Origin of the sequence: Micromonospora humidisoli (genome assembly GCF_016900955.1) — a bacterium.
Taxonomy (GTDB): domain Bacteria; phylum Actinomycetota; class Actinomycetes; order Mycobacteriales; family Micromonosporaceae; genus Micromonospora; species Micromonospora wenchangensis.
On record NZ_JAFEUO010000006.1, the window covers coordinates 173,014 to 230,684 of the forward strand.

Genomic DNA, 57,671 nt, shown 5'->3' on the forward strand with positions numbered 1-57,671 from the left:
GCGATGGGCACCGTGGTCGACGAGCAGTTGCGGGTCAACGGGCTGGAGGGGCTGCGGGTGGTCGACGCCAGCGTCATGCCCACCCTGGTCCGGGGCAACCCGAACGCCGCCGTGATCGCCATCGCGGAGAAGGCGGCGGACCTGATCGCCGGGGTCGCGCCGCTGCCCCGGCAGGCCGAGGCGGTCGCCCGGTGACCGCCTGCCCCGTTGTTCGTCCCGGTGGACGGCGTCCCGTCCGTCGACCGTACCCGTGCACAGGAGGAGTGAGATGACCAGCGCGACCGAGGCCCCCCCGAGGGACGAACTGGTACGCCGCGCCAGCGGGCTGGTGCCGCTGCTGCGCCAGCACGCGAGCTGGCAGGAGGAGAACCGGCGGCTGCACGACGAGACGGTCGAGGCATTGGCCGACGCCGGCCTGTTCCGGATGCGGGTGCCGCGCCGCTACGGCGGGTACGAGTCGGACACCCGCACCCTGCACGAGGTGATGGTGGAGTTGGGCCGGGGCGACGGGTCGGTGGCCTGGACGGCGTCGGTGTGGGCGATCCCCGGCTGGATGGTCGGGATGTTCCCCGACGCGGTGCAGGACGAGGTCTACGCCACCCCCGACGTGCGGATCTGCGGGACGTTGAGCCCGTCGGCCAGCGGCACCCCGAAGCCCGGCGGCGGGATGGTGCTCAACGGCAGCTGGAGTTTCATCAGCGGCGCCCTGCACAGCCACTGGCAGGAGGTCATCGCGATGGCCCCCGCCCCGGACGGGGTGAACCAGTGGCCGGTGATGGCCCTGGTGCCGCTGTCCGACCTGGAGATCGTCGACGACTGGTACACCGCCGGCCTGCAGGGCTCGGGCAGCATCACCACGGTGGCCCGGGACGTGTTCGTGCCGCAGGAGCGGATCGTGCCGATGCCCGCGGTGCTCCAGGGGCAGAGCGCCTCGGCGCTCAACCGGGACCTGCCGATGTACCGTAACCCGCTGCTCGGGGTGGCGAACGCCTCCTCGGCCGGCACGGTGATCGGGCTGGCCCGGGCGGCCCGGGAGTTCTTCCTGGAGCGGCTGGACCGCAAGATCACCTACACCGACTACGCGACGCAGCGGGAGGCTCCGGTCACCCACCTCCAGCTCGCCGAGGCGACCATGAAGATCGACGAGGCCGAGTTCCACGCCCAGCGGATCACCGACCTGGTCGACACCAAGGGCGTCAGCGGTGAGCCGTGGACGCTGGAGGAGCGGGCCCGCACCCGGGCCGACATCGGGGCGATCTGCCAGCTCGGCCGGGCCGCGGTGGACCTGCTCGGGATGGCCAGTGGTGGCTCGTCGATCCTGCGCCAGGCCCCGATGCAGCGGGTGGTCCGGGACATGTACGCGGTCAACCTGCACGCGCTGATGGTCCCGTCGACGAACCTCGAACTCTACGGGCGGGTGCTCTGCGGGCTGGAGCCCAACTCGCCGTACATCTGAGTGTTGTCCGCCGGACGCGGCGGACGGTGGGAAGAAACGGACCCGCGGCACCGACCGGTGCCGCGGGTCCGCCCGCATGTGCGGTTCGTCACATGTCGGGGCCACCGGCGCCGAGCACCGGACGGACCTCGACCAGGCCGAAGTTGGCCTCCGGGATCCGGGCGGCGTGCCCGACCGCCTGCTCGATGGTGTCGCACTCGATCAGGTAGATCCCGGCGACGTACTCCTTGACCTCGGGGAACGGGCCGTCGGTGGTGCTGATCTTGCCGTCGCGGACCAGGACCTTCTTGGCCTGACCCTGGTCGGCCAGGGCCTCGGAGACGATCAGCTCGCCCGACTCGGCCAGATCCTCCACCAGCGACATGTGCGCCTTGAAGCCCATCTCCCGCTCGGTGTCGGACATGTTCTGCCAGGCGTCCCGGGTCTGCTGGTTGTGGCTGATCATGATCAGGTACTTCATGGGTGCCTCCTGAAGGCTCGAACTATTTGCTTACCCGTATGTCGAAACCAACGAGCCAGCTTCGACATCCAGGCAGAAGCGCACGTGACGTGCGCCGATGTCGAGGAGGGCACCATGAGCACCGGTACCACACCGAGTTCGGACGAGGCGCTGGACGCGTCCGCGGACCGGCCGGACCCCCGTCGGTGGAAGGCGCTGGCGCTGCTCGGCTTCGTCCAGTTCATGTTCGTCATCGACATGACCGTGGTCAGCGTCGCGCTGCCGCGCATCCAGGGCGAGCTCGACATGTCCCGGACCGGGTTGGCCTGGGTCGTCAACGGCTACGTGCTGATGGCCGGCGGGCTGCTGCTGTTCGGCGGCCGGCTCGCCGACCTGTTCGGCCGGCGGCGGATCTTCGTCACCGGCGTGGTCATCTTCGCCATCGCCTCGGTCATCTCCGGGGCCGCGATGACCCCCGAGATGCTCATCTACAGCCGTTTCCTCCAAGGCATCGGTGAGGCGCTGGCCGCCCCGGCCGCGCTCGGCATCGTCTTCCTGCTCTTCTCGGCACCGGCCGACCGGGTCAAGGCGGTCGGCATCTGGGGTGGCCTGTCCGGCCTGGCCGGCACCCTCGGCCCGGTCGTCGGCGGGCTCATCGTCGCCGACGCCAGCTGGCGCTGGATCTTCTACGTCAACGTCCCGGTCGCGGTGATCGCGCTGGCCCTGGTGGGTCGGCTGGTCGGCGAGAGCCGGATGGAGCGCACCGGGCAGAAGTTCAACTTCGCCGGCGTGCTGACCGCCACGGCGGGTCTGGTGGCCATCGTCTACGGCCTGCTCCAGGCCGCCGAGCGGTCCTGGCTCTCGCCGCAGGTGCTGCTGCCGCTCCTCGGCGGGCTGGTGCTGATCGGGCTGATGCTGCTGATCGAGTCGCGGGCCGCCGCGCCGCTGATCCCGCTGCGCTTCTTCACCAACCGCACCCGCGCGGTGGGCTACCTGGTCGGCCTGACCCTCTCCTGCGCCTTCTTCGGCTTCACCTTCCTGACCACCCTCTTCGAGCAGCAGGTGCTCGGCTACTCGCCGCTCAAGGGCGGCCTCTCCTTCATCCCGGTGGGCCTGGGCATCGCCTTCGGCGTCGGGCTGTCCACCGGCATGATCCCGAAGTTCGGTGTCAAGCCGGTGATCATCGTGGGTCTGCTCGGCGTGACCGCCGGTCTGCTGCTGCTCAGCGGGATCTCCGTGGACACCCACTACGCCAGCGGCATCCTGCCCGGCATGGTGGTGCTGGGCCTGTTCTTCGGCCTGGCGATGCCCGGCACCGCCAACACCGCCCTCTACAAGGTGGGCACCCAGGACACCGGGCTCGCCTCCGCCATGCAGAACGTGATGCAGCAGGTCGGTGGCGCGCTCGGCCTGTCGGTCCTGGTGGCGTTGGCCCTGCGGCTCGGTGGGGACCGGCTCGCCGAGGGGGTGGAGGCGAGGGCCGCCGCCACCGAGGGCTACGTGCTGTCGTACCGGGTGTCGGCGGTGCTGCTCGTGGTCGTCGCCGTCACCGTGCTCCTGCTGCTGGACAAGATCGGCCTGCAGGGCGACTGGGCGGAGCCGGCCGCCCAGACCGACGCCGGGTCGGCCACCGCTGACACCCCGTCGGATGACCCCGGTACCGCCGGCACCTCCGTCGACGACCGGTCCAGCGCCCCGCACAAACGCTGACCGGTCGGCGTCCGGGCCGTTGCCGCAGCCCGGACGTCGTATCCGTCCCGACCTGACCCACCCCCCAGGGTCCGTGCGGGACGTGCCGGCCGGCCCTCCCTCGGGCCGGCCGGCACCCGGGGCGGTCGGCCCGCCCCGGCGCGCCACCCGGACCGTCCCCCCGGTCCGGGCCGGAGAAGCCTGCCGTCCCCCCGGCAGGCGTCAGCCCCGCCGGATCCCCCTTCCGGCGGGGCTGACTCGGCCCGCGCGACCAGCACGTCGCGCGGCCCGGCGAGCGTGGGGCGCAGGTCAGCGGGCGGCAGCCTGCGGCACGGCCGCCTCGGTGGCCGGCTTCTCGTCCCGGCGGCGTCGTCGGCCGTTGAGCAGGGCACCGATGAACGTGTACCGGACCAGGTAGCGGTAACTGAGCAGGGTGACCGGGTAGGTGACCAACAGGATGGCCGGGAACTTGACGAACCACGGCACCGCCACCTGCGACACCGCCGCCTGCAGCGCCATCACCAGCGGGAGGTGGACGACATAGACCCAGTACGACGCGTCGGCCACGTACCGGATCGACGGGTTCGGCCGGGACAGGTGCCGCATCGCCGCCCCGATCAGGCCCATCGTCCAGGCCCAGACGGCGAGCGTGTAGACCACCGCGTAGCCGACCTTGTGCCAGCCCAGCGCCTCGGGCTCGGTGTCCGGGGTGAGCCCGACCATCGCCAGCGCCACGCCGGTCAGCACGACCGCCGCCGCCAGGTTGCGGGGGTACCGCCGTTCCCACACCCGGATCACGTCCACCTGGCGGTTGAGCAGCCAGCCGAAACCGAACGCGCATCCGTAGGCGACCAGACCCACCGGGTTGGGGATCAGCCCGTTCTCGGCCGGCGGCACGCCGTACCAGAGCAGCCAGTCCTGCTTGAGCAGGAAGGCGACGCAGAGCGGGGCACCGACGACCAGCGGGGTGAGGTCACGGGCGACGACGCCCCGGACGATCGGGTCGACCAGCCCGCTGCGCCGGCTGCCGTCCGGGTCGACCAGGTTGACCACCGCGCGGACGGCCAGCGCCAGTACGTAGAGGACCAGCAGCCAGTAGAGGAACCACAGATGGGTCAGCGGGAACGTGCTCGGGGTCATCGGGGTGGCCCCCGGGACCTCCTCACCGGCCAGGTTCGCCGCGATGATGATCGCCACCACGGTGGAGAACATCACCACCGGCCAGAAGATCGCCAGCGGGGCGAGGATGCGCACGGCCCGGTTGCGGACGAACCCGCCGGTGCCACGCCGGTGCAGCAGCAACCGGGCGAAGAAGCCGGCGATCAGGAAGAACAGCGTCATCCGGAACACGTGGATGACGAAGTAGGTGCCGTTCATCACCGGGCTCGTCGACACGTCCCCCACCACCCAGGTGCGGGGCTCCAGGAAGGACAGTGTCGTGTGCAGGACGACGCCGAGGAGCAGGGCTCCGGCGCGTACCGCGTCGAGGGCGTGCAGTCGTTCGGAGGCGCTCGTGGCGGCGCCGGGGACAGGGGTCGAGGGGATGGCCATCTTCTGCTCTCCACTACCCGCGGTCTCGGGTCCGTCCCGATTCCGCGCGTTCGTCGGGCGTCGGGAATGGGCGGCGCCGGCCGGTCCGGACATGGTGGTGCGCGTACCGGCCCGACCGGCCGGACGGCACTGAGGGAGTTGCCGTCGACCGCTACCTGGAGGCTATAAAAAATAGACGAGCATGGTCATCCGCACTTGCGGCGAAATTGTTTCATCCTTTGGTTGCCGGCATCGGCCTTTCGGCCTTCCCGGCTGATTTGTCGTTGTCGCAAGTCGATTCCGACGGGCTGTGCGGGCATTGCGCCCCACCATTTGTCGGCGGATCAGGAGCGCTGGGTGGCGCGCAGCCGCAGGAACCGTTGCTCGGGGACGCTGAGGGTGGACCGGGCGGCCAGCAGGTAGTACCGCCGGGCCTCGTCCCGGTCGCCGAGCAGGTCGAGCAGGTGCGCCCGGACCACGTGCACCCGGTGGTTGCCGGCCAGCACCGGGTCGGCCTCGGCGGCGGCCAGCTCGGCGAGCGCGGCCCGCGGTCCGTCCACCATGGCGACCGCCACGATCCGGTTGAGCGCGACCATCGGACCGGGCGCGATGCGGCGCAGGAGGTTGTAGAGGCCGAGGATCTGCGGCCAGTCGGTCTCCTCGGCCCGGGCCGCCTCGTCGTGCACCGCGGCGATCGCCGCCTGCACCTGGTACGGGCCGACCGGTGCGCTGGCCAGGGTCCGGGTGATCAGCGCGACCCCCTCGGCGATCGCCCGCCCGTCCCATCGGGACCTGTCCTGCTCGGCCAGCGGGATCAGCGCTCCGTCCGACGCCGTCCGGGCCGGCCGGCGGGCGTCGGTGAGCAGCATCAACGCCAGTAGCCCGGTGACCTCCGGGTCGTCGGGCAGGTGTTCGTGCAACTGGCGGGTCAGCCGGATCGCCTCGGCGGTCAGCTCGATCCGGTTGAGTGCCGGCCCCGAGCTGGCCGTGTAGCCCTCGTTGAAGATCAGGTAGAGGACCTCCATCACGGCGGCCACCCGCGCCGGGCGTTCCTGCGGGGCGGGCATCCGGAACTCGATGCCGCTGGCCCGGATGCGCTGCTTGGCCCGACTGATCCGCTGCGCGACGGTGGACTCCGGCACCAGGAAGGCGCGGGCGATCTCGGCGGTGCTCAGCCCGCCGACCGCCCGCAGGGTGAGCGCCACCTGGGAGGCCCGGGTCAGCGCCGGATGGCAGCAGAGCATCAGCAGGGTCAGCGTGTCGTCGACAGCGGAGACCGGGCCGGGCTCCGGGCCGGTCAGCGCCGCCACCGCCCGTTCCCGGCGACGGCGGGCGGCGTCGTTGCGCCACAGTTCCGTCCAGCGGCGGGACGCCACAGTGGTCAGCCAGCCCCGGGGGTTGGCCGGCAGCCCCTCCTCGGGCCACTGCACGGCCGCCGCGAGCAGCGCCTCCTGCACGGCGTCCTCGCAGGTGTCGAAGCCGCCGTGCAGACGTACCAGGGTGGAGAGCACCTGCGGCGCGTGTTCGCGCAGCAGGTCCTCGACCTCCGTGGTAACTGTCACGCGTCCGCCCGGGGGGCGTCGAGGACCGGGCGCACCTCGACCAGGCCGAGCTGCGCCTCGGGAATCCGGGCCGCGTGCGCCACCGCCTGCTCGATGCTTGCGCACTCCACCAGGTAGAAGCCGGCCAGGTACTCCTTCACCTCGGGGAAGGGGCCGTCGGTGGCCGTCGTGCGGCCGCGCTCGACCCGGACCCGCCGGGCGGTGGACGGGTCGGCCAACGCCTCGGAGACGATGAGCTCACCGGTCGCGGCCAGCTCGTCGACGAGGGCGGTGTGCGCCTTGACGCCCAACTCCCGTTCGGCGTCGGACATGCCCTGCCACGCGTCACGAGCCTGTTCGTTGTGGCTGATCAGGATCAGATACTTCACCGCACCTCCAAGGTCGGAGATGATTGTCCCACCAGTGGGTCGAAACGGCACCGCCGCTTCGAGACAATACAGAACCGCAGCTCAGGGTGGGTAGTTCGGCGCGGCGGCCGGTTGCCGCGTCGCTTTTGTCGGTGGGCTCGTGGCATCGGGTCGGGCGGGTCGGTGGCCGACGAAATGGAATTCGTCTTTGCGACATCGGTGTTTCCCGACGCTCACCCCCGGTCGGCGACGAACTCCACGATCGACGTTCCGACATAGTCGATCATCTCATCGGTGAGCGCCGGGTAGACGCCGACCCACAGCGTCTGCTCGGTGACGATGTCGCTGTTGGTCAGGTCGCCCACCACCCGGTAGTGCTGGTTCAGGTAGGCCGGGTGCCGGGTCAGGTTGCCGGCGAACAGCTGCCGGGTGCCGATCCGCCGGTCCTCCAGGAACGCCACCAGCTCGGACCGGCTGAACGGCGCGCCCGGCTCGACGGTGATGACGAACCCGAACCAGCTCGGCTCGCTGTTCTCGGTGGCCTCGGGCAGCAGCAGGTGCGGCACCCCGTCGAGCCGCTCGCGCAGCCGACGCCAGTTGCGCCGGCGCAGCGCGGTGAACTCGTCCAGCTTGGCCAGCTGGGTCAGCCCCAGCGCGGCCTGCAGGTCGGTGGCCTTCAGGTTGTACCCGACGTGCGAGTAGATGTACTTGTGGTCGTAGCCTTGGGGGAGCGTGCCGAGCTGGTACTTGAACCGCTTCAGGCAGGTGTTCGACTCGCCGGGCGGGCACCAGCAGTCCCGACCCCAGTCGCGCAGCGACTCGACGATCCGGGCCAGCGCCAGGTTCGAGGTGAGCACGCAGCCGCCCTCGCCCATGGTCAGGTGGTGGGCGGGATAGAAGCTGACCGTCGACAGGTCGCCGAACGTGCCGGTCAGCGCACCGTCGTAGGTGGAGCCCACCGCGTCACAGTTGTCCTCCACGAAGAACAGGTCGTGCGCGTCGGCCAGCTCGGCCATCTCCCGCGCCGGATACGGGTTGCCCAGCGTGTGGGCCAGGATGATCGCGCGGGTCTTCGGGCCGATCGCCGCGGCGACCCGCTCCACCGTGGTGTTGTAGGTGCCCAGGTCGATGTCGACGAAGACCGGCACCAGCCCGTTCTGCAGGATCGGGTTGACCGTGGTGGGGAACCCGGCGGCCACCGTGACCACCTCGTCGCCGGGGCGCAGCTGCCGGTCCTCCAACAGGTCCGAGGTGAGCGCGCTGACCGCCAGCAGGTTCGCCGACGAGCCGGAGTTGGTCAGGTGGGCCTTGCGGCGGTGCAGCTTGCGGGCGAACTCCGACTCGAACCTGCGGGCCAGCGGGCCGGCCGCGATCCGCATGTCCAGCGCGGCCTCCACCAGCGCCACCCGGTCCTCGGCGTCGAGCAGCGCCCCGGAGGGCCAGATCTCGGTCACCCCCGGGATGAACGGCTGATTGGGCTGCCCGTCCTGGTGGAACTTGCGGACCTCGTCGAGCAGCAGCGCTCTACGGTCACTCATGCCCCGATTCCTCCTCATGATCGCGACAGGTGTGCGTACCGGTGGCGGGGCCGGACCGTCCGTGGCCCGCGCCGGTGACCACCGGGGACGCGTGCTGGCGGGCGGTGCTCACGGCCGCCACCGGACGGACGACCCGCCGACCGCCGCCGGCGTCGGCGGTGTTCCGCCGACCAGCCGCTCCAACGCTTCGACGGTCTCGGCCGGCGACGGCTGTGCCGCGACCTCCCGGGCCACCGCCGCGGCCGCGGCCGCGAACCGGGCCTGGCCCAGTACCAGGTCCGCCGCGTCGGCCACCGCTCGCGGGGTCGCCACGTCCAGCCGGACGGCCACCCCCACGCCCGCGGCGGCGATCGCCTCCGCGTTCTCCAGCGCGTCGTCGAACTTGGGCAGCACGATCTGTGGGCAGCCCGCGGCCAGCGCGGTCAGGGCCGAACCCTGCCCGCCGTGGTGGATCAGCAGTCGGCACGTCGCCACCAGCTCCGACAACGGAATCCGGCCGGCGTGGCGGACCGCCGCCGGCAGCGGCGGCAGCTCCCGGGCGGCCTCGTCGTCGATGGCGAGGACCAGCTCGGCGTCGAGGGTGGCCAACTCCTCGACCAGGCCGGTGAGCAGGCCACCCATCCCGCCGCCGGTCAGCTGCGGCAGGACGGTGCCCATGGTCAGCCCGATCCGGGGCCGCGACGACGGGTCGAGCAGCCACGTCGGCACCCGGGCGGCGCCGTTGTAGGGCACCGGCCGCAGCCCGAGGTGCGCCCGCGCGTGCGGCAGTCGCAGGCTGGGCGGCCACGGATCGAGCACCAGGTCGGCCCGGGGCAGCCGGGTCAACCCGAGCCGGTGCAGGTCACCCCGGAGCACCGTCTCGGCGGCGGCCCGGTACTCGACGAGTTCCGCGACCCCCCAGTGCAGCTCGACGTACGGGACGCCCTCGGCACGGGCGGCCACCGGACCGGCGTACTCGGAGCGCTCGGCGAGCACCAGGTCCGGTCGCCAGGACCGGACGGTGGCCAGGGTGCCGGCGAGGTTCCGCGACGCCATTGTCGCGAAGACCTCGCCGTGTCCGTAGGGGTCGTCCTCGATGCCGTGCGGCGAATCCGGCCGCATCAGGTCACGGACGTCCATCCCCGGCCCGCTGGAGACCGCCGGCAGGCCCGCCTGGGTCACCGTCGGCACGAAGTGCTCGGTGCACGCGACCAGCACCTCGTGCCCCGCCGCCCGCAACGCCCAGGCGAGCGGCACGAGCGGGAAGAGATGACCGTGCATCGGTGCGCTGGTGATCAGCACGCGCATCTGCGGCTCCGACGGCTATGGCGCCGCCGGAATGCGCGGCGACGGATACCGGCACTGACTGTTACCAATAGCGGTACTGCCTATGACCAATTGATCGTTGCAGAGGCGGGGGAGGCGGACACCTCCGAGCGTGCCGTCTGGCCGCTCAGCCGGCCGGCCGGACCGTCACCACGCTCGGCAGGCCGTTGTCCGCCGCCGCCTCCAACGGGGCGACCCGGGAGCCGGTCACCGCGATGCCGTCCATCCGGACCACCGGGGCGAACCAGGCCAGTTCGGTCAGCCGGGCCACCGCCTGCTGGAACAGCCCCGCCTGGGTGGCCGGGTCCGGCTCGGCGATCGCCCGGTCCAACGCCTGCCGCAGCTGGGCGTCGTCGGTGGCGTACGGGTTGAACGGGTTGGCGACCGGGCGCATGAAGTCCAGCGAGGACAGATAGGTCGGCAGGTTGCCGTAGCCGAACGCGGTGACCGGGAACTTGCGCGACATCACGTGCTCCAGCCACTGCGGCACCTGGGTGTCGGTGGTCAGCTCCACGGTCACCCCGATCTTCTTCCACTGCCCGGCCACCACCTGCGCCACGGCGGCGATGCCCGGGGTGTGCGCCTCCGCCTTGACGGTGAAGCCGTTCGGGTAACCCGCCTCGGCGAGCAGCGCCTTGGCCCGGTCCGGGTCGTACGGGTAGCGGTCGTCCAGGGCCGCCTGGTAACCGTCGAAGCCGGGGGCGGCGATCTGGCTGGTCGGGTGGGCGAACTCGCCGAAGATCGTCGTGGCGATCGTGGCCCGGTCGATGGCGTGGTTCAACGCCTGACGCACCCGCACGTCGCGCAGCGGCGCGGCGACCGTGCCGTCGCGGTCGGCGAGCACCATGCCGAGCACCGCCACGCTGGCCGTGATGTGCTTGAGCCCGGCGGCGGCGACCGCCGGTCCGGCGTCGGCGTTCAGCGCGGCGTAGTCGATCTGGCCCGCCTGGATGGCCTGCACGGTGGCGTTCGCGTCCGGCAGCACCCGGACCACGACCTTCTTCCAGTGCTGCCCCTCCTTGTTCCAGTACCGGGGGTTGGGCAGGTAGGTGTAGTGGTCGCCGGCCACGGTGCCGGCCGGGTCGAGCTGGTAGGGGCCGGCGCCGAAGGTGCGCTGGGCGAGCTGCCCCGGGTCGGTCAGCCCGGCGGGGGAGACCACCGAACCGGAGAGGATCGCCTGGCTGAACAGCTGCCGCATCACCGGGTTCGGACTGCTGTTGGTGACCACCACGGTGGCCGCGTCGGGCGCGGTGATGCTGGCGATGGTGGCCGCCCAGGTCTTCGCCTTCGGGCTGACCGTCCGCATGTACTCCAACGACCTGACCACCGCCGGGGCGTCCAGCGGGGTGCCGTCGGCGAAGGTCAGCCCCGGGCGCAGCTTGAGCTGGAAGACCTTGTTCTGCCGGTCGACGTAGCCGAACGACTCGGCCAGCTCGCCGGTGAACGTCCGGTCGGCGTTCATCCGGATCAGCGGGGCGTACGCCAGCGCCACTGTCGGAATGTTGTTCAGGTCGATGTTGGCCTTGTACGGGTCGAGCGTCGGCGGGGCCGCCACCGCCATGGTCAGGACGGCGTCGTCACCGTCGCCCCCCTCCTCGGCGGTGCCGGAACAGGCGGTCAGCGAGCCGACCGTGAGCAGCGCGGCGGCGACCAGGAGACGTACCTGGTGGACGCTCCGGCGCGGACGATGCGCGAACATGGCCATCCTTTCCCGGCGGTGCCGGTGTCGAGGGGGTGCGGGTGTGGACGGTGCGAGATGCGGTCAGGGTGGCGGTGAGACGCCCGCCGGGGCCGCCGGCGCGGGGTGTGCCGCCGACGCCAGGTCGGCGTGCCGCAGGCAGGCGCTCAGCGCGCCGGTGGCCGTCGGTGCCAGCGGCGGGCGCTGCCGGGTGCAGGCGTCGATCCGGTACGGGCAGCGGGCCGCGAACCGGCACCCGCCGTCCCCGCCCACCCCGGCGTCGGACGTCAGGCCGGCCGGCTGTTGCCGGCCGGCGGCGGCGAGCGCGGCGCGGGCCGGACCCGGGTCCGGCACCGGCGCGGCGGCCAGCAGGGCCCGGGTGTACGGGTGCGCGGGCCGCCGGTACACCGCGTCGGCGGGGCCGGACTCGACGACCTGCCCCCGGTAGAGCACCACGATCCGGTGCGACAGGTGCCGCACCACCGCCAGGTCGTGGGCGATGAACAGGTGCCCGAACCCGAGGTCGGCCTGCAGGTCGGCGAGCAGGTTGATGATCTGCGCCCGGACGGACAGGTCCAACGCGGACACCGGCTCGTCGGTGACCAGCAGGCGGGGGGTGCCGACCAGCGCCCGCGCCAGGGCGATGCGCTGCCGCTGCCCGCCGGAGAACTGGCCGGGGTAGCGGTGCGCCGCCTCCGCCGGCAGGCCCACCCGCAGCAGCGCCTCGACGACCAGCGCCCGACGCCGGGCCGGGTCGAGACCCCGCCGGTTGAGCAGCGGCTCGACCAGGCAGTCGCCGATCCGGCGGGCCGGGTTGAGCGAGCTGAACGGGTCCTGGAACACCAGCTGCACGTCGTGGCTGAGCGCCCGCCGCTGCCGCCGCCCGGCGTGCGTGACGTCCACCCCGTCGACGCCGATCCGGCCGTCGGTCACCGGGGTCAGGCCCAGGATCGCGCGGGCGATCGTCGACTTGCCCGAGCCGGACTCGCCGACCAGGCCGACCGTCTCACCGGCGGCCACCGTCAGGCTCACCCCGTCCACCACCCGCGTCGCCGACCGGCGGCGTCCGAGGTCGACCACCAGGTCGTCCACCGTCAGCAACGGCCGCCCGGTCACGCCGCCACCCGGCTCTCGTCGGGCCGTACGCAGCGCACGGCGTGCGCCGGTGCGGTCCCGTCCAGCGGCACCGGGGCCCGCCGGCAGGGCTCGACGGCCAGCGGGCAGCGCGGCGCGAACCGGCACCCCGTCGGCCAGTTCCCGGGGGCCGGGACCGTGCCGGCGATGGTGGGCAGCCGGCCCGCCCCGGACGCCCGGTGCGGATCGGCCGCCAGCAGCCCCCTGGTGTACGGGTGCCGGGGACGGGCGAACAGCTCGGTCACCGGGCAGGACTCGACGACCTGACCGGCGTACATCACCACCGCCCGGTCGCACAGCGCCGCCACCACCCCCAGGTCGTGGGTCACCAGCAGCACGGCGAGCCGCCGTTCCCGGCTGGTCCGGGCCAGCAGGGCCAGGATCTCGGCCTGCCGGGTGACGTCCAGCGCGGTGGTCGGCTCGTCGGCGATCAGCAGTTCCGGGTCGCCGGCCAGGGCGAAGGCGATCGCCACCCGCTGGGCCATCCCCCCGGACAACTGGTGCGGATACCGACGCGCGGTGCTATCCGGCTCGGGCAGGCCGACGTCGCGCAGCAGCGCCACCACCCGTTCGCGGGCGGCCCGTCGGCCCGCGCCGGTGTGCCGCCGGACCGCCTCGGCGAGTTGGACCCCGACGCGCAGGGTCGGGTCCAGGCTGACCATCGGGTCCTGGGCGACGTAACCGATCCGCCGGCCCCGCACGGTGCGCCACTGCCGGTCGGTGGCCCGCACCAGGTCGAGGCCGGCGAAGTGGCAGCTGCCGGTGACCCGGCCGTCGCCCGGCGGCAGCCCGAGGACGCTCAGTGCGGTGACCGTCTTGCCGCAGCCCGACTCACCGACCAGACCGACGATCTCCCCGGGGGCGATGTCGAGGTCGACGTCGCTGACCACGGTGGTGCCGTCCGGGGTGGCCGCGTCGGGACGGCCGGGGAGCCGGACCGACAACCCGCGTACCGACAGCAGGGCGTCGGGGGCGGGTGACGCCGGGACGGCCGTAGGCGCGGCCGGGGTGACGCCCACCCGGTGCCGGCCGGTCCGACCGGGGCGCCGCCGTCGGCGGGCCAGCTTCGTCGTCGACCAGGCGGCGGTCGTGCCGTCGCGGGCGGCATCGCCGAGTAGCACGAAGGAGAGTACGGTCAACGCGACCGCCAGCCCCGGCGGGACCAGGGCCCACGGATGCCGGACGATCACCATCCGCGCCTCATCGATCATGCCGCCCCAGCTCGGCTCCGGCGGCGGTGGGCCGAAGCCGAGGAACGCCAGGCTCGCCTGCATCACCAGGGCGACCGCCGCGACCAGGGACGCCTGGACGATGACCAGGCCGCGCAGCCGGGGCAGCACGTGCCGGCGCAGGATCTGCGGGGCGGAGAGCCCGGCCAGCCGGGCCGCCGCGATGAACAGTTCCTCCCGGGTGGACCGGGTGGCGGCCCGGACCACCCGGATCAGGCCGGAGGAGAGCAACAGCCCGAAGGTCAGCATGGCGATCGTGACGTCACCCGGGAAGACGGCCACCACCACCAGCAGGATCACGATGGCCGGCAACGAGAACAGCAGGTCGGCCAGCCGGCCGACCAGGGCGTCGACCAGCCCGCCGAGGTAGCCGGCGAGCAGGCCCAGGCCCACCCCGACCACGGTGGCCGTCAGCACCGCCACCAGCACCCCCCACAGGGTGCCCGCCGCGCCGTACGCGAGCCGGCTGAGCAGGTCCTGGCCGAGCCGGTCGGTGCCCAGCGGGTGCGCGGCCGACGGCCCACCCAGGGCGGCCGGCAGGTCCTGCTCGACCGGGTCGCGGCCGGTGACCAGCTCGGGGTGCAGCGCGCAGGCCAGCACCAGCAGCAGCCACAGCACGGCGAGCAGCACCAGCGGCCGCCGCAGCAACCGCGTCGCCAGCGCCGCCGGCCGGCTCACCGGGCCCCCACCCGGGGGTCCAGCCACGCCTGCGCCAGATCGGCGAGCAGCCCGATGACCACGACGATCAGGGTGTAGCAGACCACCGCCCCCTGGAGCACCGGAATGTCATGCTGGGCGGCGGCGAGCGCGGCTCCGGAGCCCAGGCCGGGCAGGCCGAAGATGTTCTCGATCAGCACGGTCGCGCCGAGCAGACTGGCGGAGATCACCCCGAGCAGCGCGACCACCGGCACCGCCGCGGTGCGCAACGCGTGCCGGTAGACGATCGACCGGGTGGACAACCCGTTGGCCTGCATCACCCGGACGAAGTCGCGGCTCAGCACGTCCAGCATGGAGTCGCGGGTCTGTTTGGCCACCGCGGTGACCGCCGCCAGCGACGTCGCGGCCACCGGCAACGCCAGCGACCGCAGCCACTGCACCGGGGACTCCCCGAACGGCACGTAGCCGGTGGCCGGGAAGAGCCGCCACCGCACCGCCAGCCAGGTGATCAGCACCAGGGCCAGCCAGAATCCGGGTACGGCGAGCCCCACCACCGAGGCCACGTCGACCAGCCGCCCGAGCGGTCCACCCCGGACGGCGCTGAGCACGCCGAGGGCGGTGCCGAGCACGCCGACGGTCAGCGTGGCCAGCAGGATCAGTGACAGCGTCGGGGCCAACCGGCTGGCGATCAGCGGGCCGACCGCCGTGCCGGTGCCCACCGACCGGCCCAGGTCGCCGTGCACGGCGTCGGTCAGCCAGCTGAGGTACTGCACGGTCAGCGGGCGGTCCAGCCCCATCTGCCGGTGCAGGGCCTCGACCTGCTCGGGCGGGGCCAGCGGGCCGAGCACCGTACGGGCCGGGTCACCGGGCACCAACGAGATCAGCAGGAAGCACAGGACCGACACGACGAACAGCAGTGGCCCGGTCCAGGCCAGGCGGCGCAGGACTAGCCGGACCATGGCCGCCGGTGGCCGTCCGCACCGACGCCTCGACGGACGCCGATCCCCCCTGTGGTCGTACGGCCGGCCGGGTCGCCGGCGTCGTCGAGTCTGATGGCGTCACGCTCCAGCCGTCGGTGGTCAGGGACGACCCGCCGACGTCCGTGATCAGCGGCGCGTCAGGGGCCGTGTCCACGCTGGCAGAGCGGAGGTACCGTTGTCTTCCGCAGACGTGCTCACCCGGTGGGCTTCCCGGCACCGCCACCGGTGTGCGATAGAACTTCCATCACGAGCATGTCCCAGGTGGCGCGGGGCGGCATCTGGTGGCCCACCCCCTGCAACGGCAACAGCCGGGCGACGGGCAGTTCGGCGGCCAACGCCTCCCCGTGCCCGTACGGGAAGAGCGGGTCCTCGGTGCCGTGCACCACCAGGGCCGGCACGGTGATGCCGGGCAGCGCGTCACGGTACTCCGCCCCGCCGTCGATCGACCAGTGGTTGGCCAGGCTGGCCCGGATGTCGACGGTACGCGCCACCGCCCGTGCCACGAGTTCCCGCAGCTCCGCTCCGGCCAGTGGGACGCTGCCCGTCAACGGTCGCTGGCCGGCGGCGATGTGCTCCACGACGGAGTCCGGGTCGGCCCAGTCCGGGTCGGGCCGGGACTTCCCGAAGCTCGCCATCAGCGCCTGCGTCATCGGCGGCAGGTCGGGGTAGGGGCGCTTGCCGATCCGTAGGGCGGGGCTGGTCGAACTCAACGTCAGCGAGGCGACCCGATCCTGGTGCTCCACGGCGAGCCGCTGGGCGATCGCGCCGCCCATCGAGATGCCCCAGACGTGGGCCGCCCCGAGGTCGAGCCGGTCGATCAGGGCGGCGGCGTCGGCGACCAGGTCGTCGAAGTGGTAGTCGGGGGCGCCGGCCGGCCAGCCGGTGGACCGGCCGGTGTCGCGGTGGTCGTAGCGCACCACGTACCGGCCGCCGTCGGCGAGTCGCCGGCACAGCCCGTCGGCCCACCAGTCCATCGAGTTCGACGCCCCGCTGACCAGCAGCAACGCCGGATGTCCCGGCGAGCCGAAGGTGTCGACGCAGATCCGCACGCCGTTGGCGGGGACGTGTCGTTCCGTCCCCGCCAACAGGTCCTCGTCGCCAACGGTCCGATGTGTACTCAAGACGGTCTCCTCATGCCCTCGGACCACGCGCGGGAATTCCGCGACCACCGCCGGTCACCATGCGGGATGATTATCCGCCCCACCGCCTGAGCAAACCGCGTAAAACGCCGGCTATGCCACGAGATGTTCCACCGAGTGGAGAAGCTCGTCGAGGTCGTCGGTGACCACCCTCCCGTCCCGCCAGCGGGCCAACGGGTCCGTCCGTACCGCCGCCCGCAGCCGCTCGGCCCGCTGCACCGTCGGCTCCGGGTCCGCCCCGTCCCCGGCCCGGTGGGCCAGCGCCGCGTCGATCCGGTCCAACCGCGCCCCAGCGGTCTCCCACACCGCCTCCGCCGCCGTGACCACCTCGGCGACCCCCCGGAACAGCTCGTCCATCCGGGCCACCGCCGCCGCCACGGTCAACTCCACCCGGCCGTCGTCGGTGATCCGCCGCCGCGCCAGCGGCGGCGGCGGGCCGGTGACCACCACCGACGCCTGGTCGAGCAGGGCACTGACCCGGGCCAGCTCCGCCCCGGACGGCTGCCCGGGGCCGGCGAACGGCCGGACCACCTCGTCGACCACCGCCGAGTAGGCGTGGTAGACCGTCCACAACTGCGCCAGATCCGCCCGCGCGGCGGCCCACCGACGGGCCGACTCCCCGGTCAGCTCGGCGGCGGCCAACAGATGCCGGTCCAGGTGCCGTTCCAGGTCCACCAGGTTGGCCTGGATGGCGTCCCGGTCGGTGACCGCCGCCGCCACCGCCGCCCCGGCCTGCGGCGGGGACAGCACGTCGACGGTGGCGGTGGCCAGCAGCGGAGCCCGCAGCAGCGCCGGTGGTCGCGGCGTCGGCCGCCGTCGCCGGGCCAGCGCGGCGTCCACCCGGGCGGCGAGCGGCTGCTCGACCAGCCGGTGGCTGAGCGTGGCCAGCAGCACCGCGCCGAGCAGGGTCACCGTCTCGAGCTCCCAGAACCCGGCCGTGCCGTACAACTCGCGGATCGGGCGGACGGCACCGCTGAACACGGCCCCCGGCTGGAGGTAGAAGTGCATCACCGCGAAGTGCCACAGGTAGACGCCGTAGGAGACCTTGCCGAGGTGGACCACCGGGCGGGCGGTCAGCACCGCGTCCACCATCCGGGTCCGGGCCGCGCCCGGCGACACCAGCGGCAGCGACGCGAACAACCCGAACAGGGCCACCATCAGGTACGTCATGAACAGGCCACTGGTCGAGTAGATCGCGTCCATTCCGATCACACTGAACGGACGGGCGCAGTTGACCAGGTAGACCGCGACCGCGGCGACCCAGAACAGCCCCGGGCGCAGCGCGGCGAGCCGCAGCAGCCGGGGCGTGTCCCCGGGCGACACCTGCGACAACGCCAGCAGCACGGCCAGCCCGAGGCCGATGCCGATGGTCGGCGCGAACCCCTGCGGCCACCAGAACACCATCCGGTTGTCCCAGCCGTTGCCCTTGACGAAGAACAGCCAGCCGATCCCGATGGCGATCAGCACCGGCACCGGGAGCAGCAGCCGCCGGGCCCGCGCCACCGGGGTCGCGCCCCGGGCGGCGAAGCGGTGGCTCGCCCAGGCGATCAGCGGCAGCGCCAGGTACCACTGCACCATGCTCGGCACCGTCCAGCTGACCTCCATCCCGTTGATGAAGTGCGGCGCGAACGGGCTCGGCGAGTAGATCTGCAACAGCAGCAGCGGACGCAGCACGTACCAGGGGCCGTCGATGGCGTCCCGGTTCAACGCCACCAGCACCACCAGGTACATCAGGTAGTACGCCGGCAGCAGCCGCATCAGCCGACGGACCATCGTCGCGCCCTGCGGCGGGCGCGGCCGGCCCGCGATGATCGCCCGGGCCAGCGGCAGGTACAGGTAGAGCGCGGGCAGGACGAAGAACACCCCGATGAACGAGGGCAGCCCGCTGACGAAGAACCCGCCGAGGAAGTTGCTCGGCGGTCGGGGCGCACCCAGCGCCTTGGTGCCCAGCAGCCCGGAGAACATCGCCACGTGCACGGTCAGCAGCGCCAACGCCGCCAACCCGCGGATGCCGAAGATCGCCGGGTCCCGGTCACCGCCCGTACGGCCCGTGGCGGCCGTGGCCCCGCCGCTGTCCCTGGTCGTCACGCTCACGTACTCGTCCTTTCGGTCCGGCCGGCGGTGCGCCGACCGGGATCCGGCCGGGACCCACGGCACGCGGGATGGTCGTCGCCGGCGTCCTGCGGGCCGGGAGGTCAGCGGATGACGGACCGCACGAACCGCAGCGTCGTACGCACCTCGGGGCTCTCCGCCAACTCCACCGCCCGCTTCAGCTCAGGCACCCGGTCGAGGACCAGGTCCCGCAGCCGGCGCAGCTCGGCGGAGTTGATGCTGAAGGTCGTGGTCCCGTCCTCGTTCTCGGTCACCTGCGGCACGTGTCCGCCTCCTCGTCTCGGCCGTCCGCGCGGCGCCGGGTGCCGGCACCGCGCCGTCGGGGCCGCGGCTGTCGGCGGCACCCGTCGTACCCGGTTCGAGGATGGAACCGCCGAGGTGGGGGGTCATCTCCGAGCGTGCTCAGCCCGCTCGGGCCGACCCCGCCGGCCGGCCGACCCGCGCCGCGTCGACCGGCCGCGCCGCCCGTGGGCCGGTGACCGTCCGCATTGGGCACGTTCGAGGACGTGCCGCCCCCTCGTCCTCTGCTTCCATGGGCAGCACACCTGGCGAGCCGCACGCCCGGCGGTGTGCGTGGCGGGGCGCTACCCGTCCCGCGTGGGCCGCCGACCGAGTTCAGGGAGGCACCGCAGATGGGCGACCACGTCGCAGCGAGCAGTACCGCGCGAAGCGGTGGGGTGATCGACCGGCTACGCGCCGCCTTCGGCGGCGGGCCACAGGCCCCGGTGACGCCCCGCATCCTGGGGGACCGGGCGGTGGTGGCCGGCGGCAGCATCGCCGGCACGCTGGCCGCCCGGGTGCTGTCCGACTGGTACCGGGAGGTCGTCGTGGTGGACCGCGACGAGGTGCTCGGGGTCACCGGGATGCGCAAGGGCGCGTCGCACGCCGTGCACGCGCACGGGCTGCACGCCCGGGGTTACCTGATCCTGTCCGATCTCTTCCCCGGCCTGCTCGACGACGCCAAGGAGCTGGGCCTGCCGGTCCGCGACTTCGGGCTGATGCGGTGGTACTTCAACGCCCGCCCGATCGCCCGTACCGAGACCGGGCTGCTCTCCGTGGCCGGCAACCGGCCGGTGCTGGAGAATTACCTGCGTTCCCGGGTGGCCGGGCTGCCCAACGTGACCTACCGGCAGCACACCGACGTGCTGGGGCTGGTGGCCACCGCGGACCGGGGCCGGGTCACCGGGGTCCGCATCCAGCAGCGCACCCCGGGCAGCCCCGAGGAGCGAATCGACGCCGACCTGGTGGTCGACGCCACCGGCCGGGGCTCCCGGCTGCCTGTCTGGCTGGCCGAGCTGGGCTACGAACGGCCGGTCGAGGAGCGGATGACGATCGGGCTGGCGTACACCACCCGCACCTACCGGCGGCGGCCCGGCACCTTCGACGGGCCGGTCGCGATCAACCCGGTGGCCTCGCCCGAGCACCCCCGGGGGGCGTTCTTCGGGCAGACCGCCACCGGTGACTTCCGGCTCAGCCTCACCGGCATCCTCGGCGACCACCCGCCGACCGACCCGGCGGGCTTCGAGGAGTACGTCCGGACCCTGCCGGTGGCCGACATCCACCAGGCGGTCCGCGACGCCGACCCGACCGGCGACGCGGTGTCGTTCACCTTCCCGGCCAGCGTCTGGCGGCACTACGAGCGGCTGTCCCGGTTCCCCGCCGGGCTGGCCGTGCTCGGCGACGCGGTGTGCAGCTTCAACCCGGTCTACGGCCAGGGGATGACCGCCGCGGCGATGCAGGTGACCGCGCTGCGCCGGTTCCTCGACCGGCAGCCCGGCGTCGACGGCCGCTCCTACCTGCGGGACGTGGCCCGGCTGATGCGCCACCCGTGGCAGCTGTCCACCCGTACCGACCTGGACTTCCCCGGGGTGGGGCCGCGGTCGCTGCCGATCCGGCTGCACAACGCCTACCTGGTCCGCCTCCAGTACGCGATGACCAAGGACCCCGAGGTGACCCGGGCCTACATGCGGGTCGCCGGCCTGGTCGACCCGCCGCGCATGCTGTGGCGGCTACCGCTGGTGCTCAGGGTGCTCCGGCTGGCCCGGGACATGCCGGCCACCTCGCCGGTCCCCGAGCCCGCCCCCACCCCCGCCGCCGGGCCGGTCCCGACGCCCGCGCCGGCCGCCGCGCCGGCCTCCGGGGTGGGGGACGAGCCGGCGGGCCCGGTGGACGCCGGGCAGCGCTCCGGGTCCTGACCGGACTCGGACTGACCGGCGGCGGGGCGTAACGACCTGCCGGGGTCCACCCGGGCGTCGGCGTCGCCGTGGCACGCCGGGACGGTCACCGCGCCGACCGGCACGGGGGCGCGGTTTGACCCGGCCCGTTCTGCCCGGGCGGCAGCCGCCGGGCCGGCTGCCGGCCCGGCCGATGAGGGCGGAGCCCGGGGACACCGCGCGGACCGGAGCCCGGGACGGCAGCCGGAGCCGGCGCGGGAACCGGCTCCGGCTGCGCCCCGCCGATGCTCCGGGCCTCGCCGCCCGGCGGGGTCTGCCGCCGCGCCGGGTGGACCGCGTGGTCGCGTGCCGTGGTGCTGGCGCTGATGCGAGGGAGAATGCCGGCGCGGTGGCCGCGAGCAGCGGCATGCCGGGCGTCGGCACCCGGAACCGCACCCCGGCGGGGCGGCGGGAAGCACGCAGCGGGAGCGTCCTGTACGGAGGTGTCGTGCCCCGCAGGCACAGCGGTGACCGCTGGGCATACGGCTGCCGGAGAAACCGTCACCCGGCCGGCTTTCGCACCGGTCCGCGTGGGACCACCCGCATCCTGCGCGGGGTCGGGCCCGCATCCTGCGCGGGGTCGGGGCCGGGGGGAAGGCCGGCGGGCGACGAGGCGACGGGACCGGGCCCCGGTCAGCCGGTCGGCTCCATCGCGTCCGGGACGCCGGCCAGCGCGGGGCCGTAGCGGCGGGCCGCCGTCAGGGCCGCCCAGGCGGTGACCGCGACCAGGGCGTCGTCACCGGGATGGTGCGCCCGGAAGTCCGCCACCACGGCGTCGGTCACCTGGTAGGAGGCGAACGCCGTGAGCAGGGCGAGCCGTCCCGCCGGGCGGTGCGCCGGGGACAGCGCGGTGACCGCGTCGTCCACCCAGGGGCGGGCGCTGACGCCGGTCGGGCCCTCCTGCGGGTCGGCACAACGGGCGACGACCAGCTCCCGTACCCCGGCGGGCACCACCTGCCGGCCGGCGTCCCCGATCGCGGCGTAGCTGCGCGCCATCGCCTCGGCGAGCACCGTCGGGCCCGCCCAGGCCAGGTCGGCCGGCGGCGCGACCTCGGGCAGCAGCGCCAACGCCGCCCCCGGCGGGCGGGGACGGCGGGCCAGCGCGCCCATCACCCGGGCCGCCGTGCGGTGCACCATGCCCCGGGCCACCGACGGGGTGTCGGGCAGCGGTGAGTCCCGCAGGAAGACGTTGACCATCCGGTTGAGGTAGTGGAAGACCACCGCCACCCCGACCAGCTCCGGCAGTTGCTCAGGCGGCGCCGGTGGCGGCCCGGCCGGCCCGTGCGGGGAGGGCCGCCGCGCCCACCGCGACAGCGGACCCCACTCGCCGTCATCGAGCCGGTCCACCGCCGGGCCGGCCCCGTCGAGTGTCGGCAGCAGGCCGATCAGGGTCGCCCCGTGCACGTCGACGCAGTACGGGCAGCGGTTCGCCATGGACACCGCCGCCGCCACCGCCTCCTTCGCCGGCCGCCCCGCCGCACCGGTGGCCACCAGGGTCTCCCGCAGCATCGCCCAGCTCGCCGCCAGCACCTGCGGGGCGGGGGAGTGCAGCGCCACCGGTGGCGCGAGCATGCCGAAATCCTGCTCCACCTGGGCGTACACCCGGGCGACGAGGCCCTCCGCGCGGTACGGGTCGACCGGGCGAACGTGCCGTACGTGGGCGAGGACGGTGCGCCGGGTGGCGCGGGCCAACAGGGTCCCCACGGTCATCCCCTTCCAGGTCAGGGCGGTCCCCCGGCCGGATGCCGGGGGACCGTGGTCGGGGTCAGCGAGCCTGGAGCACGGCGCGTCGGCCGGCGGTCGCGCCGTCCGGCGCGGGTGCGCCGTAGGTGACGGCGATCCCGCGTTCCCGGGCGGCCCGGACGATGCCCGGCACGGCCCGTTCGGCCAGCGCGCTGATCGTCAGGGCCGGGTTGACGGTGAGCGCGCCGGGCACCGCCGACCCGTCGGTGACGAAGATGCCCGGGTGCCCGCGCAGCTCGTGCCGGTCGTCCAGGGCGGAGGTCGCCGGGTCGTCACCGATGCGGCACGACGCCAGCGGGTGCACGGTGTACGCGCCCACCAGGTCGTTGGTCCACGGCATCACCTTCGCCAGGCCGTCACGTTCGACGATGTCCTTGACGTCGGCGTCGGAGAGGTTCCAGCCCCGCCAGGTGTTGGCGGTGGGCTGGTAGCGCAGCGGGCCGTGCCCCAGCATCTGCTGGGAGAACCGGTGCGCGTTGCCGGTCTCCGGCGGCGGCCCGAACACGCCCTCGTTGTCGTCCTCGGACATGGTGAAGACGGTCAGCCAGGACTTGAAGTGCCGCATCAGCTCCTTCTTCTCCACCCCGAACCAGCTCGGCCCGGTCGCGTCGGGCACCTGGGCGAGGATGGTGCCCAGGCCGGGCGGGAAGTAGAGCTGCTCCAGCGAGTACCGCTCGTACTCGGGCAGGCTGGCGTCGAGCTTGTCCCAGCTGGCCACCGTCGGGCCCCGGCCGATCTGGTACGCCTCGTAGGCGACGCCGTCACCCCGGTCCAGGCCCAGCACCTCACGGACCCGGTCCTCGTCGAACACGGCGGTGTTGAGCCGTTCCCCGTTGCCGGAGAAGTAGCGGCCGACGGCCCTCGGCATCGGGCCCAGCGTCGGCTCGGACCGTTGCAGGATGACCGGGGTGGCCCCGGCGCCGGCCGCGACGATGACGATCTTGGCATCGATGGTTCCGGTGTCGTGCAGGACCCGGTAGTCCTCGTCGTCGACGATCCGGTAGTGCACCCGGTAGCCGCCGTCGTCGGTGCGGGACAGGTGCTGCACCTCGTGCAGCGGCCGGATCGTCGCCCCGTGGGCCAGCGCCGCCGGCAGGTAGTTCAACAGCAGCGACCGTTTGGCGTCGAAGCGGCAGCCGGCCATCATCCAGTTGCAGTTGGTGCACTTGTCCAGGTCGATGGCCGACGGCACCGGGTTGGCCGTGCGGCCGGCGTGGGCGCACGCCGCCGCCCACAACCCACCGGGGTACGGCACCTGGTCCCAGCTCTGGCTGGTCACCGGCAACGCCTCGACCACCCGGTCGTACCACGGGTCGAGGGTGTCCCGGTTGATCGCGGCCGGCCACATGCGCCGGCCGATCGAGCCGTGCCGTTCGAAGACGAACCGGGGCGCCCGGGGCATGGTGGCGAAGTAGACGACGCTGCCGCCGCCCACGCAGTTGCCGCTGAGCACGCTCATCCCGTCCCCGACGACGAAGTCGAACGCCCGGGTGTACGACGAGCCCAGCTCGAAGTCGTGGTCGAACTCCTGGCTGGACAGCCACGGCCCGCGTTCCAGGATCACCACCTTCGCGCCTCCGGCGGCCAGGTGGTAGGCGGTGATCGCGCCACCGAAACCACTGCCGATGATCAGGACGTCGGTGCTCTCGGTGCTGCTCATGCCGGGCTCCCGGTGGGGGTCGTGTCGGGGTGCAGGGGGGCCAGGGGACGGCCGTAGGAGTAGTTCGGGTAGCGCCACAACCCGTCGACGTCGGGCCGGTGGTAGCCGAGGTGCAGCAGGCCGGGGTGCCCGTCGGCGAGCGCCGCCACGGTGGGCAGGTGCGCCGCGCTGTCGAAGGCCATGTTGCTGAACAGCGCCAGGCCGACCCACATCTGCTTCTCCGGGTGCTCCGGGTCGGTCAGCCGGCGGACCAGTTCGGTGCGGTGCTCGAACGGCAGGGCCACGAACGCCGGCAGCGTCGGGTCCAGCGCGACGCCCTGCTCGGCGGCGTACTCACCGGCGTGCATGTCGAGGGTGACGGCCAGCCCGTCGAGCGAGTCGGCCAGGCCGCCGGCCGGCAGTTCCAGCAGCTCCAGCGCCCCGGCGGCGACCGCGCCGCCACCGGGGGCGGCACCCGCCACGACCCGGTCGTCCGGGCTTCTCTTCTCGCCCGGGACAATGGTGTCGGCGAAGGCCTCGATGGTCATTGTCCGCGCTACGTCTGCGTCGGTGGTATCGGACTGCACGACGCCTCCTGTCCGGTGCGAAATTGTTCCGGGAGAAACTGCGGTGATGCGTTCACCGTGGGTCGCGCGAATGTCGGTGCCACCCGGTGGCGGTGGCATCCGGGCACCGTTGCTGCACGATTCCGTTGCCGCACATCGTGCACGCACCGGGCCCACCGAAACACCTTCCGAAGTGCGCTGGCCACCCGTCGTGACCCCGGCCGCCGCCGGGCGGCCGGTGGAGGCGGCCCGGCGGCGGCCGGTGGCGGTCAACCCGGTGGACGCACCTGCGCACGCCCGAAGAAGCGGGAGCGCCACCGTGGCCCGGACGATGGGTGGACCCGTGACCGGCGTGCGCCCGCAGGTGCCCCGGCGGGTCCCCGCCCGTTGCCCGACGGCACCGACCGTCAGGCGTCCCCCCAGGGAGATGGCCATGCCGACCACCCTCGGTTCGCTCCGCAGGCTGCTGCTCACCCCGTCCCTGGCCGAGGTGACCTTCGCCCGGCGCGGCTTCCCCGTCGTCGATTCGGCGGCCACCCGGCGTCTGGAGGCCATCCCGCAGACGGTGATCTGCGGTTTCGAGTGGGCGATCGACGCCCGCGACCAGTGGGAGGTGGAACGACGCCTGGAACTGGTCGACGTCGAGCTGCGCGGGTTCGCCTACGAGGGGGCCACGATGGCCTTCACGGTCCGTGACGCGATGGCCGGTGGGCGCGGCCACCGGACCCGGGACCTGCTGCGCGGGCGGGCCGAACGGCACACCTTCCTCACCTACATCGGGATCGGCTTCGCGATGGCCAGGCTGCCCCGTCCCCTGTGGCGGCGGGTCCTGCCCGACCTGACCGGCATGCGGTACTACCCGACGATGAGCTGGCTGGCCGTCGACGGGTACGGCTTCGACCGGGCCTACTTCGACACCGACCAGTGGGTACGGCAGCAGTACCGCCCCGCGGCGTACCCCTGGCAGGGGCATCCCGACTACTTCGCGCGCGCCTGCGACCAGGGTGTCGGTCGGGCCCTGTGGTTCATCCACGGTGCCCAGCCGGCCCAGGTGGCGAGCGCCGTGGAGCGGTTCGACAGGTCCCGGCGTCCCGACCTGTGGAGCGGCGTCGGGCTGGCGGCCACGTTCGCCGGTGGCTGCGACGCGGCCGGACTGGCCACGCTGGCCCGGCTCAGCGGTGTCGACCGCCCGCACCTCGGCCAGGGCGCGGTGTTCGCCGCGAAGGCCCGCGACTACTCGGGTCACATCCCCGGGCACACCGGGGTGGCGCTGCACGCCCTCGCCGGGATGACTGTGGAGCACGCCTCCGTACTGGCCGACGACGTGGCGGTGGACACCGCCGCCGGGCCGGACCTGCCGGCGTACGAGCTGTGGCGGGCCCGGGTGCGCGACCGGGTGCCGGTCGCCGACCCGGCGACGCCTGCCTGAACCGGTCGGCGGACGGTCGGCGGCCCCCGTCCCGGACCGAAACGGGGGCCGCCGACCGTCACGCCGCGACGCTGTCGAACTGGCCCGGGGTGCGGCCGGGACCGGCCGGACCCCGGTAGGCCTGCGCCAGGTCCAGCCAGCGGTCGGCCTCCGCCCCGACGGCGGTCAGCGCCAGGTCGGCGCGGTGCCGGCGGCGGGTGACCAGCAGGCACAGGTCGGCCGCCGGGCCGGTGATCCGCTCGGTCGCGTCCGCCGGGCCGAACTCCCAGACCTCCCCGCCGGAGGGCGCGGTGATCTCGAACCGCAGCGCGACGTCCGGGGTGTCCAACCCCCGGGCCTGGTAGCCGAAGTCCCAGGTGCGGACGGCGAAGTCGACCAGGTGCCGCAGCCGGTCGGTACGTTCGGGGCGGATCCCGAGCGCGTCGGCGATGTCCTGGCCGTGGCCGAACAGCTCCATCATGCCGGCGGCGGCCAGCACCGGCGCGGGCAGCGGCCGGACCAACCAGGGCACCGTCTGCCCGGCCGGCACCGCGGCCAGGGCCTGCTCGGCGGTGGCCCGTTCCTCGCGCCACTTGGCCAGCAGCGCCGGTGGCGCGGCGGACAGGTACGGCGAGAGCGCGGTACGGACGTTGCGGTTGAAGTCGGGCCCGAACTGCTGGGCGAGTGCGAGGAACCCCGCCGGGTCCGCCGCGGCCAGGCCGGCGAGCCGGAAGGTGGCCGCCAGATGGGCGATCTGGTGGGCGATGGTCCACTCCGGCGCGGGGGTGTCCAGCGCCCACTGTGCGTCGTCGAGGCCGGCCACCATCCGGTCGACGGCGTCACCCTCCAGGGTCAGGTCGACGAAGACGTCGTTCCGTGCGCTCACGCGTCTGTCCTCTCGCTCGTCAGCAGGGGCGAGCGTGGCCCGGCGCGTCCGAGGGCACCGGTTGCCACGCACGACGCCGATCCCGTCGCCGCCTGACGCGCGGGGCGGCAGGTGGCCGGGCCCACGTCGACGGCGTCACGTCAGCACCAGCAGCATGCGGGCCGGGCGCGGGCGCTGTCTTCTCTCGTCATGCGCTGGCGGCCCACCGCCGTCGCGGGTTGCGCACCGTGGAAGAACCGTCGACCGGGCCGACCGGCGCATGCTGACCACGATGGGCCCGGCCGTCGACGTCCGGCGAACCCCGGCAGGTACGCGGGCCCGCCAGGGGGAGAACTCATGGTCGCCGCACGGGTCGCGTCCTCTGTGGTACGCCGGCAGGTCAGGTACGTCACGCCGGTGCCGGCCGGGACCGCCCGGGGACTGGTGGCCGACGTCTACGCCCAGGCGGAGCGGGAACAGAAACTGGTGGTGCCGCCCGTGCTGCTGCACTCCCCGGCGCCACCGGTGCTCGCCGCGTACTGGATGTTGATGCGGGAGCCGCTCGTGGCGGGACGGACGGTGGACCGCCGCACCAAGGAGGCGGTGGCCGCCGGGGTCTCGGTGGCGAACACCTGCCCGTACTGCGTGGACATGCACAGCATCAGCCTGTACGACCTGGCCACCGAGGACGACGCGGAGGCCGTCGCCGACGACCGGATCGTGGACCTGCGGGACCCGGCGGTCCGGGCGGTGGCCGGCTGGGCCCGGCACGCCCACGCCACCGCCACCGCGCCCCCGTTCCCGGCGGCGCACGCCCCGGAGCTGGTCGGCGTGGTGGTCGCCTTCCACTACCTGGCCCGGGTGGTCAACGTGTTCCTGCCCGACCACCTGCTGCCGGCCGGGCTGACCGGTGCGGCCCGACGCCGGTTCAAGCGGGCCGTCGGCCGGCTGCTGCGGCCCACCCTGCGGGGCGCGCCCCGGCCGGGACGGTCACTGGCGCTGCTGCCGGCGGCGACGCTGCCGGACGACGCCGGATGGGCCGCCGCCGACCCGGTGATCGCCGGTGCGGTGGCCCGCGCCTACCGGGCGTTCGACCGGGCCGGCGAGGAGGCGGTGCCGGCGGCGGTCCGGGCCCTGCTGCGCGAGCGGCTCGACCGGTGGGACGGGTCGTCACCGGGCCCCGGCCGGGACTGGTACGACGACGCCTGCGCCGGGCTGCCCGGGCCGGACCGGGCGGCGGGCCGGCTGGCGTTGCTGACCGCGTTCGCCTCCTACCGGGTCGACGACGAGGTGGTCGGCGCGTTCCGGGGCACCGCGCCGACCGACCGTGCGCTGGTGCAGGCGGTCGCCTGGGCGGCGTACGTGGCGGCCCGGGAGGTCGGCCGGCGCTGCCTGCGCCCGGCTGCCCGGTGAACCAGCCGGTCAATTACCGGGCCCGGTGGGTAATGCGCCGGTGGCGCACCTTAGAAGTAGACGATCTGTTTCGCCGCTGAAAACATAACTTCGGGAGGCATCCCTCCTGACGTGCGAGAAGATAGGGGGACGCCCGGTGTCGAATCCATTCCTGAGACTGCGGCGACGCATTATCACGCCATCGTCGTCGGAGACCAAAGTCGACGTTCGCGGTTTCCACCGAAAGAATCCGGCGGCCGTTGAACTGTTGGAAACCGTCGGCGAGTCATTTCTGACCGGGTACGCCGCGGCCGCCGAGGCGCGGACCCCCGCCGACGCGGAGCCGGCGCTGGAGACGGTGCGTCCGCAGTTCCGGGGCTTCGCCTACGAGGGGGCCGCGATGGCCCTCGCCGTGCTGGACGCCCTGCCCGGCGGCCGGTCGGACCGGGTGCAGACGTTCCTGGCCGGCCGGGGTGCCGACCACGTCTACATGGCCTACGTGGGGGTCGGCTGGGCGATGGCCCGGTTGCCCCGGTTCCGCTGGTCGAAGCTGTACGCCCCGGACCCGTTGCTGCGCTGGCTGGTGCTCGACGGCTACGGTTTCCACCAGGCGTACTTCCACACCCGCCGGTACGTGCACGAGCAGTACCAGGAGCAGGACTTCCCGTGGCCGGCCGACGGCCCCCGCTGGTACGCCCGCCGCGCCATCGACCAGGGCATCGGCCGGGCGATGTGGTTCGTCGGCGGCACCGACGCCGGGGTGGTCGCCGACCTGATCGACCGGTTCCCGGCCGAGCGTCGCAGCGACCTGTACGGCGGCGCTGGCCTCGCGGCCACGTACGCCGGGGGCGCCGACGCCGACGAACTGCGCCTCTTCCTCGACCGGGCCGGCAAGCACCGCGCCGAGGTCGCCCAGGGCAGCGCGTTCGCCGCGACCGCCCGGCTCACCGCCGGCCTGGAGACCCCGCACACCGGCCTGGCCACCTCGGTGCTGGCCGGTGCCACCCCGGTGGAAGCGAACCGGATCTGCGACGAGCAGCGGCCGACCGGCGACAGCCCGTTGGAGCCCGGCTACGAGATCTGGCGTCGGGCCATCGCCGACGAACTGCGGATACGCGGAAGGCGCTGACGGGACGTCCTGTCCCCATCCCTCCCGTCCCGCCGATCGCCGGGTGGTCCCGGCGCAGCCTCCCTCCCCACACCTGCCCACGCCTCGGCAGGCGCCTCGCCACGCCCGTGGCGACCCGAACGGTAAGGAGATCGTGCCCGCATGACCAGGATCGCCATCGTTGGCATGGCGTGCCGATACCCGGACGCCACCTCGCCCCGAGAACTGTGGGAGAACGCCCTCGCCGGTCGCCGGGCCTTCCGCGCGCTGCCCGACGTCCGCATGCGGTTGGCGGACTACTGGGACGCGGACCCGAGCGCCCCGGACCGGTTCTACGCCCGCACCGCCGCCGTCATCGAGGGGTACGAGTTCGACCGGCTCGCCTACAAGATCGCCGGCAGCACGTACCGCTCCACCGACCTGACCCACTGGCTCGCCCTGGACATGGCCGCCAAGGCGTTGGGCGACGCCGGCTTCCCGGCGGGGGAGGGGCTGCCGCGTGACCGCACCGGTGTGGTCGTGGGCAACACCCTCACCGGGGAGTTCGCCCGCGCCAACGTGCTGCGGCTGCGCTGGCCGTTCGTCCGTCGTACGGTCGCCACCGCGCTGCACCAGCAGGGCTGGGAGGACGACCGGTTGGCGACCTTCCTCGACGAGCTGGAGGACCGCTACAAGGCGCCCTTCCCGGAGATCGACGAGGACACCCTCGCCGGCGGCCTGTCCAACACCATCGCCGGGCGGATCTGCAACTACTTCGACCTCAACGGCGGCGGGTACACCGTCGACGGCGCCTGCTCGTCGTCGTTGCTGTCGGTCGCCACCGCCTGCCGGGCCCTGCTCGACAACGACCTCGACGTCGCGGTGGCCGGCGGGGTGGACCTGTCGATCGACCCGTTCGAGATCGTCGGCTTCGCCAAGACCGGCGCGTTGGCCCGCGACGAGATGCGGGTCTACGACAGGCACTCCAACGGCTTCTGGCCGGGGGAGGGGTGCGGGATGGTGGTGCTGATGCGGGAGGCCGACGCGCTCGCCGCCGGCCACCGCAGCTACGCCACCATCGCCGGCTGGGGCATCTCCTCCGACGGCAAGGGCGGCATCACCCGTCCCGAGGTCAACGGCTACCAGCTCGCCCTGCGCCGGGCGTACGAGCGGGCCGGGTTCGGCATCGAGTCGGTGCCGCTGTTCGAGGGGCACGGCACCGGCACGGCGGTCGGGGACGCCACCGAGCTGACCGCCCTGTCGCAGGCCCGCCGGGAGGCCGACCCGACCGCACCGCCCGCCGTGATCAGCTCCATCAAGGGCATGATCGGGCACACCAAGGCAGCGGCCGGGGTGGCCGGCCTGATCAAGGCGGCGCTGGCCGTGCACCACCAGGTGCTGCCGCCCGCGCTCGGCTGTGTCGACCCGCACGAACTGCTCACCCGCGACGACGCGACGCTGCGGGTGCTGCGGACGGCCGAACCGTGGCCGGACGGCCAGCCGGTACGCGCCGGCATCACCGCGATGGGGTTCGGCGGCATCAACACCCACGTGGTGCTGGACCAGGCCGGCACCGCCCGCCGGGTCGCCTTCGACACCCGGACCGCCCGGCTCGCCACCTCCGTGCAGGACGCTGAGCTGTTCCTGGTCGACGGTGCGTCCCGCGACGAGGTGCGCCAGCGGCTCCAGGAACTGCTCGACTACGTGCCGACCCTGGCCCAGGGGCAGCTCGCCGACGTGGCGGCCACCCTGCACGACCAGCTCGCCGACCGGCCGTACCGGGCGGCGGTGGTGGTGTCCTCGCCGACCGACGCGCAGCAGCGGCTGCGGCGGCTGTGCGAGCTGATCGACTCCGGTGAGACCCGGCTGGTCGACGGCGACGGGCGCAGCTTCCTCGGTCACGTCGGCGGCGTCGGCCGGATCGGCTACCTCTTCCCCGGCCAGGGTGCCGGCCGGGGCACCAGCGGCGGGGCGCTGCGTCGCCGGCTCGCCGAGGTGGACCAGGTGTTCCGCCGGGCCGACCTGCCCGTGGCCGGGGACATGGTGGCCACCGCGCTGGCCCAGCCGCGCATCGTCACCGGCTCCCGGGCCGGCCTGGCCGCCCTGGATCTGCTGGGGTTGGACGCGACCGTCGCGGTCGGGCACAGCCTCGGTGAGCTGTCCGCCCTGCACTGGGCCGGCGCGATCGACGACGAGACGCTGCTGCGGGTGACCCGGGCGCGAGGCGCGACGATGACCGAGCACAGCTCCTCCGGGGTGATGGCCAGCGTCAACGCCGGACCGGAACGGGTCTCCGCGCTGGTGGCCGGCGTACCCGTGGTGATCGCCGGCTACAACGGCCCGGAACAGACGGTGGTGGCCGGCACCGAGGAGGCGGTCCGGGCGGCGCTCGACCTGGCTGCCGGGGCGGGCCTCGGCGCGTCCCTGCTGCGGGTCTCGCACGCCTTCCACTCGCCGCTGGTGGCGCCGGCGGCGGACGCGTTCGCCGGGCACCTGGCCCGGGAGTCCTTCGGCCCGGTCCGCCGGCGGGTGGTCTCCACGGTGACCGGCGAGACCCTGCCCGCCGAGACGGACCTGCGGGCGCTGCTGCACCGCCAGATCACCGACCCGGTGCTGTTCGCCCAGGCGGTGGCGCTGGCCGCCAAGGACATCGACCTCTTCGTGGAGGTCGGTCCGGGTCGCATCCTCAGTGGCCTGGCCGGGGCGATCACCGACGTGCCGGCGGTGGCCCTGGACACCGACGACGAGTCGCTGCGCGGGCTGCTGCGGGTGGCCGCCGCCGCGTTCGTGGTGGGTGCCGCGCACGACTATCCGGCGCTGTTCGACGACCGGCTGCGCCGACCGCTGCACCTCGGGGCCGAGCAGCACTTCTTCGCCAGCCCCTGCGAGCAGGCCCCGCTGGTGGACCTGCCGGAGGCGACCCGGGCGGAACGCCCCGCCCCGACCGACGCCGACGGGCCGGTCGACGGCGAGTCCACGGTGCAGATGCTGCGCCGGCTGGCCGCCGAGCGGGCCGAACTGCCGCTGACCATGGTGCACGGCGAGAGCCGGCTCCTCGACGACCTGCACCTCAGCTCGATCACCGTCGGGCAGATCATCAACGAGGCGTCCCGGCTGGTGAACGTGCCACCGGCGCAGGCCCCGACGAACTTCGCCACCGCCACCGTCGCGGAACTCGCGGTGGCGCTCGACGAGCTGTCCGCGACCGGCCAGGCCGGTGACCACGACCGGACGCCCGCCGTCACCGGCGCGGCGGCCTGGACCCGCGCCTTCGCCGTCGACGGTGAGCCGGCCGGGCCGCCGGTTCCGACCGGCGGTGGCGTCCCCGGCCGGTGGCAGGTCTTCGCCCCCGACGGGCACCCGTTGGCCGCGCCGCTGCGGCACGCCCTGGAACGGGCCGCCGTCGACTCCGGCGTGCTGGTGTGCCTGCCGGCCGAGTGCGCCGAGGAGCACCTCGAACTGGCCCTGGCCGGCGCGAAGGAGGCCCTGGCCGGGCCGGCCGGCACCCGCTTCGTGCTGGTCCAGCGGGGGCGGGGCGCGACCGGGGTGGCCAAGACCCTGCGCCTGGAGGCCCCGCAGCTGCGGGTGACCGTGGTGGACACCCCGGCCGGGCCGGAGGCCGTCGACCGGGTCGTCGCCGAGGTCGGCGCGACCACCGGATACCAGGAGAGCCACTACGACGACGCCGGGGCCCGGCGACTGCCGGTGCTGCGGGCGCTGCCGGTACGCGCGGCACAGCCCCACCCGCCCCTGGACGACACCGACGTGCTGCTGGTCACCGGGGGTGGCAAGGGCATCACCGCCGAGTGCGCCCTGGCCGTGGCGCAGCGGACCGGTGCCGCGTTGGGGCTGCTCGGGCGTTCCGACCCGGCGCAGGACACCGAACTGGCGGACAACCTGCGCCGGATGACCGCCCACGGGGTACGCGTGCACTACGCCCGCGCCGACGTCACCGACGCCGCCCAGGTCGCCGACGCGGTCGCCGGGGTGCGGGCGGCGCTGGGCCCGGTGACCGCGGTGCTGCACGGCGCGGGCCGCAACGAGCCGGCCGCGCTGACCGCCCTGGACGCGGCGGCGCTGCGGCGGACCTTCGCCCCGAAGCTGGACGGCCTGCGCGCGGTGCTCGCCGCGGTCGACCCGGGGCAGCTGCGTCTGCTGGTCACCTTCGGCAGCATCATCGGCCGGGCCGGCCTGCGCGGCGAGGCGCACTACGCCACCGCCAACGACTGGCTGGCCGGGCTCACCGAGGAGACCGGCCGCCGGTTCCCGAACTGCCGGGCGCTGTGCCTGGAGTGGTCGGTCTGGTCCGGGGTGGGGATGGGCGAACGACTGTCGGTGGTGGAGTCACTGAGCCGCGAGGGGGTCGTCCCGATCAGCCCCGACCAGGGCGTCGAGGTGCTGCTGCGGCTGCTCGACGACCCGGACGTGCCGCCCGTGGTGGTGGTCAGCGGCCGGGCCGAGGGGATGGACACCCTGCGCTACGACCGGCCGCCGCTGCCGCTGCTGCGCTTCGTGGACAAGCCGCTGGCGTACTACCCGGGGGTGGAACTGGTCTGCGAGGTCGAGCTGACCGCCGGCGCCGACCGGTACCTCGCCGACCACCTGCTCGACGGGAACCTGCTCTTCCCGGCGGTGTTCGGGATGGAGGCGATGACGCAGGTCGCGGTCGCGGTCACCGGCCGCTCCACGGTGCCGGTGGTCGAGCAGGTGGAGTTCCCCCGGCCGATCGTGGTGCCGCCCGACGGCAGCACCGTCATCCGGGTGGCGGCCACCGTCACCGACGACGCCGTCGTCCAGGTGGCGATCCGCAGCGCCGAGACCGGGTACGCCACCGACCACTTCCGGGCCCGGCTGCGGTTCACCGACACCGTCGTCCCCGACGGCCCGCCCGGACGCACCGACCCGGGTCTGCCGCAGGTGCCGCTGGCACCCGAGCGGGACCTGTACGGCGAGTGGCTGTTCCAGGGCGGCCGGTTCCAGCGGCTGCGCCGGTTCCACCGGGCCGCCGCCCGCGACGTCGACGCCGAGGTGGCCGTCGGTGGCGGCGACGCCTGGTTCGCCGGCTTCCTCCCCGCCGACCTGCTGCTCGGCGACCCGGGCACCCGGGACGCATTCATGCACGGCAACCAGGTCTGCGTACCCGACGCCACCCTGCTGCCGGTGGGCGTGGAGCGGATCTGGCCGGCCGGGGCGCGGATGTCCGGCACCGGCACGGTGCGCTGCTGCGCCACCGAACGCAGCCGCGACGGCGACACCTACGTCTACGACATCGCGGTCCGCGACGAGTCCGGGGCGGTCGTCGAACGCTGGGAGGGCCTGCGGTTGCAGGCGGTCCGGCACCGGGGGGGCCGCGGGCCGTGGCTGCCGGTGCTGCTCGGCTCGCACCTGGAGCGGGGGCTCGGCGACGTGCTCGGCGCCCGGGTCGCGGTCACCGTGGAACCCGACGGGCCGGGGGAGACCCCGCGCCGGGAGCGGACCGCCGTCGCCGTCGGCCGGGCCCTCGGCGCCCCCCACGAGGTGCGGTACCGCCCGGACGGCCGGCCGGAGGTCGACGGCGACCGGGCCGTCTCGGCGGCGCACGGCGCGGGGGTGACCCTGGCCGTCGCGGCCACCGGGACGGTCGGCTGCGACGTCGAGCCGGTGGCCGAGCGGTCGACGGCGGACTGGGCGGGCCTGCTGGGCGTCCACGCCGGACTGGCCGCGCTGATCGCCGGGGACCGGGACGAGAGCGCGCACACCGCGGCGACCCGGGTGTGGGGCGCGGTGGAGTGCCTGCGCAAGGTGGGCCTGCCGGCGGACTCGCCGCTGACCCTGACGCCCGGCGGTCCCGACGGCTGGGTGGTCCTGGCCTCGGGTCCGCTGCGCGTCGCCACGTTCGCCACGAGCCTGGTGGACATCCCGCAACCGGTGGTGTTCACCGTGCTCACCGACGGGTGGAGTTGAGCATGGACAAGTACTTCGAGTACCCGCACACGGTGGGTTTCGAGGAGACCAACATCGTCGGCAACGTCTACTACGTCAACTACCTGCGCTGGCAGGGACGGTGCCGGGAGATGTTCCTCAAGCAGCACGCCCCGGACGTGCTGGCCGACCTCCAGGACGACCTGAAGCTGTTCACCCTGAAGGTCGACTGCGAGTTCTTCGCCGAGATCACCGCCTTCGACGAGTTGTCGATCCGGATGCGCCTGGTCGACCTGGTGCAGACCCAGCTGGAGTTCAGCTTCGACTACGTACGCCTCGACCCGGGCGGCGGCGAGACGCTGGTCGCCCGGGGGCGGCAGCGGGTGGCCTGTATGCGCGGGCCCAACAACCGGACCGCGCCGACCCGGGTGCCGGAGGCGCTGACCCGGGCGTTGGCGCCCTACACGGCCACCGTCCGGGCCCAGTGACGGCGAGGAGACCACCATGGACAAGCCCCTTGGCGACGACGAGCCGGCGGTCGACCCGGCGGCGCTGCGGCGGGCCTTCGCCGCCTTCGCCACCGGCGTCACCGTGGTCACCGTCGGGGGTCGATCCCCGCACGGGATGACCGCGAACGCCTTCACCTCGGTGTCGCTGGACCCGCCGCTGCTGCTGGTCTGCGTGGACCGGGAGGCGGTCATGCACCGGCACCTGGTGGCCGCCGGCAGCTTCGCCGTGTCGGTGCTCGCCGCCGACCAGGAGCACGTGGCGCGGCACTTCGCCGACCGCCGCCGGCCGCTCGGTGCCGCCCAGTTCGACGTCGTCGACTGGCAGCCCGGCCGGTTGACCGGAGCGCCGCTGATCACCGGGGCGCTGGCCTCCTTCGAGTGCGCCCTGTGGCGCGACTACGAGGGCGGCGACCACACCATCTTCGTCGGCCGGCTGCTGTCGGCCGAGAAACGTCACGAGGAGGACGCGGTGCTGTTCCTGCACGGTCGGTTCCGGCAGATCACCCCGATGCCCAGCGGAGTGGTCCGATGACCACCGTCGCGCCCCGGGTCGTCCCCCGGGGGCCGACCGGGGTGGCGATGCTGGGCACCCTGTGGAAGCTCGGCCGGGACCGGCTCGGGCTGATGCGCTCCGCCGCCGAGACCTACGGCGACGCGGTGCGCCTCGGCCCGGGGCGGGGGCTGCACTTCTTCAACCACCCCGACCACGCCAAGCACGTGCTGGCCGACAACAGCCAGAACTACCACAAGGGCATCGGGCTGATGCACGCCCGCCGGGCGCTCGGCGACGGGCTGCTGACCAGCGAGGGTGAGCTGTGGCGGGAGCAGCGCCGGGTGATCCAGCCGGTGTTCCAGGCCCGCCGCATCGCCCAGCAGGCCGGGATCGTCGCCGAGGAGGCCGCGCGGCTGGTCGACCGGCTGGAGACGTACGACGGCGGCGAGCCGGTCGACATCCTGCGGGAGATGACCGGGCTCACCCTGGGGGTGCTCGGGCGGACCCTGCTCGACGCCGACCTGAGCGGCTTCCGGTCCCTCGGGGCGGCCTTCGAGTCCATGCAGGACCAGGCGATGTTCGAGATGGCGTCGATGAACCTGGTGCCGATGTGGGTGCCGCTGCCGCAGCAGATGCGGTTCCGGCGGGCCCGTCGGGAACTGGCGGGGATCGTCGACGAGTTGGCCGTGCGGCGGCGGTCCCGGCCGGGCCACGAGGACCAGGACGACGCGTTGTCGCGGTTGCTGGCCTCGACCCGGCGGGAGACCGACCCGGCGGTGGGCCGGCGGCGGCTGCGCGACGAGCTGACCACCCTGCTGCTGGCCGGGCACGAGACCACCGCCAGCACCCTCGGCTGGACCTTCCACCTGCTCGACCGGCACCCGCAGGTCTGGGACCGGGTGCGGGCCGAGGCGCTGGAGGTGCTGGGTGACCGGTCGCCGACCTACGAGGATCTGCCCCGGTTGACGTACACCTCGATGGTGCTCAGTGAGGCGATGCGCCTCTACCCTCCGGTGTGGATGCTGTCCCGCCGGGCGCAGGAGGCCGACGAGGTCGGCGGCTACGCGGTGCCCGCCGGCACCGACGTGCTGATCTGCCCGTACACCCTGCACCGGCACCGGGCCTACTGGGACGACCCGGACCGGTTCGACCCGGAGCGGTTCTCGCCGTCGGCGTCGGCCGACCGGCCGCGCTACGCGTACGTGCCGTTCGGCGCGGGGCCGCGGTTCTGCGTCGGCAACCACCTCGGGTTGATGGAGGCGGTCTTCGTGGTGGCGATGGTGAGCCGCCGGCTGCGGCTGCACACCCCGGCCGGGCACCGGGTGGTGCCCGAGCCCATGCTGTCGCTGCGGATCCGCGGCGGCCTGCCGATGACGGTACGGGCCCTGACGTGACCCCCGGACCCCAGGCACGAAGCGGGGTTCAGCAACATCGAATAACCTGCGAGCAGGCCGCACTGGTTACTATTGCGCTGAGCAACTCTCAGGTTGCTCATCGTGCTGGGGGAGGTGCGATGAGTCCCGGATGCGCGGCGACCACCCCGGCCGGTACGGCCCGAGGTGCCCGCCCTGCCCATGGAGCCGCCGTCGTGCCGACGGGTGGTTCCGCAGCCGTCATCGCGGATGCGCCGACGGCCTTCACCCGCCGTGCTGCCCGGCGTCCGCTGTCCACGGCGGTGCCACCGCCGTTACGTTCGGGCCGACCGCAGCCGGGCGGCGGAGCCCCGCCGCAGACGGCGTCCGGCGGTGGCCACCGGGACCCTGGGGGGACGGATGCGCATCTCAGATCTGGCCAGGATCAGTGGTGTTCCACTTCCGACGATCAAGTTCTACATCCGGGAGCGCCTGCTGCCACCGGGTCGGCCCACCGCACGTAACCAGGCGGAGTACGGCGAGGAGCACCTCGCCCGGCTCCAGCTGATCCGGGTGCTGGCCGGCATCGGGCGACTGAGCCTGTCCTCGGTACGCCGGGTGCTGGCCGCCCTCGACGACAAGGGACTGGCGTTGGGCGCGCAGTGCCGGGCCACCATCTGGGCGCTCTTTCCCGACCAGCCCGAGGAGGACGACGCGCCCGACGTCGGCCCGGCCCGGGTCCAGGTCGATGCGTTCATCGACCGGCTCGGCTGGGAGGTCGACGTCGCCTCGCCGGGCCGCGACACCCTGGCCCACGTGCTGACCGCGTTGCAGCGGTTGGACGCCGACTGCGACATCGACGTGTTCAGCGAGCACGCCGAGAGCGCGCAGCGGATCGTGACGCACGAGTTCCAGCACGAGTCGGCGCACTCCGCCACCGCGATGGCGGTCTGGAACGTGCTGTCCGAGGTGGCCTTCGAGGCGATGCGCCGGATGGCCCAGGAGAGTCACCTGGCGCGCTGCTGCGCCACGTCGGCGGAGCGGCCGGCCGGCGCCTGAGCACCCGCCCGGGGCAGATCCGGCACGTTCGAAGACGACAACCACCGCTGCGGGTTCCAGCCTGGAGGGACGGCGTGCTGCCGTCCCCCGGCCCGCTGCGGTGCCGGTGTCCGTCGACCGATGGGGGAGACCACCCGACATGTCGAACCAAGCCGTATCCCACCAGCCCCGATCGGGCCCGCTCGGCCTGCTCAACGGCCCCTATCACCGGATGGCGCTGAACCTGTACATGCTCGTGGTGCTGGCACACTGGGCCGAGCACCTCGCCCAGGCGTTCCAGATCTGGGTGCTGGGCTGGCCGGTCCCGCAGTCGCGCGGGGTGCTGGGGATGGCCGTGCCGTGGCTGGTCACCTCCGAGTGGCTGCACTACGGGTACGCCATCGTGATGCTGATCGGGCTGGCCCTGCTGCGTCCCGGCTTCGTCGGCCGGGCCCGCACCTGGTGGACGGTCGCCCTGGTGATCCAGTTCTGGCACCACATCGAGCACCTGCTGCTGCTGCTCCAGGCGCAGACGGGCAACTTCCTGTTCGACCGTCCGGCACCGACCAGCATTCTCCAACTGGTCGTGCCCCGGGTCGAGCTGCACCTGTTCTACAACACGGTCGTCTTCCTGCCGATGGTGGTCGCGATGTACCTGCACCTGCGACCGAACGCCGCCGAGCGGGCCACGATGGCCTGCACCTGCGCTCCCCGTTCGGTCAGGGCGCTCACGCCGGCATGACCACCGCCGGACAGGACGGCCGCCGTCGTGGCTTCTTCGGGCCGCGTACGGCGGCCGTCGCCGTGGTGCTGGTGACCGTGGCCACCGCGCTGTGGCTGCGTTCGCCGTCCACCCCCGGGCCGGCCGAGACGGTCGACGCCGTGGTGGTGCCGGCGGACGGCAGCCGACTGGCCACCGGGCCGACCGAGGTACGGCTGCGGCTGCCCGGTCCTCCGGACCCGGACGAGGCACACGTGTCGTTGACCCCGGCGCAGGGCCCGCAGGTGGCCACCGGCGCGTCCCGGCGCGACGGGACCGAGCTGGTGGTGTCGGTGCCCGCCCTGCCGCAGGGCAGCTACACGGTCGCCTACCACGTGTGGCTCGCCGACGGGCGGCAGAGCACCGGGCGTAGCGTGTTCGCCGTCGGCGCCGCGCCGTTGCTGCCGCCGGCGGACGTCGCGCCCGCCACCGGACACCAGCATGTCGGCACCGACCCCCTGGACGGTCTGCTGCTGGTGCTGGACCTGGGGCTGCTGGTCGCCCTGTCGGTGATCCTGCTGCGTCGGCCGAAGGTCGCCTCCGATCCGGAGGACCCGCCGGAGCACTGACCCGTCCGGACGCGTTGCGGGGCACGGACCCGTCCCGCCGCCGGCCCCGCCCGATCCCCGGGCGGGGCCGGCCCGTCCGGAGGGCATCCTTCCCGTGGCCCGTGGCCCGTGGCCCGTGGTCCGTGGTCCGTGGTCCGTGGTCCGTGGTCCGTGGTCCGTGGCCCGTGGTCCGTGGTCCGTGGCCCGTGGTCCGTGGTCCGTGGCCCGTGGTCCGTGGCCTGCCGGCTGCCCGTCGCCGCCGCCTGTCGCCCGGTGGTTCGGGCCGGTGGGACCTGGCGGTCGCCCGGGGGACACCGGCCGACCCGGCCGGGCGGCGGACACGACGGGGCGGCGTACCCCACCCGCTGGTGGGGTACACCGCCGTCCGTGTGGGGTGGGCCGGGTCAGGCCGCCTCGACCCGGTAGCCGACCTGGTCGAGCGCCATCCGGCGGATGTCGAGCAGGGCGAGCAGCACCGGCGGGTCGATGGAGCGGGCCGGCTTGAGGTGCATGTCGATCGGGGGGACCACCTGGTCGCGGCGGACGACGATCGGCCCGTGCGAGCCGACGAAGATGTGGTCGGGGTCCAGGTCGTGGGCGTCGGTCAGGGAGCCGTCGGGGCGTACCGACTGCACGAGCAGGTACCAGTGGCCCTCCGGGACCGTCTCCAACTCGAACGCGCCGGCGCCGTTGAGCACCGCGCACCGGACGGGCCGCCCCTCGGGCAGCGGGTCGGGGAAGAGCCCGACGAAGACGAAACCGAGATCCTCCTGGTCGGGGCCGGCCACGGTGCCCCGGATGGTCGAGGTGCGTCCCCCCGAGGCACCCCTGGTCTCGTCCTGCGGAATGCGCGTGCTGAAGCCCCGGTAGCGCCGGTAGGCGGTGGGGGACATGCCGACGCTGCGGGTGAACCGTGAGCTGAACGTGCCGACGCTGTTGTAGCCGACGCGCAGGCTGATGTCGGCGACGTTCAGGGTGGTGGAGACCAGCAGGTGCTTGGCCTCCTGGAGGCGGATGGCGGAGAGGAAGCGACCGGGCGAGACGCCGGTGACCCGGCGGAAGATCCTTGAGAAGTGGAACTTGCTGAACATCGCGGCACGGGCCATGTCGTCGATGGTGATCGGCTCGGCGATGTTGTCCCGCATCGTGACGATGGCTCGCTCCACCGCCCGTTCAATGACGTCTTCCACGGTCTCCCCCAGGGTGCTCGATTCGTCGGCCGCTGGCATCCTCCGGGCACGGCTGTGGCGACTGCGTGCGTACGGTGTCTATGCCGGCTGATTGATGGAGCCTTTAGTCTCGATCAATGCATAAACGCGGATGCGGCCGTCGAAATTGCCTCTGGCCGTTGTGGCCGAGTTGATGCTAGCGCGACCAAAGATAGGCGGCAATGAGCGGCGGGGCCGGCAACATGGATAGTCGTGCTATCGATCCCTCCCCTATTTGCCAGTGGAGATCCTCGCTATCCGTCGGGTGGTCCTCGGCCTCATCGGCGCAGCGTGCGGCCTTTTTTCGGGGGAGGTGACGGTTGGTGACCGGGGTGTTGCGCGGTGATTCGTCCGATCTGGCAGGTGGGCCGGGCGTGCCCGGCTCTGCGGGGAAGAAAGACGGCAAAGACCATTAAGCGGTAGCTATCACCACGGCTGAGGCCAGGTCAGGTGAGGGTTCAGGAGAGCAAAGTCAGAGAACTTTGACGCATCGCGACCGCTGCCGGACGCGCTGTGACGGTGTGATCGATGTGCCGACGGCTGCCCCGCAGTGGGTGGAGAGCAAGCCATGAGAAGACTCCATTCGGCTTCTGGCTGACGATGTTCGTGGCCCCTGAAAGGGCGAGAGTCATCTGATCGGTGGCTTAAGAGTTGGTTATTCACCCCGCCGCGGAGGGTGGTAATCATCAGTATCTCCAGCCGTTCGGTGGCGCTTCCGAGTGACCAGTCAACGGGCGAACGACGCGCCCACGAAATCGTAGGGGGACTGTTGCCGTCTCAATCTGCCGGCTTCCTTCGCCGCGCAACTCCCGCAGCCTTTGTGCTCGTTCTGCTGAGCATTCTCTTCGTCGTGGCACAGCGCCCGGAGGCGTCCGCAGCCGAGCGGTCGGAGCTGGCCGCACGGTTCCAGTTCGCCGAACTGCCCATCGCGCTGCCACCCGCACCCACCGCCCGCGCGGTCCGCGAGGTGAACCCGGAGTACGAGCACATCAAGTCCTGGGTCTCCTCGGTCGGGGCGGCGATCGCCCTCAACGACCTGGACGGCAACGGCGTGGCCGACGACCTGTGCCTGGTCGACACCCGCAGCGACACCGCCGTGGTGACCCCGGCGCCTGACAGCGGGGACCGTTACCAGCCCTTCGTCCTCGACCCCCGCCCGCTGCCCACCGACACCACGATGGCGCCGATGGGGTGCGTGCCCGGCGACTACAACCTCGACGGCCGCACCGACCTGCTGGTCTACTACTGGGGCCGGACCCCGGTGCTGTTCCTGCACCGGGCCAGCGCCACCGACCTGCGGCTGGGCAGCTACGCGCCGACCGAGCTCATCCCCACCCAGCCCGGTCCGGGCAACCGCTACCAGGGCGCGCTGTGGAACACCAACGCGGTGGCGGTCGCCGACTTCGACGGCGACGGCCGCCCGGACATCGGCGTGTTCAACTACTTCCCCGACACCCAGGTGCTCGACCCGGACGGGCAGCCGAACGTCCAGATGAACGCCTCCATGTCGCACGCGCGCAACGCCGGCGGGGCGCACATGCTGCGGTGGGACGCGGCCACCGGCGGTGACCAGCCGTCGATCCGGTACGTCGAGCAGAAGGCGGTCCCCGGGCCGGCCTCCACCGGCTGGACCCTCGGGGCGGGCTCCGCCGACATCGACGGCGACCTGCTGCCCGAGCTGTACCTGGCCAACGATTTCGGCCACGACCACCTGCTGCACAATGTCTCGACCCCGGGCCGGATCAGGTTCGCCGAGGTCCACGGCCGCCGGGGCGCGTTCACCCCGAAGTCGATGGTGCTCGGTCAGGACTCCTTCAAGGGCATGTCGATCGACTTCGGTGACCTCGACAACCGGGGCAGGTTCGACATGTTCGTCAGCAACATCACCAGCTCCTGGGGCCTGGAGGAGAGCAACTTCGTCTGGATGAACAACGCCGGCAGCCCGCAGGACGCACGGGACAAGCTCACCCGCGGGGTGGCCCCGTACGACAACAAGGCGTCCAAGCTGAACATGGCCTGGACCGGCTGGGGCTGGGACGCCAAGATGGCCGACTTCGACAACAACGGCTCCCTGGAGGTGGTGCAGGCCGACGGGTTCGTCAAGGGCACCACCAGCCGGTGGGCCTGGCTCCAGGAGTTGGCGATGTCCAACGACCTGATGCTGCGCAACCCGGCGATGTGGCCGAAGGCGGAGCCGGGCGACGACATCGCCGGCAACGACAAGCTGGCGTTCTGGGTGCGGCAGGGCAAGACGTTCGTCAACCTCAACGCCGAACTCGGCCTCGACGTGCCCATCCCGACCCGGGGCGTCGCGGTGGCCGACACCAACGCCGACGGTGTGCAGGACTTCGCGGTCGCCCGCCAGTGGGGACCGCCGGCCTTCTACCGCAACACCGCCTCGTCCCCCGGCGGCTTCCTCGGGCTGCGCCTGCACCGGCCGACGGTCGGCGGCGCGGCCGACGCCCGGACGCCCGCCTACGGCGCCCAGGTCAAGATCCGTACCGCCGACGGGCTCACCCAGATCGCCCAGCTCGACGGCGGCGGTGGTCACTCGGGCAAGCGCAGCTTCGACGTCTTCTTCGGGCTGGGCTCCGCCGGGGACCGTCCGGTGTCGGCCGAGGTGTGCTGGCGTGACCTGACCGGTGCGACCCACAAGCAGACCCTCTCGCTCACCTCCGGTTGGCACGACCTGATGCTGACCGCCGACGCCCAGGAGATCACCCGATGACTGACGTCAGACAGGAAGACGTGACCGACGCCGCGGTGCGTACGGTCCCGGGCGGGGTCCGGCCCGTCGACCCGGCGGCCCCGCCCACGGCCCGACCGGCGGTGCCCCGGGTGGACGCGAAGGACCCGCGCTACCTGGCGCTGCGCAACTTCGCCATGTCGATGTCGATCTTCAACATCATCGGCTACACCCTGCTCGGTTTCGAACAGCCGTGGACCTGGCCGTTCTTCGCCCTGCTGGTCGGCTACACCGCCGAGATCGGAATCGAGATGGTGTCGGCGTGGGCCGGCAAGCGGCGGCCCGCGTTCAGTGGCAACGGGGTCTGGGGGATGTACACCTTCCTGCTGCCCACCCACATCACCGCGCTGGCGGCGAACATGCTGCTCTACGCCAACGACCGGTTCTGGCCGGTGGCGTTCGCCGTGGTCGTCGCGATCGGGGCCAAGACCGCCCTGCGGGCACCGGTCAACGGCCGGATGCGGCACTTCATGAACCCGTCGAACTTCGGGATCACGGTGACGCTGCTGGCCTTCTCCTGGGTCAACATCGCGCCGCCCTACCAGTTCACCGAGAACGTGCCGGACGCGATCAGCATCATGGTCCCGCTGGTCATCATCACCGCCGGCACGGTGCTCAACGCCATGCTGACCCGCAAGGTGCTGCTGATCGTCGGCTGGCTCGGCGGGTTCGTCATCCAGGCGGTGGTCCGCGCGCTGGTGCTGGACGTGGCGATCTGGGCGGCGCTGGTGCCGATGACCGGGGTGGCCTTCGTCCTGTTCACCAACTACATGATCACCGACCCGGGCACGACGCCGTCGCGGGGCCGCAACCAGTTCATGTTCGGTTCGGCGGTGGCCGGGGTCTACGGGGTGCTGGTCGCGTTCAACGTGGTCTACACGCTGTTCTTCGCCGTGACCATCGTCTGTGCCGTCCGGGGCCTGATGTGGTGGGGCATCTGGTGGCGCGACCGCGGTCGCGAGCGTCGTCGGGAGTCGGTGCCGGTCAGTCCGGCGGCACCGGCGCTTGCCCGCTGACCTGGTCCACGACCACGTGGGGTCGTCCCGTCGGGGCGGCCCCACGCCCGTGTCCGGTGTCGCGGGTGCGCCGCGCCGGTCTCCGGTACGCCGTCGGTCGGTGCGCCGGTCAGCCGGTGCGCAGCAGTGCCGGCAGCCCGGCGGCGTGTACCACGGGCGGATCGAAGGTGCGCATGGGGCGCAGGGTGAGGTCGGCCCGGACCGACCGGGAGTGCCCGCCGACCGTCACCGGGCCGTGGTGCCCGACCAGCAGCGGGCGGGTGCCGGTGGCCAACCGGCGGCGGTACACCGCGTGGGCCAGGACGAACCAGGTGCCCGGGGGCACCGGCCCCAGCAGGTACGGTCCGGGGCCGGGCAGCACCGTGGAGCTGACCGGCCTGCCCTGCTGGATGCGTTCCGGGAACAGCCCCACGAAGATCCAGTCGGGCGCCTCCCCGGGCAGCGCCCGGACCTGCCCGCGTACCGTCGGCCCGGTGGTGTCGGCCGGGTCGGGGCGGATCGGGCACAGCGCCCGGTACGGGTCCTCCCGTCCCGGGCTGCGGCCGAGGCGGCGGTAGGTGGAGGGGGAGAGGCCGACGCTGGAGCTGAACCGGGCGCTGAACGTGCCGACACTGGTATAGCCGACGTGGTGACTGATGTCGGTGACGCTCCACGAGGTGGCCAGCAACAGGTGCTTGGCGCGCTGGAATCGGATCGCCGAGAGAAAGCGTCCCGGTGACACTCCGGTCACCCTGTGGAACACCCGGCAGAAGTGGTACTTGCTCAGCAGGGCGGTCCGCGCCATCTCGTCCACGCTGAATTGCTTACCTAGATTCTGGTGCATTTCGGCGATGACCCGCCGGACCGCCCTGCTGCTGTGGTCTTCCATCGTGCCCCCGGCGAGCGTAATGGTGGGTGCTGGTCTCCTACGACGTGAATCGCCTGTCTGGGCTGCGACGATGCAGCGTCGTTCCGGCTCCGCGACGTCCCCCGGGGCGGCACCGGCAACTGGTGGATTGATGGCAGGAAAAGTGCTTTGTCGGTTTTGTCGAATCAGCTGACCTCAATGCTAGGGCACCCTCAATGCATGGTCAACGGCGCGCAATCCGAATGGCGCTAACAGCTGCCTTTTCCGGATGCGTACCCCTCGTCTAGCCGGTGATGATTGCGGCCATGGCCCGATGCGCCCGGGTCGGGGAATGATGTCGGAAAAGCGATACCCACGGTTCACCCGTCGCCGGACGTCGATTCGACCGTTGACCTGGGCAACGACGAAGATGCGCCCGGCCCGTCGCCGGGGTCACGATGGGAGGCGTCCCGGAATGGGGAACACGATGGCCGACAACGCCGACGACGACGAGGCCCGCCCCGGGCCCGGACGCCCCCGTACCACCCGGCCGGCCGGCGTGGCCGCGACGCCCTCCGCCCTGGATGCCTGGGGACGGGCGAACCGGCGTGGGCAGTGCGACTGGTCGGAGCCGGACACCGAGCCGCACCTCATCCGCGGACTCGACTGAACCGGCCCGACCGCCGCGGCGGCGTCGACGGCCGGAGGAGGGAAGGACCCGTGAAGGGGATCGTCCTGGCGGGAGGGTCGGGCACCCGGCTGTACCCGATGACCGTGCCGGTGTCCAAACAGCTCCTGCCCGTCGGCGACAAGCCCATGATCTACTACCCGTTGTCGGTGCTGATGCTGGCCGGCATCCGGGACATCCTGGTCATCGCCAAGCCGGCCGACCTGCCGCAGTTCCGGCTGCTGCTCGGCGACGGCTCCCGGCTCGGCCTGGCCATCTCCTACGCCGCGCAACCCGAGCCACGCGGCATCGCCGAGGCGTTCCTGATCGGCGCGGACCACGTCGCCGGCCACCCCAGCGCGCTGATCCTGGGCGACAACATCTTCCACGGCACCGCGTTCTCCCGGCTGCTGCGCGAGGAGACCGCCGCGGTCAGCGGCTGCACCCTGTTCGGCTACCCGGTCCACGACCCGCAGCGCTACGGCGTCGGCGTCACCGGCCCCGACGGCACCCTGCGCGACATCCAGGAGAAACCGTCCCAACCGCACTCCAACCGCGCCATCACCGGCCTGTACCTCTACGACCACGAGGTCGTCGACATCGCCAAGAACATCAGGCCGTCCCGCCGGGGAGAACTGGAGATCACCGACGTCAACCGGGTCTACGTCGACCGGGGTCGGGCCCGCCTGGTCGACCTCGGGCGCGGCTTCGCCTGGCTGGACACCGGCACCCCGGAGTCACTGCTACAGGCCAGCGTCTACGTGCAGACCATGCAGGAACGCCAGGGCGTCCGGATCGCCTGCCTGGAGGAGACGGCGCTGCGGATGGGCTACATCGACGCGGCGGCCTGCCACCGGCTCGGCGCCGCCATGGCCGGCTCCGACTACGGCCGCTACGTGATGGACATCGCCGAGGAGTTCGGCGCCTGACCCGTGCGGTCCGCCGTCGCGCCGCAGGCCCGCCGCGCGCCGCCGTCAGCCGGTCGCCAACGGCAGCCGGACGACGAACCGGCAGCCCTCGGCGACGTTGTGCACGTCCACCCGGCCGCCGTGCGCCTCGACCAGCCCGCGCACGATGGCCAGCCCCAACCCGCCGGACCCGGCCAGCGGCCCGCTGCCCGCGTGCGGGGTGCGCGCCGGCTCGCCCCGGAACGCCACGTCGAACAGCCGGGGCAGGTCGGCCTCCGGGATGCCGCCGCAGGTGTCGGCGACGGCCAGCCAGGCGACGTCACCGTCGCGCCCGGCGTTGACCCGTACCGTGCCGTCGGCCGGCGTGTACCGCACCGCGTTGAGCAGCAGGTTGCCCACCACCCGGCTCAACTCGCGCTCACTGGCGGCCACCGTCGGCCAGCCCGAGGCGGCGGACACCAGCCGGATGCGGCGGGCGGCGGCCAGCGGCGCGGTGCCGGCCAGTGCGTCGGAGACCACGTCACCCAGCGGCACCGCCGACAGCGACAGCCGCAGCGCCCCGGCGTTGATCCGGGACAGTTCGAACAGGTCGTCGACCAGCCGGGTCATCCGGTCGGTCTCCACCCGGATGCGGCGGTGGTACTCGTCGACCGTGTCCGGGTCGGCGACCACCCGGTCCTCCAGCGCCTCCGCCATCGCCCGCAGCCCGGCCAGCGGGGTCCGCAGGTCGTGCGAGACCCAGGCGACCAGGTCCCGCCGCCCCTTCTCGATCCGCCGTTCCCGGGCCCGCGCCTGGTCGGCCCAGACCGCCGCCGAGGCGAGCCGCCTGGCGAACAGCCAGCCGACCGCGAGGCTGACCAGGGCCGCCGCCGAGACGGTGATCAACACCACCTCCAGGTCGTGCGGGGAGAGGAACATCGCCTCGGCGATCACCGCCACCCCGGCCACCACCGCGCCCACCGTCATCGCCAGCAGCACCGTGACGTGCACGGTGATGGACCGGCCGCGCAGCAGCCGCAGCACCCCGGCACCGAGCAGCCCCACCCCGCCCGCCGCGACCAGCGCCGCCCCGAAGATCAGCGCCAGGTCAGTCATCGACCGGCTCGTACCGGTAGCCGACACCCCAGACCGTGACGATGCGGCGCGGGTTGGCCGGATCGTCCTCGATCTTCTCCCGCAGCCGGCGTACGTGCACGGTCACCGTGGACTGGTCGCCGAACCGCCACCCCCAGACCCGTTCCAGCAGCTCGGCCCGGGACAGCGCCCGGGTGGGATGCTGCATGAGGTGGGCGAGCAGGTCGAACTCGCGCAGGGTCAGGGCCAGCTCCCGCCCGTGCAGCCGGGCCACCCGGGGGCCGGTCGCCACGGTCAACCCGCCGTCGTCGAGCACCCGCGCCGCCGCCGTGACCGGTTCACCGCCGGCCCGGCGCAGCACCGATCGGACCCGCAGCACCAGCTCCCGGGGGGAGAACGGCTTGCTCAGGTAGTCGTCCGCGCCCAGTTGCAGGCCGAGGATCCGGTCCGCCTCGTCGCCCCGGGCGGTCAACATCACGATGGGTACGCCGTCCGGCCGCTGCCGCAGCCGCCGGCACACCTCCAACCCGTCGAGCACCGGCAGCATCACGTCCAGGACCACCAGCTGCGGCGGCGCGGCGGCCACGGCGGCCAGCGCGGCGGCCCCGTCCCCGACGTGGTCCACCTGGTAGCCGGCGTGCTCCAGATAGCGGCACACCACGTCGCTGACCGTCCGGTCGTCGTCGACCACCAGCACCCGCTGCGCCACCGGCACCTCCCTGTCGTGCCGGTCAGCGTAGCCCCGCGCACCCCGGCCCGGCCCGCCGCAAACCTTGCCAGAGGCTTACGGTCGGCGCGGCTCAGGCCGCCCGGCGGTCCCGGGCCTGCGCACCGTACGGCTGCGCCGCGACCGGGCGGGCCTCGTCGAGGTCGTCGAGCCGCAACCGCCACCGGGACCGCCCGGTGCGCCGCCCCTGCGGCGGGCCGGCCGGACGCGGACCCAGCCGGTACAACAGCACCGTGATCAGGTAGCCACCGACCAGGAACCCGTGACTGACCAGCCGGGGCACCGCCACCTGCGCGGTGACCAGATCGTTGATCGACAGCAGGACCAGGGTGGCGACGAAGGCGCTGAGCATCGGCAACAACCCGGCCGGCGGGGTACGCCGCAGCGCGACGAACAGGAAACCGGCGCCCACCGCCACGTTCCACGCCGCCGACTCGTGCCACAGGTGCTGCCCCGCCGGGTGCAGGTGCTCGGCGTTGACACCCTGACCCACCTGGGCCAACCCGAGGGCGAGCTGGACCGCGCCGAGCAGGCCCAGCGCCGTCCGCAACCCGGTGACCAGCCCACCGCGCCACCGCACGACGCGCCGGGGCGTCGGTGGCGGCACGGCGGCGAGGATCGCCCCGGTCAGGTCCGGTGCCGTCGTCACCACCCGGGTCCGGGCCCGCCGGGTCACCATCGCGGCGACCCCGTGCCAGGCACGGCAGTCCGCGCAGCCGTCGAGGTGCGCCTGCACCGCCACCCGCTCCTCGGCGGTCTCCTCCCCGTCGAGCTGGGCCGACAGGATCTCCCGCCACGATGCGCACCCCATCGGGCGATTGTCGCTCATCCCGGCACCCCGCCGGCGCAGCGCTCCGACAGGGCGTACCGCGTCAGCACCACGTCGCCGATCTGGCGTACCTCGGCGACCCGGGCCCGCCGGCCCGGATGCCACGGGAACGCGCCGTCACCGACGAACCGGGGGGCCCGTCGGTCGCCGACGAAGAACGGGGCGACCACGAGGTGCAGCTCGTCGGCGAGGCCGGCGGTCAGGAACTGGGCGTGCACCGCCGCGCCGCCCTCCACCATCAGCCGCCCCACCCCCCGGCCGGCCAGGTCGGCCAGCACCCGGGCCGGGTCCAACGGGTCACCGGCGTCGACCACCGTGGCCAGCCCGGCCAGCAGCTCGGTGGTCGTGTCCACCGCCGGTGAGGCGCAGTAGACGACCTTCTCGGCGTCCCCGACGGTGAAGAAGCGGGCCTGCGGGTCCAGCAGCCCCCGGGCGGTCATCGTCACCTTCACCGGCGACGGCGGCAACCCGGCGGCCTGCCGGGCGGCCCGCAGCCGCGCCGAGCGGACCACCAGCCGGGGATCGTCGGCCCGGATCGTGCCCGCCCCGACCAGGATCGCGTCACACCCGGCCCGGACGGCGTCGATGCGCTCCATGTCCTCGGCATTGGACAGCAGCAGCCGCTCCTGCGTGGCGTCGTCGATGTAGCCGTCGATCGACGTGGCGCAGCTCAACAGCACGTACGGCCGCCCGGTCGACGCCGGCACGGCGGTGGCTGTTGTCGCCGGCACGGCGGTGGCCGCCGTCCCGGCCGGTACGACACCCATCTCAGTTCAACGACGGCAGGTCGACGGCCCGGGCGGCGGCCCGGCTGGCCTTCGCCGCCAGGTAGTCGGCGTTGGCGGGGGAGAGGAACACCCCGGTCGGCACCACCTCGGCGACCGTCACCCCCAGCCGGGTCAACTGCTCGGCCTTGTCCGGGTTGCTGCTCAGCAGCACCAGCTCCGGCACCTCCAGCACCGCCAGCATCTGTGCGGCGGCCCGGTAGTCCCGTTCGTCCTCGTCGTGCCCGAGCGCCACGTTCGCCTCGTAGGTGTCCAACCCGGCGTCCTGCAGGGCGTACGCGTCCAGCTTCGGGTAGAGGCCGATGCCGCGCCCCTCCTGCCGCAGGTAGAGCAGGAAACCCCCGGCGTCGGAGATCCGCTGGACCGCCTCGCGCAGTTGCGGGCCGCAGTCGCAGCGCTGGCTGCCGAAGACGTCCCCGGTCAGGCACTCGCTGTGCGGGCGGACCAGCGGCGCCGCCCCGCCCGCCGCGTGCCGGCGCAGCGCGCCCGCCCAGTCGCCCAGCCCGAACGCCAGGTGCTCCCGCCCGTCCACCAGCCCGTCGAAGGAGAAGACCCGGGCCGTGGTGGCGTACCCGTCGGGGAACCGCAGCGGGACGGTGACCTGTGTCCGGACCGTCGCGGCCGGCAGTGCGTCGTACATGTGTCTCCTCTGTCAGGCGCTGCCGGCGAGCCCGGCAGCGGGTACCGGTGAGGAACCACCCTGGCTTCCCACCGTACGGTCACCCGGTCGTCCACGCAGCGCGGACGGGCGACCCCGCAGCACCAGCACGGCGGCGCCCGGCAGGGCCGCCACCAGCACCAGTGCTCCGTACACCAGGGCGGTCGCCACCCCCTCGGCGGCACCGAGGCCGGCGGCCCCGAACGCCCAGGCGGCGACGCCCTCGCGCGGGCCGAAACCCGCCATGTTGGCGGGCAGGCCCATCGCCAACAATGCCAGCAGGGTCAGCGGCACCAGCACCGACAACGGCGCGGTGACCCCCGCCACCCGGGCCGCGAGCACGAACGTGCCCAGGTGGCAGCCCACCACCACGGTCGAGGTCAGCAGCACCCCCGGCCCGGTCCGCCGGCCCAGCAGCCCGGCCCGCACGTCGGCGACGGCGGCGCGCACCGCGCGGGCCCGCCGCGACGGCCCCGACCGGGGCAGCGCCCGCACCAGCACCACCAGCACCAGGCCCACCGCCACCGCCACCGCCGTCACCGTCGGCAGGTACGGCCGCACCGGCGACGGCAACGCCAGCAGCAGCGCCACCGCCAGCACCACCTGGACCAGCTGCCCGGCGGTCCGTTCCCAGACCACCGCCCGCACCGCCCGGCCCAGGTCACCGGCCTCCCGGCCGTGCCGTACCGCCCGGTGCACGTCGCCGAGCACCCCGCCGGGCAGCGTCGCGTTGAGGAAGACCGCCCGGTAGCAGTCGGCCACCGCCGTGCCCAGCGGCAGCCGGACGCCGAGCGCCTCGGCGACCAGCCGCCACCGCCACGCGCAACCGACCGCGGCCAGCGCGCCCAGGGCCAGCGCGGCCAGCACCGCCGGGGCGTCGATCCGGCGCAACCCGGCCAGGGCCGGGCCGGTGCCCAGCCACCACAGCAGCGCGCCGACCAGGGCCACCCCGCCCAGATTGCTCACCCAGGCCCAGGCCGTACGGGCACGGGCGGGTGACGTGCCGGTGGCATCGGATGACACGCGGTTCCTCCTCCGGAGATCCTGTCCCTTCTCACGTACCGGCCGGCGAACCGGTTCATTCCACCCCGGCGAGCAGGTCCTCGTGGCCGACGGTGACGGTGAGCCGACCGGCCGCCGCCTCGGCCCGCCGCCACCTGGCGTACCCGGCGGTCCGGTCGGCCAGGTCGGGGCGCTGCTCGACGGCCGCCTCCAGCCAGCCGTCGAACCACTCCACGATCAGCTCCGCCTGCTGCGGCCCGAGCCGCCACGGGGTCTCCCGCACGGTCACCGGCATCCCGTGCCCGGCGAACTCGGCGACGGTCGCCCCGGCGGCGTCCGGGCCGAGCAGCACCCGGCCGTCGACCGTACGCCGCTGGTGGGCGTCGAAGGCGGCGGCGATCTCGGCGTCCAGCGGGTCGGCGGGGTCGAACCGGACCCGACCGACCACCGAGAGCACGAACAGGCTCGGGCAGCCGACCCCGACGCAGGCGGCCACGATCCGGGCGATCTCGTCGGGGGTGAGCATGTCCAGTAGCGCCGACGCGGTGACCAGGTCCGCGTCGGCCAGGTCGGCGGCGGTCAGCCGGGTGATGTCGCCCCGCCGGGTGGTCACCTCCACCGGGCTGCCGTCGGCGGCCACCGGCACCACCGCGCCGGCCCGCTCCAGCAGCCCCGGGTCCCGGTCGTGCAGCACCCAACGCTGCGGGCCGGGCAGCAGCGGGGCCAGCCAGCGCAGCATCGACCCGGTGCCGCTGCCCAGGTCGTGCACCACCCACGGCCGGTCCCCACGCAGCGACGTGACGGACCCGACGCCGGCCACCAGCATCCCGGGCCCGCCCTCACCGGCCGGCGACAGGTCCGACGCCCCGGCACCGGCGGCCGGTCCGGTGCCGGTGAGCCGGGCGCGGAGCAGGTCGACCAGCTCCCCGCTGCGGGCGTCGGCGTCGGCGGGTTCCCGCAGCCGCAGCCAGTCGGCGAACGGTTCGGTGGCGTACGCGGTCATGTCCTCACTCCGTCCAGCACCTGGCAGATCGTCGTCACGGTGCCCGGCCACCCGGGCAGGTCGGCCCGCCGGCCCCGGGCCGCGTGGCGCAGCCGGTCCCGCAGGTCGGCCGAGTGCAGCCAGCGGCGCAGGGCGCCGGCCAGGGCCACCGGGTCGCCCGGCGGCACCAGCACGCCGGGCGCGGCGCCGTCACCGGCCCGGCCCAGCGCCTCCGGCACCCCGCCGACCGTGCTGCCCAGCACCGGAATCCCCCGGGCCACGGCCTCGACCACCACCATCCCGTAGGTCTCTGCCCGCGACGGCAGGACCAGCAGATCCGCCCCGGCGTACGCCGCGTTCAACGCCGGCCCGGTCAGCGGGCCGTGCCAGCGCACCCGTCCGGTGAGCCCCTCCCGGTCCACCCGCTGCCGCAACCCGGCCACGAAGGCCGGGTCACGGTCCAGCGCGCCGACGCAGTCCAGCGTCCACGGCCGGTCGACCAGCCCGGTCAGCGCGTCGAGCAGCACGTCGTGCCCCTTGACCGGGGTGACCGCCGCGACGCAGAGCAGCGCCGTGCCGGCGGCCGTGCCGGGGGCGACGTCGGCCGGGTCGACCCCGGGGACCGCCACCGTCACCCGGTCCGGCGAAACCGGATGCCTGGCCAGCAGCAACTCCCGGGTCCAGCCGCTGGTGGTGACGAGCGCATCGGCCAGCGGCAGGGCGCGGGCCTCGGCGTCGTCGCCGAGCGGCATGTGCACCAGCACCACCTGACGCAGCCGGCCCGCCTGCGCCGCCAGCAGCTCCGGCACGGTCGAGGCGACCAGCCCGTCGTAGAGCACCGCAGCCCCGTCGGGCAGGGCCGCGAGCAGCCCGGCCAGCCGCGCCCGCGCCGCCTCGTCGGGGTGCGGCCAGTTCCCGGGTACGCCGTGCTCGCGCACCGTCCAGCCGGCCGCCGCCAGCCCGGCGCAGACCCGCCTGTCGTACGCGTTGCCGCCGCTGGGGGTGGCCGGGTCGTCGATGTCGCCGGGCAGGACGACGTGCACCGCCCGCACGGGCTACAACGACCGCTCGTAGCTGGCCCAGGCGATGTGCGACTCGTGCAGGGTGACCGTGAGCCCGGCCAGCTCCCGGGCACCCGCGCCGAGCCCACCGGCGTGCACCCGGTCGGCGAGCCGGTCGGCGATGGCCCGGCACAGCACCTCGGTGGTGGTGTTCTGCCCGGCGAACGCCGGCTCGTCGTCGAGGTTGCGGTACGTCAGGTCGGCCAGCACCGCCTTCAGCTCGTCGGTCGCCCGGCCGATGTCCACCACGATGCCGTCGTCGTCGAGTTCGGTGCGGCGGAAGGTGGCGTCGACGACGAAGGTCGCCCCGTGCAGCTTCTGCGCCGGCCCGAACACCTCCCCCCGGAAGCTGTGGGCGATCATGATGTGGTCCCGTACGGTCACGCTGAACACGGCGTCTCCTCGTCGTAGGTGATCAGGTGGCACAGCGCGGGCAGGTCGCCCGAGGCCAGCCGGTCGAGCACGGCGGGCAGCTCCGCGAAGCGGGACCGCCCGGTCAGCAACGCGTCGAACACCGGGTCGGCGAGCAACTCCAGGGCGAGCGTCAGCCGGTCGGCGAAGCTCCGCCGGGACGCCCGCGCGGGGGACACCGTGCCGACCTGGCTGCTGCGGACCGTCAACCGGCCGGCGTGGAACGCCCCACCGAGTGACAGCTCCACCGGCCGGTCGCCGTACCAGCTCAGCTCGACCACGGTGCCCTCCGGGGCGAGCAGGTCCAGGCTGCGTTGCAACCCGGCGGCGGTGGCGCTGGCGTGCACCACCAGGTCCCGGCCCCCGGTCGCCGCCGCAGGCAGGGCGAAGTCGACGCCCAGCGCCGCGGCGACCGCCGCCCGCGCCGGATCGGCGTCGACCAGTTCCACCCGTACCCCGGGGAACCGGGCCAGCAGGGCCGCCACGCTGCACCCCACCATCCCGCCGCCGACCACGCTGACCCGGTCGCCGACCAGCGGGGCGGCGTCCCACAGCGCGTTGACCGCCGTCTCCACCGTGCCGGCGAGCACCGCGCGGGCCGCCGGCACGTCGTCCGGCACCGGGATCACCGCCGAGGCCGGCACCACGTACGCGCTCTGGTGCGGATGCAGGCAGAACACCGTCCGCCCGCGCAGTGCCGCCGGGCCGGCCTCGACCACCCCCACGCTGAGGTAGCCGTACTTGACCGGGGCGGGGAAGTCGCCCTCCTGGAACGGGGCGCGCATCGCCGTGTACTGGCCCGGTGGCACACTGCCGGTGAACACCAGCGTCTCGGTGCCGCGGCTCACCCCGGAGTAGCGGCTGCGGACCAGCACCTCGTCGGGGCCGGGCGTGGGCAGGGTCACCGGCCGCAGCTCACCGACGCCGGGGGAGCGGAGCCAGAAGGCCCGGGCATCGTGGATCACGCGGGTTTTCTCCTCTTCTGCCGGCGGAACCGAACGAAACGGCCGCGTCCTGCGTACCCACTGCCGAGGTCGTCGATCATAAACACGGAGGCAGGGTGTCCAGGGTTCGAACCGGTCCGGTGCTCGGCCTGACCGCACAGACCGTCCTGCTGGCCGGGCTGGCCGCGACCGTCGGGCTCGACGTCGCCGGCTGGCTGGCCGGCCTCGGGTACGGCGTGGTCACCTGCGTCGCGTTGCAGCGCGGCCTGCGCCACCGGGGCGTCGACCGGCTCGGGCCGGCCGACCGGGTGACGCTCACCCGGGGGGTGCTGGTCGGCGGGGTGACCGCCCTGGTCGTCACCGGGTTCTCCGGTCCGACCCCGCTGTCGGTGCTGGTGCCGATGACGGCGGTGGCGCTGGCCCTGGACGCGGTGGACGGCTGGGTGGCCCGGCGCACCGGCACGGCCAGCGCGCTCGGCGCGCGCTTCGACATGGAGGTCGACGCGTTCCTGATCCTGGTGCTCAGCGTCCAGGTGACGCCGGTGGTGGGGCCGTGGGTGCTCGCCATCGGCGGGTTGCGCTACGCCTTCGTCGTCGCCGGCTGGCTGCTGCCCTGGATGCGGGGGACGCTGCCGCCCCGTTTCTGGCGCAAGGTGGTCGCCGCCACCCAGGGGGTGCTGCTGCTCGTCGTCGCCGCCGACGTGCTGGCCCGGCCGGTGACCGCCGTGCTGGCGGCGGTGGCGTTGGCGCTGCTGGTCGAGTCGTTCGGCCACGACGTCGGCTGGCTGTGGTGGCACAGGTCGACCCGGCCCGCCCGGGTCGCCGCGCCGACGCCGGTCGCGGCACTGCCGGGCGTGGCGCCGCTGCCGGCTGTCGCGGCGCTGCCGTCCGTACCATCGGTGCGGCCCCGGGTCGATTCGATCACCGACCGGTCGTTCGTCGCCCACCAGCCGGTCTGAGCCGGCCCGCCGACCCGGCCGCGCGCCGGGACCCTCCCCAGGAAGGACCATCCGGAGTGTCGTTGTTGTCACGCCTGCGTCGCCCGAGCACGGCAGCCGAGCCCACCGGCCCTTCCGGGTCCGACGCGCCTGCCGGGCCCGCCGACGGGGCCGACGCCGCCGGTCCGCCGCCGCCGGCCGGGGCGGGCCGGGGACGGTGGCGTACGGTCGCCGGGCGGGTGACCACCGTGCTGGCCGGGCTGCTGGTCCTGGCGGTGCTGACCGCGCCGGGCCGGTTCGACCAGCTCACCCCGATGGCGTTCCTGCGGGTGCCGGTCGAGGCGCTGGTCGCCGCCGCCCTGCTGCTGGCGCTGCCCGGCCGGGCCCGGCGACCGGTCGCGGTGGCGGTCGGGGTGGCGCTGGGGCTGGTGGCCGTCGTCAAGGTGCTCGACCTGGGCATGTCGGCCAGCTTCGCCCGCCCGTTCGACCTGGTCCTCGACTGGGTGCTGCTCGACGACGGCTACGCCTTCGTCACCGACTCGGTGGGCTCCGGCGGCGCGGTCGCCGCCGCCGTCGGTCT

At 73.6% G+C, this 57,671-nt stretch carries 49 protein-coding genes (2 of these 49 only partly in view); 20 read left to right on the top strand and 29 right to left on the bottom strand.

Annotated features, from left to right (window positions below):
• Together JQN84_RS22250 and JQN84_RS22255 are read left to right on the top strand one after the other, a co-directional pair.
• Positions 1-195 carry the 3' portion of a GMC family oxidoreductase gene (locus tag JQN84_RS22250; RefSeq protein WP_204960466.1) on the top strand. Its footprint begins 1,383 nt before the window's first position, so 195 of the gene's 1,578 nt are visible here — the last part of the coding sequence; its start codon lies beyond the left edge, outside the window; its stop codon occupies positions 193-195.
• Positions 196-268: 73 nt separating this feature from the next.
• Positions 269-1,456 carry an acyl-CoA dehydrogenase family protein gene (locus tag JQN84_RS22255; RefSeq protein WP_204960467.1) on the top strand — a complete coding sequence of 396 codons (1,188 nt, stop codon included), beginning with the start codon at positions 269-271 and terminating at the stop codon, positions 1,454-1,456.
• Between the two features lie 88 nt (positions 1,457-1,544).
• Here JQN84_RS22255 and JQN84_RS22260 read toward each other — a convergent pair whose 3' ends face one another.
• Positions 1,545-1,916: a YciI family protein gene (locus JQN84_RS22260; RefSeq protein WP_204960468.1), complete on the bottom strand. Its 372-nt coding sequence runs from the start codon at positions 1,914-1,916 to the stop codon at positions 1,545-1,547.
• A gap of 114 nt (positions 1,917-2,030) precedes the next feature.
• Here JQN84_RS22260 and JQN84_RS22265 point away from each other — a divergent pair, with 114 nt between their 5' ends.
• Positions 2,031-3,605, top strand: coding sequence for a DHA2 family efflux MFS transporter permease subunit (locus JQN84_RS22265; RefSeq protein WP_204960469.1), 1,575 nt, complete (start codon positions 2,031-2,033; stop codon positions 3,603-3,605).
• 288 nt (positions 3,606-3,893) lie between these two features.
• Here the strand turns inward: JQN84_RS22265 and JQN84_RS22270 are convergent, their stop codons facing one another.
• The 12 genes from JQN84_RS22270 to JQN84_RS22325 all read right to left on the bottom strand — a co-directional run bounded on the left by JQN84_RS22270 (position 3,894) and on the right by JQN84_RS22325 (position 19,058).
• The gene (locus JQN84_RS22270) at positions 3,894-5,135 is read right to left on the bottom strand and encodes an acyltransferase family protein (protein ID WP_204960470.1); all 1,242 of its coding nucleotides are present in this window, start codon (positions 5,133-5,135) and stop codon (positions 3,894-3,896) included.
• Positions 5,136-5,458: 323 nt separating this feature from the next.
• Positions 5,459-6,676 carry an RNA polymerase sigma factor gene (locus JQN84_RS22275; RefSeq protein ID WP_204960471.1) on the bottom strand — a complete coding sequence of 406 codons (1,218 nt, stop codon included), beginning with the start codon at positions 6,674-6,676 and terminating at the stop codon, positions 5,459-5,461.
• Entirely contained in the window at positions 6,673-7,044 is a 372-nt protein-coding gene (locus JQN84_RS22280) for a YciI family protein (protein WP_204960472.1), read from the bottom strand. The genes JQN84_RS22275 and JQN84_RS22280 overlap by 4 nt, the downstream gene beginning before the upstream one ends.
• Positions 7,045-7,256: 212 nt before the next feature.
• A complete protein-coding gene (rfbH, locus tag JQN84_RS22285) occupies positions 7,257-8,561 on the bottom strand; it encodes a lipopolysaccharide biosynthesis protein RfbH (protein WP_204960473.1) in 1,305 nt (434 codons plus the stop codon).
• A gap of 108 nt (positions 8,562-8,669) precedes the next feature.
• Positions 8,670-9,848, bottom strand: a complete 1,179-nt coding sequence (locus JQN84_RS22290; RefSeq protein ID WP_204960474.1) for a nucleotide disphospho-sugar-binding domain-containing protein — start codon at positions 9,846-9,848, stop codon at positions 8,670-8,672.
• Between the two features lie 145 nt (positions 9,849-9,993).
• Positions 9,994-11,565 (bottom strand): ABC transporter substrate-binding protein, encoded by a 1,572-nt coding sequence (locus tag JQN84_RS22295; RefSeq protein WP_204960475.1) that lies wholly within the window; start codon positions 11,563-11,565, stop codon positions 9,994-9,996.
• Positions 11,566-11,628: 63 nt separating this feature from the next.
• Positions 11,629-12,660, bottom strand: coding sequence for an oligopeptide/dipeptide ABC transporter ATP-binding protein (locus JQN84_RS22300; protein ID WP_204960476.1), 1,032 nt, complete (start codon positions 12,658-12,660; stop codon positions 11,629-11,631).
• Positions 12,657-14,585 (bottom strand): dipeptide/oligopeptide/nickel ABC transporter permease/ATP-binding protein, encoded by a 1,929-nt coding sequence (locus JQN84_RS22305; protein ID WP_204960477.1) that lies wholly within the window; start codon positions 14,583-14,585, stop codon positions 12,657-12,659. The genes JQN84_RS22300 and JQN84_RS22305 overlap by 4 nt, the downstream gene beginning before the upstream one ends.
• The gene (locus tag JQN84_RS22310; protein WP_204960478.1) at positions 14,582-15,523 is read right to left on the bottom strand and encodes an ABC transporter permease; all 942 of its coding nucleotides are present in this window, start codon (positions 15,521-15,523) and stop codon (positions 14,582-14,584) included. The genes JQN84_RS22305 and JQN84_RS22310 overlap by 4 nt, the downstream gene beginning before the upstream one ends.
• Before the next feature lie 215 nt (positions 15,524-15,738).
• Positions 15,739-16,665 carry an alpha/beta fold hydrolase gene (locus tag JQN84_RS22315; RefSeq protein WP_204960479.1) on the bottom strand — a complete coding sequence of 309 codons (927 nt, stop codon included), beginning with the start codon at positions 16,663-16,665 and terminating at the stop codon, positions 15,739-15,741.
• 111 nt (positions 16,666-16,776) lie between these two features.
• On the bottom strand, positions 16,777-18,777 hold the full coding sequence (locus JQN84_RS22320; RefSeq protein ID WP_204960480.1) for an acyltransferase family protein: 2,001 nt from the start codon (positions 18,775-18,777) through the stop codon (positions 16,777-16,779).
• Between the two features lie 101 nt (positions 18,778-18,878).
• Positions 18,879-19,058, bottom strand: a complete 180-nt coding sequence (locus tag JQN84_RS22325) for a hypothetical protein (RefSeq protein WP_204960481.1) — start codon at positions 19,056-19,058, stop codon at positions 18,879-18,881.
• A gap of 369 nt (positions 19,059-19,427) precedes the next feature.
• Between JQN84_RS22325 and JQN84_RS22330 the strand changes: the two genes are divergently transcribed.
• Positions 19,428-20,990, top strand: coding sequence for an FAD-dependent oxidoreductase (locus JQN84_RS22330; protein ID WP_204960482.1), 1,563 nt, complete (start codon positions 19,428-19,430; stop codon positions 20,988-20,990).
• 651 nt (positions 20,991-21,641) lie between these two features.
• Here the strand turns inward: JQN84_RS22330 and JQN84_RS22335 are convergent.
• The 3 genes from JQN84_RS22335 to JQN84_RS22345 form a co-directional block, all read right to left on the bottom strand.
• Entirely contained in the window at positions 21,642-22,712 is a 1,071-nt protein-coding gene (locus JQN84_RS22335) for a carboxymuconolactone decarboxylase family protein (protein WP_307821393.1), read from the bottom strand.
• 61 nt (positions 22,713-22,773) lie between these two features.
• Positions 22,774-24,411 carry an FAD-dependent oxidoreductase gene (locus JQN84_RS22340; protein WP_204960484.1) on the bottom strand — a complete coding sequence of 546 codons (1,638 nt, stop codon included), beginning with the start codon at positions 24,409-24,411 and terminating at the stop codon, positions 22,774-22,776.
• Positions 24,408-24,977 (bottom strand): DUF5987 family protein, encoded by a 570-nt coding sequence (locus tag JQN84_RS22345; protein ID WP_204960485.1) that lies wholly within the window; start codon positions 24,975-24,977, stop codon positions 24,408-24,410. Before JQN84_RS22345 ends, JQN84_RS22340 begins: the two co-directional genes overlap by 4 nt.
• Positions 24,978-25,389: 412 nt before the next feature.
• On the opposite strand from JQN84_RS22345, the gene JQN84_RS22350 reads away from it, so the two are divergent.
• The gene (locus JQN84_RS22350) at positions 25,390-26,385 is read left to right on the top strand and encodes a DUF1702 family protein (protein ID WP_204960486.1); all 996 of its coding nucleotides are present in this window, start codon (positions 25,390-25,392) and stop codon (positions 26,383-26,385) included.
• Between the two features lie 58 nt (positions 26,386-26,443).
• Here the strand turns inward: JQN84_RS22350 and JQN84_RS22355 are convergent, their stop codons facing one another.
• On the bottom strand, positions 26,444-27,190 hold the full coding sequence (locus JQN84_RS22355) for a TIGR03084 family metal-binding protein (protein WP_239486007.1): 747 nt from the start codon (positions 27,188-27,190) through the stop codon (positions 26,444-26,446).
• Between the two features lie 396 nt (positions 27,191-27,586).
• Here JQN84_RS22355 and JQN84_RS22360 point away from each other — a divergent pair, with 396 nt between their 5' ends.
• The 9 genes from JQN84_RS22360 (at position 27,587) to JQN84_RS22400 (ending at position 40,330) form a co-directional block, all read left to right on the top strand.
• A complete protein-coding gene (locus JQN84_RS22360) occupies positions 27,587-28,642 on the top strand; it encodes a carboxymuconolactone decarboxylase family protein (protein WP_204960488.1) in 1,056 nt (351 codons plus the stop codon).
• A 136-nt stretch (positions 28,643-28,778) separates the two neighbouring features.
• Positions 28,779-29,750 (top strand): DUF1702 family protein, encoded by a 972-nt coding sequence (locus JQN84_RS22365; protein ID WP_372446006.1) that lies wholly within the window; start codon positions 28,779-28,781, stop codon positions 29,748-29,750.
• 141 nt (positions 29,751-29,891) lie between these two features.
• A complete protein-coding gene (locus JQN84_RS22370; RefSeq protein WP_204960489.1) occupies positions 29,892-35,651 on the top strand; it encodes a type I polyketide synthase in 5,760 nt (1,919 codons plus the stop codon).
• Positions 35,652-35,653: 2 nt separating this feature from the next.
• Complete coding sequence (locus JQN84_RS22375) at positions 35,654-36,097, top strand: acyl-CoA thioesterase (RefSeq protein WP_091242950.1); 444 nt, start codon at positions 35,654-35,656, stop codon at positions 36,095-36,097.
• A gap of 16 nt (positions 36,098-36,113) precedes the next feature.
• Positions 36,114-36,650: a flavin reductase family protein gene (locus tag JQN84_RS22380; RefSeq protein WP_204960490.1), complete on the top strand. Its 537-nt coding sequence runs from the start codon at positions 36,114-36,116 to the stop codon at positions 36,648-36,650.
• On the top strand, positions 36,647-38,005 hold the full coding sequence (locus JQN84_RS22385) for a cytochrome P450 (RefSeq protein WP_204960491.1): 1,359 nt from the start codon (positions 36,647-36,649) through the stop codon (positions 38,003-38,005). Before JQN84_RS22380 ends, JQN84_RS22385 begins: the two co-directional genes overlap by 4 nt.
• Before the next feature lie 378 nt (positions 38,006-38,383).
• Entirely contained in the window at positions 38,384-39,022 is a 639-nt protein-coding gene (locus tag JQN84_RS22390) for a MerR family transcriptional regulator (RefSeq protein ID WP_204960492.1), read from the top strand.
• A 139-nt stretch (positions 39,023-39,161) separates the two neighbouring features.
• Positions 39,162-39,743, top strand: coding sequence for a hypothetical protein (locus JQN84_RS22395; RefSeq protein ID WP_204960493.1), 582 nt, complete (start codon positions 39,162-39,164; stop codon positions 39,741-39,743).
• Positions 39,740-40,330: a copper resistance CopC family protein gene (locus tag JQN84_RS22400; protein WP_204960494.1), complete on the top strand. Its 591-nt coding sequence runs from the start codon at positions 39,740-39,742 to the stop codon at positions 40,328-40,330. The genes JQN84_RS22395 and JQN84_RS22400 overlap by 4 nt, the downstream gene beginning before the upstream one ends.
• Before the next feature lie 383 nt (positions 40,331-40,713).
• Here JQN84_RS22400 and JQN84_RS22405 read toward each other — a convergent pair whose 3' ends face one another.
• Positions 40,714-41,499 (bottom strand): helix-turn-helix domain-containing protein, encoded by a 786-nt coding sequence (locus JQN84_RS22405; protein WP_204960495.1) that lies wholly within the window; start codon positions 41,497-41,499, stop codon positions 40,714-40,716.
• An 838-nt stretch (positions 41,500-42,337) separates the two neighbouring features.
• On the opposite strand from JQN84_RS22405, the gene JQN84_RS22410 reads away from it, so the two are divergent.
• On the top strand, positions 42,338-44,245 hold the full coding sequence (locus JQN84_RS22410) for a CRTAC1 family protein (protein WP_204960496.1): 1,908 nt from the start codon (positions 42,338-42,340) through the stop codon (positions 44,243-44,245).
• Complete coding sequence (locus JQN84_RS22415; RefSeq protein ID WP_204960497.1) at positions 44,242-45,279, top strand: enediyne biosynthesis protein; 1,038 nt, start codon at positions 44,242-44,244, stop codon at positions 45,277-45,279. The genes JQN84_RS22410 and JQN84_RS22415 overlap by 4 nt, the downstream gene beginning before the upstream one ends.
• A gap of 109 nt (positions 45,280-45,388) precedes the next feature.
• On the opposite strand, the gene JQN84_RS22420 is transcribed toward JQN84_RS22415, so the two are convergent.
• A complete protein-coding gene (locus JQN84_RS22420; RefSeq protein ID WP_204960498.1) occupies positions 45,389-46,147 on the bottom strand; it encodes a helix-turn-helix domain-containing protein in 759 nt (252 codons plus the stop codon).
• A gap of 433 nt (positions 46,148-46,580) precedes the next feature.
• Here JQN84_RS22420 and JQN84_RS22425 point away from each other — a divergent pair, with 433 nt between their 5' ends.
• On the top strand, positions 46,581-46,775 hold the full coding sequence (locus tag JQN84_RS22425) for a hypothetical protein (RefSeq protein WP_204960499.1): 195 nt from the start codon (positions 46,581-46,583) through the stop codon (positions 46,773-46,775).
• Between the two features lie 50 nt (positions 46,776-46,825).
• Positions 46,826-47,701 (top strand): glucose-1-phosphate thymidylyltransferase RfbA, encoded by an 876-nt coding sequence (gene rfbA / locus JQN84_RS22430; RefSeq protein WP_204960500.1) that lies wholly within the window; start codon positions 46,826-46,828, stop codon positions 47,699-47,701.
• A 45-nt stretch (positions 47,702-47,746) separates the two neighbouring features.
• Here the strand turns inward: rfbA and JQN84_RS22435 are convergent, their stop codons facing one another.
• The 10 genes from JQN84_RS22435 to JQN84_RS22480 form a co-directional block, all read right to left on the bottom strand.
• Complete coding sequence (locus JQN84_RS22435) at positions 47,747-48,775, bottom strand: sensor histidine kinase (RefSeq protein WP_204960501.1); 1,029 nt, start codon at positions 48,773-48,775, stop codon at positions 47,747-47,749.
• Positions 48,768-49,463 (bottom strand): response regulator transcription factor, encoded by a 696-nt coding sequence (locus JQN84_RS22440; protein WP_204960502.1) that lies wholly within the window; start codon positions 49,461-49,463, stop codon positions 48,768-48,770. The genes JQN84_RS22435 and JQN84_RS22440 overlap by 8 nt, the downstream gene beginning before the upstream one ends.
• A gap of 91 nt (positions 49,464-49,554) precedes the next feature.
• Positions 49,555-50,292 carry a zf-HC2 domain-containing protein gene (locus JQN84_RS22445; RefSeq protein WP_204960743.1) on the bottom strand — a complete coding sequence of 246 codons (738 nt, stop codon included), beginning with the start codon at positions 50,290-50,292 and terminating at the stop codon, positions 49,555-49,557.
• A gap of 14 nt (positions 50,293-50,306) precedes the next feature.
• Positions 50,307-51,077 (bottom strand): RibD family protein, encoded by a 771-nt coding sequence (locus tag JQN84_RS22450; protein WP_204960503.1) that lies wholly within the window; start codon positions 51,075-51,077, stop codon positions 50,307-50,309.
• Position 51,078: 1 nt separating this feature from the next.
• A complete protein-coding gene (locus JQN84_RS22455) occupies positions 51,079-51,735 on the bottom strand; it encodes a GTP cyclohydrolase II (protein WP_204960504.1) in 657 nt (218 codons plus the stop codon).
• A gap of 12 nt (positions 51,736-51,747) precedes the next feature.
• On the bottom strand, positions 51,748-52,776 hold the full coding sequence (locus JQN84_RS22460; RefSeq protein ID WP_204960505.1) for a lysylphosphatidylglycerol synthase domain-containing protein: 1,029 nt from the start codon (positions 52,774-52,776) through the stop codon (positions 51,748-51,750).
• Positions 52,777-52,831: 55 nt separating this feature from the next.
• Positions 52,832-53,758, bottom strand: a complete 927-nt coding sequence (locus JQN84_RS22465; RefSeq protein ID WP_239485954.1) for a class I SAM-dependent methyltransferase — start codon at positions 53,756-53,758, stop codon at positions 52,832-52,834.
• Positions 53,755-54,789 carry a glycosyltransferase family 4 protein gene (locus JQN84_RS22470; RefSeq protein ID WP_204960506.1) on the bottom strand — a complete coding sequence of 345 codons (1,035 nt, stop codon included), beginning with the start codon at positions 54,787-54,789 and terminating at the stop codon, positions 53,755-53,757. The genes JQN84_RS22465 and JQN84_RS22470 overlap by 4 nt, the downstream gene beginning before the upstream one ends.
• A gap of 3 nt (positions 54,790-54,792) precedes the next feature.
• Positions 54,793-55,191, bottom strand: a complete 399-nt coding sequence (locus tag JQN84_RS22475) for a 6-pyruvoyl trahydropterin synthase family protein (RefSeq protein WP_204960507.1) — start codon at positions 55,189-55,191, stop codon at positions 54,793-54,795.
• Positions 55,179-56,174: a zinc-dependent alcohol dehydrogenase gene (locus tag JQN84_RS22480; RefSeq protein ID WP_204960508.1), complete on the bottom strand. Its 996-nt coding sequence runs from the start codon at positions 56,172-56,174 to the stop codon at positions 55,179-55,181. The genes JQN84_RS22475 and JQN84_RS22480 overlap by 13 nt, the downstream gene beginning before the upstream one ends.
• Positions 56,175-56,269: 95 nt before the next feature.
• Here JQN84_RS22480 and JQN84_RS22485 point away from each other — a divergent pair, with 95 nt between their 5' ends.
• Together JQN84_RS22485 and JQN84_RS22490 are read left to right on the top strand one after the other, a co-directional pair.
• On the top strand, positions 56,270-57,112 hold the full coding sequence (locus tag JQN84_RS22485) for a CDP-alcohol phosphatidyltransferase family protein (protein ID WP_204960509.1): 843 nt from the start codon (positions 56,270-56,272) through the stop codon (positions 57,110-57,112).
• Between the two features lie 56 nt (positions 57,113-57,168).
• Positions 57,169-57,671 carry the start of a sulfatase-like hydrolase/transferase gene (locus JQN84_RS22490; protein ID WP_372446007.1) on the top strand. Its footprint extends 1,258 nt past the window's final position, so 503 of the gene's 1,761 nt are visible here — the first part of the coding sequence; its start codon is at positions 57,169-57,171; the stop codon falls past the right edge of the window.

Excerpts from the sequence above, each read along its gene's own strand:
- JQN84_RS22255 (WP_204960467.1), top strand. The coding sequence starts at position 269 with ATGACCAGCGCGACCGAGGCCCCCCCGAGGGACGAACTGGTACGCCGC.
- JQN84_RS22260 (WP_204960468.1), bottom strand. The coding sequence starts at position 1,916 with ATGAAGTACCTGATCATGATCAGCCACAACCAGCAGACCCGGGACGCC.
- JQN84_RS22265 (WP_204960469.1), top strand. The coding sequence starts at position 2,031 with ATGAGCACCGGTACCACACCGAGTTCGGACGAGGCGCTGGACGCGTCC.
- JQN84_RS22270 (WP_204960470.1), bottom strand. The coding sequence starts at position 5,135 with ATGGCCATCCCCTCGACCCCTGTCCCCGGCGCCGCCACGAGCGCCTCC.
- rfbH (WP_204960473.1), bottom strand. The coding sequence starts at position 8,561 with ATGAGTGACCGTAGAGCGCTGCTGCTCGACGAGGTCCGCAAGTTCCAC.
- JQN84_RS22290 (WP_204960474.1), bottom strand. The coding sequence starts at position 9,848 with ATGCGCGTGCTGATCACCAGCGCACCGATGCACGGTCATCTCTTCCCG.
- JQN84_RS22295 (WP_204960475.1), bottom strand. The coding sequence starts at position 11,565 with ATGTTCGCGCATCGTCCGCGCCGGAGCGTCCACCAGGTACGTCTCCTG.
- JQN84_RS22310 (WP_204960478.1), bottom strand. The coding sequence starts at position 15,523 with ATGGTCCGGCTAGTCCTGCGCCGCCTGGCCTGGACCGGGCCACTGCTG.
- JQN84_RS22330 (WP_204960482.1), top strand. The coding sequence starts at position 19,428 with ATGGGCGACCACGTCGCAGCGAGCAGTACCGCGCGAAGCGGTGGGGTG.
- JQN84_RS22340 (WP_204960484.1), bottom strand. The coding sequence starts at position 24,411 with ATGAGCAGCACCGAGAGCACCGACGTCCTGATCATCGGCAGTGGTTTC.
- JQN84_RS22350 (WP_204960486.1), top strand. The coding sequence starts at position 25,390 with ATGCCGACCACCCTCGGTTCGCTCCGCAGGCTGCTGCTCACCCCGTCC.
- JQN84_RS22355 (WP_239486007.1), bottom strand. The coding sequence starts at position 27,190 with ATGGTGGCCGGCCTCGACGACGCACAGTGGGCGCTGGACACCCCCGCG.
- JQN84_RS22360 (WP_204960488.1), top strand. The coding sequence starts at position 27,587 with ATGGTCGCCGCACGGGTCGCGTCCTCTGTGGTACGCCGGCAGGTCAGG.
- JQN84_RS22370 (WP_204960489.1), top strand. The coding sequence starts at position 29,892 with ATGACCAGGATCGCCATCGTTGGCATGGCGTGCCGATACCCGGACGCC.
- JQN84_RS22375 (WP_091242950.1), top strand. The coding sequence starts at position 35,654 with ATGGACAAGTACTTCGAGTACCCGCACACGGTGGGTTTCGAGGAGACC.
- JQN84_RS22380 (WP_204960490.1), top strand. The coding sequence starts at position 36,114 with ATGGACAAGCCCCTTGGCGACGACGAGCCGGCGGTCGACCCGGCGGCG.
- JQN84_RS22385 (WP_204960491.1), top strand. The coding sequence starts at position 36,647 with ATGACCACCGTCGCGCCCCGGGTCGTCCCCCGGGGGCCGACCGGGGTG.
- JQN84_RS22390 (WP_204960492.1), top strand. The coding sequence starts at position 38,384 with ATGCGCATCTCAGATCTGGCCAGGATCAGTGGTGTTCCACTTCCGACG.
- JQN84_RS22395 (WP_204960493.1), top strand. The coding sequence starts at position 39,162 with ATGTCGAACCAAGCCGTATCCCACCAGCCCCGATCGGGCCCGCTCGGC.
- JQN84_RS22400 (WP_204960494.1), top strand. The coding sequence starts at position 39,740 with ATGACCACCGCCGGACAGGACGGCCGCCGTCGTGGCTTCTTCGGGCCG.
- JQN84_RS22415 (WP_204960497.1), top strand. The coding sequence starts at position 44,242 with ATGACTGACGTCAGACAGGAAGACGTGACCGACGCCGCGGTGCGTACG.
- JQN84_RS22420 (WP_204960498.1), bottom strand. The coding sequence starts at position 46,147 with ATGGAAGACCACAGCAGCAGGGCGGTCCGGCGGGTCATCGCCGAAATG.
- JQN84_RS22425 (WP_204960499.1), top strand. The coding sequence starts at position 46,581 with ATGGGGAACACGATGGCCGACAACGCCGACGACGACGAGGCCCGCCCC.
- JQN84_RS22435 (WP_204960501.1), bottom strand. The coding sequence starts at position 48,775 with ATGACTGACCTGGCGCTGATCTTCGGGGCGGCGCTGGTCGCGGCGGGC.
- JQN84_RS22445 (WP_204960743.1), bottom strand. The coding sequence starts at position 50,292 with ATGGGGTGCGCATCGTGGCGGGAGATCCTGTCGGCCCAGCTCGACGGG.
- JQN84_RS22450 (WP_204960503.1), bottom strand. The coding sequence starts at position 51,077 with ATGGGTGTCGTACCGGCCGGGACGGCGGCCACCGCCGTGCCGGCGACA.
- JQN84_RS22455 (WP_204960504.1), bottom strand. The coding sequence starts at position 51,735 with ATGTACGACGCACTGCCGGCCGCGACGGTCCGGACACAGGTCACCGTC.
- JQN84_RS22465 (WP_239485954.1), bottom strand. The coding sequence starts at position 53,758 with ATGACCGCGTACGCCACCGAACCGTTCGCCGACTGGCTGCGGCTGCGG.